Source organism: Hyunsoonleella aquatilis (genome assembly GCF_014270105.1).
GTDB classification, from domain to species: domain Bacteria; phylum Bacteroidota; class Bacteroidia; order Flavobacteriales; family Flavobacteriaceae; genus Jejuia; species Jejuia aquatilis.
In genome coordinates, this window is sequence record NZ_JACNMF010000002.1 from 747,213 (window position 1) to 789,922 (window position 42,710).

At 37.9% G+C, this 42,710-nt stretch carries 39 protein-coding genes and 1 tRNA gene (1 of these 40 only partly in view); 9 read left to right on the forward strand and 31 right to left on the reverse strand.

The features are described from left to right. From H7U19_RS08740 to H7U19_RS08815, 16 genes are all read right to left on the reverse strand, one after another. On the reverse strand, window positions 1-491 hold the beginning of the coding sequence (locus H7U19_RS08740; RefSeq protein ID WP_186561408.1) for a glycosyltransferase family protein. 625 nt of this gene lie to the left of the window's left edge; 491 of the gene's 1,116 nt are visible here — the first part of the coding sequence; its start codon is at window positions 489-491; the stop codon falls past the left edge of the window. A 26-nt stretch (window positions 492-517) separates the two neighbouring features. After that, window positions 518-1,645, reverse strand: a complete 1,128-nt coding sequence (locus H7U19_RS08745; protein ID WP_186561410.1) for an EpsG family protein — start codon at window positions 1,643-1,645, stop codon at window positions 518-520. 35 nt (window positions 1,646-1,680) lie between these two features. Continuing rightward, the gene (locus tag H7U19_RS08750) at window positions 1,681-2,850 is read right to left on the reverse strand and encodes a glycosyltransferase family 4 protein (protein WP_186561412.1); all 1,170 of its coding nucleotides are present in this window, start codon (window positions 2,848-2,850) and stop codon (window positions 1,681-1,683) included. Window positions 2,851-2,891: 41 nt separating this feature from the next. Beyond that, complete coding sequence (locus H7U19_RS08755) at window positions 2,892-3,959, reverse strand: polysaccharide pyruvyl transferase family protein (RefSeq protein ID WP_186561414.1); 1,068 nt, start codon at window positions 3,957-3,959, stop codon at window positions 2,892-2,894. A 3-nt stretch (window positions 3,960-3,962) separates the two neighbouring features. Continuing rightward, window positions 3,963-5,483, reverse strand: a complete 1,521-nt coding sequence (locus H7U19_RS08760; RefSeq protein ID WP_186561416.1) for a lipopolysaccharide biosynthesis protein — start codon at window positions 5,481-5,483, stop codon at window positions 3,963-3,965. A 161-nt stretch (window positions 5,484-5,644) separates the two neighbouring features. Further along, a complete protein-coding gene (locus tag H7U19_RS08765; protein ID WP_186561418.1) occupies window positions 5,645-6,547 on the reverse strand; it encodes a nitroreductase family protein in 903 nt (300 codons plus the stop codon). A 113-nt stretch (window positions 6,548-6,660) separates the two neighbouring features. Further along, a complete protein-coding gene (gene wecC / locus H7U19_RS08770; protein ID WP_186561420.1) occupies window positions 6,661-7,884 on the reverse strand; it encodes a UDP-N-acetyl-D-mannosamine dehydrogenase in 1,224 nt (407 codons plus the stop codon). 2 nt (window positions 7,885-7,886) lie between these two features. Next, on the reverse strand, window positions 7,887-9,011 hold the full coding sequence (gene wecB, locus H7U19_RS08775) for a non-hydrolyzing UDP-N-acetylglucosamine 2-epimerase (protein ID WP_186561555.1): 1,125 nt from the start codon (window positions 9,009-9,011) through the stop codon (window positions 7,887-7,889). Next, window positions 9,011-9,805 carry a dTDP-4-dehydrorhamnose reductase gene (rfbD, locus tag H7U19_RS08780; protein WP_186561422.1) on the reverse strand — a complete coding sequence of 265 codons (795 nt, stop codon included), beginning with the start codon at window positions 9,803-9,805 and terminating at the stop codon, window positions 9,011-9,013. The genes wecB and rfbD overlap by 1 nt, the downstream gene beginning before the upstream one ends. Then, window positions 9,795-10,346, reverse strand: coding sequence for a dTDP-4-dehydrorhamnose 3,5-epimerase (rfbC, locus tag H7U19_RS08785; RefSeq protein ID WP_186561424.1), 552 nt, complete (start codon window positions 10,344-10,346; stop codon window positions 9,795-9,797). Before rfbC ends, rfbD begins: the two co-directional genes overlap by 11 nt. Window positions 10,347-10,349: 3 nt before the next feature. Then, on the reverse strand, window positions 10,350-11,207 hold the full coding sequence (gene rfbA / locus H7U19_RS08790; RefSeq protein WP_186561426.1) for a glucose-1-phosphate thymidylyltransferase RfbA: 858 nt from the start codon (window positions 11,205-11,207) through the stop codon (window positions 10,350-10,352). An 88-nt stretch (window positions 11,208-11,295) separates the two neighbouring features. Then, a complete protein-coding gene (gene rfbB, locus H7U19_RS08795) occupies window positions 11,296-12,348 on the reverse strand; it encodes a dTDP-glucose 4,6-dehydratase (RefSeq protein ID WP_186561428.1) in 1,053 nt (350 codons plus the stop codon). Continuing rightward, window positions 12,338-13,399, reverse strand: a complete 1,062-nt coding sequence (locus H7U19_RS08800; protein WP_186561430.1) for a hypothetical protein — start codon at window positions 13,397-13,399, stop codon at window positions 12,338-12,340. Before H7U19_RS08800 ends, rfbB begins: the two co-directional genes overlap by 11 nt. A gap of 10 nt (window positions 13,400-13,409) precedes the next feature. Next, window positions 13,410-15,098: a DUF6909 family protein gene (locus tag H7U19_RS08805; RefSeq protein WP_186561432.1), complete on the reverse strand. Its 1,689-nt coding sequence runs from the start codon at window positions 15,096-15,098 to the stop codon at window positions 13,410-13,412. 25 nt (window positions 15,099-15,123) lie between these two features. Further along, the gene (locus H7U19_RS08810; protein ID WP_186561434.1) at window positions 15,124-16,626 is read right to left on the reverse strand and encodes a GH3 auxin-responsive promoter family protein; all 1,503 of its coding nucleotides are present in this window, start codon (window positions 16,624-16,626) and stop codon (window positions 15,124-15,126) included. Further along, entirely contained in the window at window positions 16,627-17,490 is an 864-nt protein-coding gene (locus tag H7U19_RS08815) for a M23 family metallopeptidase (RefSeq protein WP_186561436.1), read from the reverse strand. Window positions 17,491-17,621: 131 nt separating this feature from the next. Here H7U19_RS08815 and tatA point away from each other — a divergent pair, with 131 nt between their 5' ends. Next, the gene (gene tatA, locus H7U19_RS08820) at window positions 17,622-17,804 is read left to right on the forward strand and encodes a twin-arginine translocase TatA/TatE family subunit (RefSeq protein ID WP_186561438.1); all 183 of its coding nucleotides are present in this window, start codon (window positions 17,622-17,624) and stop codon (window positions 17,802-17,804) included. Window positions 17,805-17,905: 101 nt separating this feature from the next. Here tatA and H7U19_RS08825 read toward each other — a convergent pair whose 3' ends face one another. Continuing rightward, window positions 17,906-19,804, reverse strand: a complete 1,899-nt coding sequence (locus H7U19_RS08825) for a cation:proton antiporter (RefSeq protein ID WP_186561440.1) — start codon at window positions 19,802-19,804, stop codon at window positions 17,906-17,908. Between the two features lie 244 nt (window positions 19,805-20,048). Here H7U19_RS08825 and H7U19_RS08830 point away from each other — a divergent pair, with 244 nt between their 5' ends. From H7U19_RS08830 to H7U19_RS08840, 3 genes are all read left to right on the forward strand, one after another. Further along, window positions 20,049-20,909, forward strand: coding sequence for an MBL fold metallo-hydrolase (locus H7U19_RS08830; protein WP_186561442.1), 861 nt, complete (start codon window positions 20,049-20,051; stop codon window positions 20,907-20,909). Between the two features lie 24 nt (window positions 20,910-20,933). After that, window positions 20,934-22,541: a S8 family peptidase gene (locus H7U19_RS08835; protein ID WP_186561444.1), complete on the forward strand. Its 1,608-nt coding sequence runs from the start codon at window positions 20,934-20,936 to the stop codon at window positions 22,539-22,541. Between the two features lie 78 nt (window positions 22,542-22,619). After that, the gene (locus tag H7U19_RS08840) at window positions 22,620-24,476 is read left to right on the forward strand and encodes a M1 family metallopeptidase (protein ID WP_186561446.1); all 1,857 of its coding nucleotides are present in this window, start codon (window positions 22,620-22,622) and stop codon (window positions 24,474-24,476) included. A 469-nt stretch (window positions 24,477-24,945) separates the two neighbouring features. Here H7U19_RS08840 and H7U19_RS08845 read toward each other — a convergent pair whose 3' ends face one another. Together H7U19_RS08845 and H7U19_RS08850 are read right to left on the reverse strand one after the other, a co-directional pair. After that, window positions 24,946-26,256, reverse strand: a complete 1,311-nt coding sequence (locus tag H7U19_RS08845; RefSeq protein ID WP_186561448.1) for an enolase C-terminal domain-like protein — start codon at window positions 26,254-26,256, stop codon at window positions 24,946-24,948. A 178-nt stretch (window positions 26,257-26,434) separates the two neighbouring features. Then, on the reverse strand, window positions 26,435-27,118 hold the full coding sequence (locus H7U19_RS08850; protein ID WP_186561450.1) for a hypothetical protein: 684 nt from the start codon (window positions 27,116-27,118) through the stop codon (window positions 26,435-26,437). Between the two features lie 76 nt (window positions 27,119-27,194). Between H7U19_RS08850 and H7U19_RS08855 the strand changes: the two genes are divergently transcribed. Beyond that, on the forward strand, window positions 27,195-28,118 hold the full coding sequence (locus H7U19_RS08855; protein WP_186561452.1) for an SPFH domain-containing protein: 924 nt from the start codon (window positions 27,195-27,197) through the stop codon (window positions 28,116-28,118). Window positions 28,119-28,171: 53 nt separating this feature from the next. Here H7U19_RS08855 and H7U19_RS08860 read toward each other — a convergent pair whose 3' ends face one another. From H7U19_RS08860 to H7U19_RS08900, 9 genes are all read right to left on the reverse strand, one after another. Then, window positions 28,172-28,543, reverse strand: a complete 372-nt coding sequence (locus H7U19_RS08860; protein WP_186561454.1) for a hypothetical protein — start codon at window positions 28,541-28,543, stop codon at window positions 28,172-28,174. A gap of 205 nt (window positions 28,544-28,748) precedes the next feature. Continuing rightward, a complete protein-coding gene (locus H7U19_RS08865) occupies window positions 28,749-29,381 on the reverse strand; it encodes a response regulator (protein ID WP_186561456.1) in 633 nt (210 codons plus the stop codon). Beyond that, on the reverse strand, window positions 29,353-30,984 hold the full coding sequence (locus tag H7U19_RS08870) for an ATP-binding protein (protein ID WP_186561458.1): 1,632 nt from the start codon (window positions 30,982-30,984) through the stop codon (window positions 29,353-29,355). The genes H7U19_RS08865 and H7U19_RS08870 overlap by 29 nt, the downstream gene beginning before the upstream one ends. A 134-nt stretch (window positions 30,985-31,118) precedes the next feature. Further along, complete coding sequence (locus H7U19_RS08875) at window positions 31,119-31,619, reverse strand: hypothetical protein (protein WP_246454717.1); 501 nt, start codon at window positions 31,617-31,619, stop codon at window positions 31,119-31,121. Window positions 31,620-31,678: 59 nt separating this feature from the next. Then, the gene (locus H7U19_RS08880) at window positions 31,679-32,830 is read right to left on the reverse strand and encodes a GNAT family protein (RefSeq protein ID WP_186561460.1); all 1,152 of its coding nucleotides are present in this window, start codon (window positions 32,828-32,830) and stop codon (window positions 31,679-31,681) included. Between the two features lie 68 nt (window positions 32,831-32,898). Then, window positions 32,899-33,381: a DUF1761 domain-containing protein gene (locus H7U19_RS08885; RefSeq protein WP_186561462.1), complete on the reverse strand. Its 483-nt coding sequence runs from the start codon at window positions 33,379-33,381 to the stop codon at window positions 32,899-32,901. Window positions 33,382-33,533: 152 nt separating this feature from the next. Beyond that, window positions 33,534-35,054 (reverse strand): phosphoethanolamine transferase, encoded by a 1,521-nt coding sequence (locus H7U19_RS08890; RefSeq protein ID WP_186561464.1) that lies wholly within the window; start codon window positions 35,052-35,054, stop codon window positions 33,534-33,536. Further along, window positions 35,055-36,059 carry an acyltransferase family protein gene (locus H7U19_RS08895; RefSeq protein ID WP_186561466.1) on the reverse strand — a complete coding sequence of 335 codons (1,005 nt, stop codon included), beginning with the start codon at window positions 36,057-36,059 and terminating at the stop codon, window positions 35,055-35,057. Then, window positions 36,056-38,047 (reverse strand): glutamine--tRNA ligase/YqeY domain fusion protein, encoded by a 1,992-nt coding sequence (locus H7U19_RS08900; protein ID WP_186561468.1) that lies wholly within the window; start codon window positions 38,045-38,047, stop codon window positions 36,056-36,058. The genes H7U19_RS08895 and H7U19_RS08900 overlap by 4 nt, the downstream gene beginning before the upstream one ends. 99 nt (window positions 38,048-38,146) lie before the next feature. On the opposite strand from H7U19_RS08900, the gene folB reads away from it, so the two are divergent. Both folB and H7U19_RS08910 read left to right on the forward strand, forming a co-directional pair. Next, entirely contained in the window at window positions 38,147-38,509 is a 363-nt protein-coding gene (gene folB, locus H7U19_RS08905; protein WP_186561470.1) for a dihydroneopterin aldolase, read from the forward strand. A gap of 94 nt (window positions 38,510-38,603) precedes the next feature. After that, window positions 38,604-38,675 (forward strand) — tRNA-Cys (locus tag H7U19_RS08910). 122 nt (window positions 38,676-38,797) lie between these two features. Here the strand turns inward: H7U19_RS08910 and H7U19_RS08915 are convergent. The 3 genes from H7U19_RS08915 to H7U19_RS08925 all read right to left on the reverse strand — a co-directional run bounded on the left by H7U19_RS08915 (window position 38,798) and on the right by H7U19_RS08925 (window position 40,625). Beyond that, complete coding sequence (locus H7U19_RS08915) at window positions 38,798-39,481, reverse strand: LysE family translocator (RefSeq protein ID WP_186561472.1); 684 nt, start codon at window positions 39,479-39,481, stop codon at window positions 38,798-38,800. A gap of 95 nt (window positions 39,482-39,576) precedes the next feature. Next, window positions 39,577-40,248, reverse strand: a complete 672-nt coding sequence (locus H7U19_RS08920) for a head GIN domain-containing protein (protein WP_186561474.1) — start codon at window positions 40,246-40,248, stop codon at window positions 39,577-39,579. An 80-nt stretch (window positions 40,249-40,328) separates the two neighbouring features. Then, window positions 40,329-40,625, reverse strand: coding sequence for a YbjQ family protein (locus tag H7U19_RS08925; protein WP_186561476.1), 297 nt, complete (start codon window positions 40,623-40,625; stop codon window positions 40,329-40,331). Between the two features lie 250 nt (window positions 40,626-40,875). Here H7U19_RS08925 and H7U19_RS08930 point away from each other — a divergent pair, with 250 nt between their 5' ends. Next, entirely contained in the window at window positions 40,876-41,436 is a 561-nt protein-coding gene (locus H7U19_RS08930) for a hypothetical protein (RefSeq protein WP_186561478.1), read from the forward strand. Between the two features lie 173 nt (window positions 41,437-41,609). Continuing rightward, a complete protein-coding gene (locus H7U19_RS08935; protein WP_186561480.1) occupies window positions 41,610-42,479 on the forward strand; it encodes a hypothetical protein in 870 nt (289 codons plus the stop codon). Window positions 42,480-42,710: the final 231 nt, after the last annotated feature.

Consider the following 42,710-nt stretch of genomic DNA (forward strand, 5'->3'; position numbering starts at 1 on the left):
TTTGATCCTAAAAAATTTCTATAATACTCCTGCACAAAAGCATGCGATGTTGAAACTAATAGAGAACATCTTTTTAAAAAAAAAGTATCTATAGCTCTAACAGTTTTGCCTACAAATCCCTTCTTTACTTGTATCTCTCTTATATCTCCTATTTCAAGTACAACTTTCTTTCTTAAACCCAAGCTGGCGATTACAGCCATATATGCCATGTCTGAGCCAAAAGCATAGATGATAGTGTGATGTTTTATCTTGCTTCTTAATTTTGGTAATACAAAAAGGATTTTGAGCACCCTTCTTAAAAACTTACCATGGGCCATCTTTCCCAATAAACTAATCTCGCAATCTGGGAGCCTTCCTTTGTGGTAATCCCGTTCAAAGGCAACCGCACTTACATCAAAACCAACAGCCTTTAACATTGTAATTCTTTTTGCAATCCTTGGCTGCCCTAATACGGGTAATATATTTAATACTTTGATTTTTCCCTCATCCATATTTCAACACTTTTATCTTTTTCACACTAACTTAAGGCAAAAACAAATTGAAATGGGGCGCATTGGTTCTCACTTTTAAAAATTTTATAAAAGAACATTACCAATTGTGTTATAATGATGAAGTATGCGATCCACATGTTCCTGGATTTTGCAAAATGATATGCAATTGCAGCCAAGCAAAATATTTTAAACCATATAAATAAATAGGTTATACGTCCCAAAATACTATATTTCCAGAAAAAATTGAAAAGAATTGCTCCAATAAAAAACAAATTGTAGTAAATCTTCATTTTGGGCATTTTCTTAATTAGGTCGCCCGAAAGCAAAATAATTAGAAATCCAAGGATGAAAATATAAAAGTTACCTATTCCACCCGAGGTTGGATCGCTAAAATCTTCTAAAAATCTATCAGTATAGTGCTGATATTTTGGGTATAGCTCAAGTCCAAAGATTATTAAATCCCTAATATCTATTTTATTTCCAACGAAATATGAAATTGTGAATAAAATCAACCATTTTGGGCCAGTAAAGGAAACTCTGTTAATGAAAAAGTAAAAAGGATAAACAAGAAATATGCTAGAATGAAAAGAAGAAGCTAATATTATGTATAGGGTAAACTTAAGCAATGATTTTTCTTCAATAAACTTTATGGCGTACATGAATATGACCAAGGCTATTGTTTGACGCATGCCGTTGTTGGATGCAAAGAAAAAACCTGTCGTAAAGGCAAAGAAAAAACCCCATTTCAATAGGTGGGGGAAAATTTTAAAACTCTGAATAAAGAAATACCAAGTAAATATTGCAATTATTGTAAATAGAACCCATGCCTTAATGTTAAAGTAAAGCAATGTCCTTACAATAGCCTCATAACCAAATTCATACCTTTCAATCCTCAACCAGCGGTGGTGTGCCCATTCTACAATTCCCAGATAGTCATTGCGGTATCCCATAAAATCAACTCCAACGTCATACCTCAAACCTATTATTAATACAAGAATGGTAAACGCAAAAATCAACGGCCAACGCCAGTATTTATTCAATTTATCGCCAACCTCTAAATTGTGTACTGGTTCCTTGACTAGTTTAATATTATGGGCAGATGCCGCAAACAATAATGCAAATAAAAATATGTAAATAATATATGCCAGTACCATTTTCTATTTTGATGTTTACTTTGCAAATATGGGATTTAAGCCAATAATATCCTATCAACAATATTTAATAACTTTATCTTTTCATTGTTCCAGTTAAAAACGTGCCGTGCCTGCCTAGAATTCTCGATACATTGTTTATAATAAAAACTATTCGAGATTAACTTGTCAATGGCTTTTGATATTTCATTAACGTTTTCGGGATCCACTAAAATTCCAGATTTAGCAACACGTTGTACATGTCTGATTTCAGGAAAATCACTCGCTATATAGGGTATACCAACCATAATGCTTTCATAGAGCTTATTAGGAGCCGCCAGATAATAGCTGATGGAAACGTTTTCAATCAGAGCTAAACTGATATCGGCACTTTTTGTCCAAAAGAGCAACTCCCGCCAAGGAACTGGTGGTAAAATATGAAACCTATCCAAATTATTTTCCCTTGCCAACCTTACAAGTTTTTCTTTATAACTATCTGTTATAAAACCAAGAAAGACAAGATGAGAGTTGTCAGATTTAATCTTCGAGCAGGCCTCAATAGCGACCTCTAATCCACGCCCACTGGCCAAAAGACCCTGATACAAAAGAACCTTTTGATCTTCAGGAATATTTAGTTTTTTCCTAATAAGATCACTTTCTGCGATTTCCTCGGGTATAGGCACATTACGCACTACATCAACTTTATCAAGCTTATACCATCTTTCCATTAATTTTGCCCGTTCGATATCAGCTGCTATAACGCATTCAGCTTTTTTGAGTATAAATCGCTCAACCTTAATTACTACATTATTCAACTTTTGATTAAGCTTAAGATTAGAAGCCCTTTTTCTGTCCCCTTCCAACTCGTTGGCCGAGTATATAAACTTCGCTCCCGTAAGTTTAGTAACGAAATAAATAATGACCAAATCCTCAATCCCAATGGCTATATACAAGTCCGCTTTTTGCTTTAAGGCACTGAAAAACAACTTTATTAAGCCTTCAACAATTCTTAATACTGAAAATATTGAAGACCTAATTGCCCTAGCCTTAATGTCAATATAATTCATTTGATAAGGATAGTCTCTTCTTTTTAAGTTATCCCTAGGTGTTATGCTGACTATCGTAACGTCGTAATTACCCCTTTCCTGCAGGGCCAACGCCGTTCTATGAATTCTAGATATAAATGTAACATCCCCCGCCCTTACTATGCAAATTTTCTTTTTGACCAACTTCTGTGTGTTTTGTAAAAGTGACTAAATTTTGCTTGGGTTTAACCTATTAAACTCTTTTTAAGAAACGATTTTGAGGCTTCGCGCTCTTTTTCGATGACTCGATTAATATGTTCATAGTCTAAATCATCCTTTAAAACCTTTTCTTTAACCTCATAAGCATCAAAATACAATCTGTCTTTCCTTCCGATGAGCCCAAGCAGGTTTTCAATTCTGGTCACCCCTCGTTCTGGGTTTGCAAGTACTACAAATTTCTTATTGAAAATTATGGAAAAAACCGTACAATGGAACGAATCTGTTACTACTATTTCGCTATGCTTTATTAGGTAAAGCCATTTTGAAACACTGTTGAACAACCAGAAATCGTATTTATGGGATATCTTTCTCCCTTTTAATTTTTTAAATTTCAGATTGTGGGTTTTGGCAAAAGCTTTAAAATAGGATTGATTTTTATCTGAATCGTCCAACAACATATAGGATAGTATGTTTTTTTCGACACTATTCGTTTTGAGTTTTCCATTGATTATCTTTTCATAATAACTTTTATCCAAAAGAAGTGTTGAATCCAATACAAGAGTGCTTTCAACTTGAAAAACATCTTTACAAATCTCTACTCCTGATTGCTCTCTAACGGATATGTTGTCAAACCTATTGACCAAATCCTTAATTTTTTGTGTAATTAATTTATCCCCATGCCATGTTTCAAGTCCAAAACTTGCGGCATAAGCTATCTTTTTGTTCTCTTTATTCACAAAATCAAAATAGTACCTGCAAAGGTTATTATGGTTGTCCCTGTATCTCCACACTTGGTCGCTCCCAACAATAAATGTGTCCAATTTATTGTTTAATGACTCTAGACCATCATTAGTCGCCAATATGTCCAAGTAGTTTTTTCGGAATTTTGTGAAGTTGTATCCCAGGGCAAATCTTATAAAGTCGAACAAACGGTGCTTTATACCTTTAGGTTTTTCAGGGTAAAAATCAATAATTTTAACCTCTACTCCGAAAGTTCTTACGGCATTTAAAATTGCATACGTTTGCAATAATGCACCAAAGTTATGATTCGAATAATGGAATGTTAGTATGCCTACTTTTGTACTTTTTTTCATGATTTAAAATATCGCCAACCTGTTCTTAATTTTTTTCAACTGTTCCCTTTCAAACATGTCCATGCCAAAATAATAAAACATCAAGGAATATGTTAACACGGACAAAGTCCCTGTTATAAGTAGCCTTGTTAAGTTATGTGGGAAATAGAATGTTGGGATGACACAAACTCCAAGGGTAATTATAAATGGAGGTATTATCTTTAGCAATACATTATTTAAATATTCCTTAATAGACAACTCCAGTATTCGTTTCGAAATAATTAGTCTAAAAACACAAGCCAAAAGCTCTATTATCACAAAAGAAATTAAGCCGTAGTAAGCAGGGTAACCAATATAATATATAAAATATGCCAATGGCAAATTAAACATCAGAATACTTCCTACAACAGTCTGATACAATTTAATGTTTCCTCCTGATTGAATAGCCGTCTGTAGCCCAATCGTTAATTGGTTTGCCAGTATTCCTGACAAATACAACAAGGCAAAAATAACCGTGTTCTCCGGGATTTCTTTTAACCAAACTTTAAAAATAAATATAATATTCAATCCGAAAGGAATCAGTAAAAAAGACAGTAAAAAAAAACTGAACTTTGTGGCTCTTAGTGATAAAGCGAGCATGGATTTTCTTTCGCCTTTACCTTCGTTCTTCATTATCTGTGGGTTGACCGCCTTGAGCATATTGGAAGAAAAACTAAATATTTGGCTACCTACTTGAGTTGCAATACCAAAGGCTGCGTTTACAACTGTGCCAAAAAAGATGTTCATAATCACCGCCAAACCTTGGTTTTTTGCAACACCGCATAATGCGCCAAAAGAATTCCATCCCGCAAAAGATGTCATTTCTTTAAAAATACCAAAATCGAATAACTTTCTCGAAAAGGATTGACACTCCTCAAAATATTTTAAACAATACGTCGCCTTTCCCAGCCTTGAAATTATGGTAATGATTAGGATGCAAAGTGAATAGGCTTCAAGCTTATTCTCGGTTAAGGTAGGAATCCAAAAAACGGCCAAAAGTTTCAGAACAACCTCTAAAACACTTATGATTGATTCAAACATTAATTTCTCATGAGAAATAATAGAGGCGTCAAAAGGGACAAAGCTTATGGTAACAAAGGAAGTGCCCACAAGACATTGAAAGGTAAACTTAGCGGCTTGAATTCTATCAGCAGGTATTGATAAAAATCCATCAAACAAAAAAAGACCAGCTACCTCGAGAAAAATCAAAACAAGAACCGCAAGCATCAAATGGAGGCATACGCTAGAGTAAAAAACGCTCCTTAATTTATACTCCTGTTTGGCACCAATATAAAATGACAAAAACCTTTGTGTGGAAAGTGCCATGGCCGAGTTAAGAAAAGCCAAAAGCCCAACAACACCCATGATGAGGTTGTAAATACCGTAGTCTACAACACCAAGTTCAATTAAGAGGATTCTCGTAATCAGCAATGACAAAATCATTGTGATAACCATCTTTATGTACAAAAATGAGGTGTTTTTTAAAATTAGTTTAGACGAACTCATGGTTATTTTGAAAATTAAAGGCTATGGATTTTCAATTGTATTGCCCGTCATAAAACTCTTTTAAAGAATAAACTATATTTTGCTAAGATATTGATTTGATTTCAACATTTAGTACAATAACGGGAACGTATCTCCACCAAAAAAAGGCCTTTTCCTTTTTTTCAATTTACAATCTTCAGTACTTCATCCAAGGGTCTCCTTTTTGACAAGGTATATTTTATATCCCCATCTATATACCCAATTGCCAAAACACAAATAATTTTCTCTGATTCCTTCAAATCTAAAATTTTTCTGGCCTTCCTATCCGCATCGATCGTTTTTCCCCAATTGGCAGGGCAACAGCCTATTTTTTTGAAATGGAGCGCATACATCACATTCATTAAATAGATCCCCCCATCAATATAAAATTGATTTCTTTCTCCAACAGTGTAAAAGTAATTTCTGTCCGTTGTAACAACTAAAATTTGATTAATTTCATTTTGAAACCCCCTGAGGCCTCCTTGGATTTCCAACACTTTGTTTACAACCGCTTTGTTGTTAATAAAATATGTTCTAGCTGGTTGCCTATTGCATACTGATGGGGCATTTGAGGCTATCGCCACAACTTCTTCTATAGTTTCTGTAGGTATTTTTTCATTCGTGAAAGATCTTATGCTTTTTCTTGAATTTGAAAACAAGTCAAATGGCTTATTTATTTCTGAAAAATACGCTTCTTCATTCTTTTCCACAAATGCTTTGTCTTCAATGGTTGATTCTGCCTTTAGGTTAATATAAGTCTCTTCTGTAAAGAAATCCTCTATTGAAATTTTATTCTCATGGTGATACTCGTAATAATCAATTAATACCTTTTGAGCTATTAAGGTTTGAGAGTTATGACCAAACTTTCTGTCAACAGTTTTCAGGTCTTCAATTAAATTTTTCACCCTTTTTATTGCAAATCTGGGTCTAATTTTATCATGGACAAACCCTTTTTCGATACCATGATAATTAAGTATAATCTTTGCCTCTATTTTTTCAAAGGAATTAATGCTGAAAACATTTGAATGCCTGTAATACAATTTCATATCAACAATGAAATTTTCTAGCAGCGACAATAGGTTTCTTACGAATCGAAAACGTATTGCAAGGAACTCAAATCCATTTTCCCCTATAATTCTTTTTAAAAGACGCTTCATTCTTAACTGCCTTTACCACTTATCCCACAAAAATCCAGTACTACTTTATCACTGCCAATCTCCAAAGCTCTAAACTCATCGTGTGCCACTAAAAAAACAATGACATCAGCTTCTTTTGTTGCCGTTTTATAATCGGTTAACTTGAAGACGTTATGGGTCTCAATATTAGGCTCAACAATATAGTATGTTTCGTTATTGGCATTCTGCAATACTTTTTGGGCAATATACTTTGCCGGAGACTCTCTTAAATCATCAATATTAGGCTTAAAAGCTAATCCCATAATTGCAATTTTAGGCTTATGACCGTGTTTCAGTTCATACTCCAGTTTTGCTGTTTGCACTTTTTCGGCGCACCAAAAAGACTTATAATTATTTATCTCTCTTGCTTTTCCGATAATCTGAGATTCCATCGGATAGTCAGAAACAATAAAATAGGGATCAACGGCAATACAATGTCCTCCAACGCCGCATCCCGGTTGCAGTATATTTACTCTAGGATGTTTGTTGGCCAAATCAATCAGCTCCCATACATCAATTCCCGCTTTATCGCAGATAAGAGAAAGCTCATTGGCAAAAGCAATTTGAACATCCCTTGAAGAGTTTTCAACCAGTTTGCACATTTCTGCTGTCCTAGCATTGGTTTTGTGCAAGTTTCCTTTTATAAATTGCCGGTAAAAATTGACGGCTTTTTCGGTTGATTTAGCATCAACACCGCCAATTACCCTATCGTTATTTACCAATTCATACATTACATTTCCTGGCAAAACCCTTTCTGGACAATAGGCTATATGTAGCTTGTCCTCAAGTTCTGGTCTTTCAGAATAAATTAAATTCATCATTTGCTCCGTGGTGCCGATGGGAGATGTAGATTCTATGATATACAAGTCTCCTTCCTTTAAAAGAGGTAAAATAGCCTTGGTTGCCGCTTCAACAAATGACGTGTCCGGTTCATTTTTAGCCTTGAAAGGAGTTGGCACAACTATTAAATAAGTATTGGCCTCAATTGGCTTTGTATCTGCCCGAAGGTATCCATCTCTAACCGCGTTGGCTACGGCTATATCCAGCTCGGGTTCAACAATATGGATTTCTCCGGCATTAATGGTTTTTACAACATCGGGGTTTATGTCAACGCCATGAACATAGGTTTTATTTTGGGCTATAAGAGCTGCGGTTGGTAAACCAATGTAACCCAATCCTACCATCACTACCTCTGGTGCACTACTCATAATCATAAACTATCAATAAATTCAACAATTTTTTTACAAGCTGTTCCATCACCATAAGGGTTGTGTAACAAACTCATAGCTTCATACCTCGCTTTGTCCATTAAAAGCTTATTCGTCTCTTCAACTATTTTATTTGTATCCGTACCCACAAGTAAAACCGTTCCTGAATCCACAGCTTCCGGCCTTTCCGTAGTATCTCTCATCACTAAAACGGGTTTGCCCAAGCTTGGTGCTTCCTCTTGAACACCTCCGCTATCAGTAATTATGAGATAAGATTTGTTCATTAGCCATACAAATGCTGGATAAGAAAGCGGTTTTATAAGACTGATATTTTCAACGTTTTCCAGCACTTCATAGACTGGTTTTTGAACATTTGGGTTTAAGTGCACAGGGTAGATAATCTGGCAATCTTTATTTTCTTGCGCTATTTGTTTTAGGGCCCGGCAGATATTAATGAAACCTTGTCCGTGGTTTTCTCGTCTGTGGCCTGTAACCAAAATCAATCTTTTAGAATTATCTGCAACGGTTTTCAAGCGCTCGATTTCAATATCTTTAAAATATTTAGAATCAACCTTTTTCGTGCTAAAGTGCAACGCATCAATTACCGTGTTTCCAGTTACTAAAATTGTCTTCCCATCAATGTTTTCCCTTAATAAATTGTCTTTGGAGACCGTTGTCGGGGAAAAGTGAAAATCCGAAATACGTCCAGTAACACTTCTATTTATTTCTTCTGGAAAAGGAGAGAGTTTGTTGTAAGTCCTTAGACCAGCTTCCACATGACAGACCTTGGCGCCTGAATAAAAAGACGCTATACTCGCTGCCATAGTTGTTGTTGTGTCACCGTGAACATAAACATAATCTGGTCTAAAATCCTCTAACACAGGTTTTAAGTTTGTTATAATATCGGCTGTTAGTCTATACAGATTTTGGTTGGGTTTCATTAAGTTTAGGTCGTAATCAGGAGTAATCTCAAAAAAACTAAGAACCTGATCCAACATTTCCCTATGCTGTGCAGTAATACATACCTTTGTTAAAAACGTGCCCTTATGTTTCATGAACTCCTTGACTAAAGGAGCCATTTTTATTGCCTCGGGTCGCGTACCAAAAACGATTAAATTTTTCTTGATCATTCTGAGTTTTTTGCCAAGATGCTATATTTTGGCCGTTTAGCAAAAGTAACATAATTGTCTGCCTTTGCAAGTTTAATTTCCCCCAACAATCCGTTTTCAATTAATATTTTTTTTGCGAAATCGTACCAGGTCATTTCTTCCTCATCCGAAAAATGATAAAGACCATAAGCTCTGCTTTTCTCCTCTATCAAATTATAAACAAATTTAGAAAGGCTGACCGTATCCGTTGGACAACCTTTCTGAGAGGTGATAATCGAAAGTGACTCTTCAGTTTTTGCCTTTTCAACGATGGTTTTATAAAAATTCTTACCGTATTTTTTACTGTAGAGCCAAGATGTTCTTATGATAAAAAAAGCATCGATCGTTTGGGCGATATATTGTTCTCCCAACAACTTAGATTTACCGTATTCGTTAATGGGGTTGGTTTTGTCGTGAATCGTATAAGGTTGATTTTTTTTGCCGTCAAAAACGTAATCCGTCGATATGTGTATCAAAACAACATTGTTCTCCCTGCAAGCTACTGCCAAATATTTTACGGCCTCACCATTAACCAAATAAGCTGGTTCTGGTGTTTTTTCAGCTTGTTCTACATTTGTGTAAGCAGCACAATTGACGCAATAATCAAACTGTTTTTCTCCAAAAAAATCTGCTACTGCCTGCTTGTTAGTAATATCCAATTCAGCCTTGGCAACAAATGTAAACGCAATATTATCCTTATTGTTTGCAAACAGCTCTTCAAAGGTTTTACCCATTTGCCCGTTCGCCCCAGTTACCAAAACTTTAATACTCATTGATCAGTGATTGAAAGGTGGGCAATATGATGTCCTTTTCAGAAAGCAACAGTTTATCCATTGAATATTGCCAATCAATGCTTAATGTTGGGTCATTGTATATTATACCGCCTTCAGAATCTTTGTTATAGTAATTGTCACACTTATAGGAAAAAATCGTGTTGTCCTCTAAGGTTAAAAAACCGTGCGCAAATCCTCTGGGGACATAGAGTTGTTTGTTTTCAATAGCATCCAAAATAATTTTGAAATGTTGCCCAAATGTTGGAGAGCCTTTTCTTATATCAACACACACATCTAATACCTTTCCTTTAATCACGCGTACCAGTTTTGCCTGAGCATATTTGCCCCTTTGGAAGTGCAGTCCCCTTAAAGTCCCCTTAGAAGAAATGGACTGGTTATCCTGTACAAAATTGACCAAAACACCCGTTTTTTGTTTGAAAGACCTATCATTATAAGACTCAAAAAAAAACCCTCTACTATCTTTAAAAACTCGAGGCACAATTACAAAACATCCCTCCAAACCCGTTGCTTCTACAGTCATAACTTATACCAATTGTTGTAAATATTGACCATAACCACTTTTTAGCAGAGGCTTAGCGAGTTCCATCAGTTGTTGCATATCAATATATCCCATTTTGAATGCTACCTCTTCAATACATCCAATTTTCAGGCCCTGTCGTTCTTCAATAACTTCCACAAATTGGGAGGCTTGCATTAACGAACTAAACGTACCCGTATCCAACCACGCTATGCCCTTATCCAATACCTCAACATTTAAGAGCCCTTTATTGAGGTAAGCTCGGTTAACATCCGTAATTTCCAATTCACCCCTTGCGCTTGGCTTCAAATTTTTGGCAATGTTCACGACAGTATTATCATAAAAGTAAATACCGGGAACCGCAAAGTTCGATTTTGGGCTTTGAGGCTTTTCTTCGATTGAAGTGACGATATTATTTGAATCAAAATCAACAACCCCATAACGTTGTGGATCCTGAACATGGTATGCGAAAATGGTTCCTCCAACAGGATTGTTAGCTTCTTTTAATATTTTGGCCAGTCCAGAACCGTAAAAAATATTATCCCCCAAAATAAGGGCTACTTTATTATCTCCAATAAATGACTCGCCGATGACAAAGGCCTCCGCGAGACCTTTTGGCTCCTTTTGACTGGCATAGCTGAAATTGCAACCATATAGTTTGCCGTCTCCCAAAAGTTTCTTGAAAAGAGGAACATCACTCGGTGTAGCAATAATCAAAACGTCACGAATACCAGCAGACATAAGCGTTGAGAGAGGATAATATATCATTGGCTTGTCGTACACTGGCATTAATTGTTTACTTACCACCTTAGTGAGCGGATATAAACGCGTGCCTGAGCCTCCTGCCAAAATTATCCCTTTCATCTATTAATATTTAATGTTATTCATTAGTCAGATATAATGTCCAAGTTAACAAATTGGTCGGTGTTCATTTTTTTTTGGACATTTCATATCAATTATATTGCTTTTCGTAATAGGTTAAATATGACTTATTGATCACATTTTGCAACCATTGGGGGTTATCCAAATACCAATCAATAGTTGCATCGAGACCCTCTTCAAAGTTAACCGAGGGCTTCCACCCAAGTTCCTTCTTGATTTTTGAGGCATTGATGGCATATCTCAAATCATGTCCTGGGCGATCTTTAACGTAAGTTATCAATTGTTCGGATTCTCCTTTGGCTCTGCCTAATTTAGTATCCATCTTTTGGCACAACAATTTCACCAAATCAATGTTTTTCCATTCGTTCCAACCACCAATATTGTATGTTTCGCCTGCAGTGCCTTTGTGCAGTACTATATCGATCGCCTTGGCATGGTCTTTTACAAATAGCCAATCTCTAGTATAATTTCCATCTCCATACACTGGCAAGGACCTTTTATTGATGATGTTATTAATGAACAAAGGAATCAACTTTTCTGGGAATTGATTTGGTCCGTAATTGTTGGAGCAGTTACTAATGATGTAGGGAATGCCGTAAGTTTCCCCATAGGCTCTTACAAAATGATCCGAACTGGCTTTTGAGGCTGAATAAGGTGAATTAGGTTGATATGGCGTTGATTCTTCAAAGAGCCCAGTTTCCCCAAGTGTTCCATAAACCTCATCAGTACTAATGTGGTAAAAGATTTTATCTTTGATATCTTTCTTGCTTTCCGCTTTAAAAGCGTTCAATAGATTAATGGTCCCTAGGATATTGGTTTTAGCAAATGCTAATGGGTCATTTATGGACCTATCCACATGGGATTCAGCAGCCAAATGAATTATGGTATCAAATGCATGAGTTGCAAATAGATCATCAACAAAACTCTTATTGATGATATCGCCTTTTACAAAAGTATAATTAGGTCGCCCCTCAACATCCATCAAGTTTTCTAAATTTCCTGCATAAGTAAGGGCGTCCAGATTAAAAATGTGATAATTAGGATATGAATCCGTAAATAACCTAACAACATGCGAGCCTATAAAACCGGCCCCTCCAGTTATTAAAATATCCTTACGCTTCATAATTCTTAACAAAAAGAATTATTTTCTTGGTAGTGTAAACAAACACTAGAAATAAAAATGCCAAAATCGGAAAAATAATAGAGTATTTGGCCCATAAACTTGTGTACAAAGAACCAACATCCTGAAAGCTAGAAATAGTATCGAAAAACTCATCTTCCTCAATCTTTTGGGAATCTAACCTAGTTAAAGCCTGTCTTAACTCTAATTCTTTGTCCAACAATTCGTATTCCTTAGTTTTCACTCGCTCTTGCACTAAGGACATCCCATCTTTTAAAGTTATTGTTCCTTTACCAGCAGCATTCGATTCATTCTTCAATACCTCAATATAAACTTCTTTCAAAGAGTCAACCTCTTTTAAGGAATTAATCACCCGCTCTCTATCAATGGAAATCAAAGAATCTCGGATTTGCCTTTTCTTTTTAGAATAAGTATTCTCAAAAGTTTTATTTAACCCTCCCTCAAGCGACCTAAATATATCCTTTTTAAAGGACTTAACCGTAATTTGGTATATTGAGCCAGAATATATGCTTCTGTTCTCAATAAACTCGTCAAAATAAATGCTCTGTGCTCTTACACTATCCACCTGCTTTATAAATTCTTCATACTCCAATATTCTATCGTTTTCGGTTTCCGGCCCGGGAGTGATATCAAACTCAAGAATTTGCTTTGCTGCAATATTATCAATCCCGAAAATACCACTTAATTGATCATAATCCTTGTCGCTGATTAAAGCATTATAATAATTAACATTGGTTATCAATTGAAACTTGGAATCAAAATATGGTCTTACGAGCATGTCCGAGGTATAAACAGGTGCTCTAGTTTTCTCCAAGGCATACCCAATGACAGCGGCAATGAGCATAGAAATTCCTATAATTTTAAAATTCGCTATAATTGCTTTTAAAGCAAAAATGAACAACTCAAAAATCCAATATAAAACAGACTTAAAAGACTTAAAAAGTCTGTCAAAAGCATCACCAATTAGCTTAAATAATTTAATCAAATCCACTTCTTCGCTTTGTTGCGGCTGTTGAGGTAATTCCTTATTCATTCTACTTTTTTTAGTTTAATATTTGTTCTAGTATAGTTCTTGTTATCAAATAGGTTGGTTTTACACCAGAGGTGCCTAAACCTCCAGAGGCTAATGTGCTTCCCGTTTTTAGTGGATTATCACTGGCGTAATAGGCGTATCTTACTTTTACCCCCGGTTTAATGTTTTTTCTCACTTTTGAAGCGGCCTGAATAGCTTTTTGATAATGCGCCCCCTCCATTTCCAAGCCAATTACGCTCCATGTGGATTTGTGAAAGAATTTCAAAATATCCTTGTTTTGCAACGATGTGCCCAGAACTGTGATCATTGAACCCTCGCAAACATTAATTCCTTTACCCTTCAGATCTTTCTTTTTCAATTCGTTCTCAAAAGGATAATTGTCCGCAGTGCCTTCAAAAATGTGGGCTGATGGAATCATAATGTCTCCTTTATTGCCATCTAAAATTCCCGCCTTTCCCATAATGGAAATAGACTCAACGTCCAAGTGCTCATTCCCTCCGTTTAATTTAAGCGGTTTCAATAACTCATCCATAGTTTCATAGGCCTGCTCGCCAAATGCATAATCCATGACCAATATAATGGGTTTTTTTGAATTGACTAACCTGCTGTTTACTGTAATGTCAAGTTTTGATTCATCTATTTTAGCAGTGTCAAATATTTGAACATCAATATTTGCCCCAGATGTATCCTTAATATAAAGCATCCCTTCTTGTAACGCCTCCTGGTGTACTTTATTTCTTAGGGCAATACTTTCTTTGTTACTCAACACTTTGTAGAGGTCAAAAGCATCTTCCGAATCCACTGCACCCTTAAGCGCACATGTTGCAAAAAGCGTATTCATCACACTATGCATGTTAGCGCTTATAATATGTATGGGGCGATGTAGCAACTCATGCTTGTGGAGTATGTTCTTGATATTAGTGGCCCATACTTCCCCATGGATATGGTGGCCCAAACGTTCCCTTAGTACCGGGCTGAAAGTGATAGCTCGTTTATTGCTTGAGATTTGTTCATCAATAGATAATTTGCCTAGCCAATAAATAATATTCAAAAAACGCTCGGGTTGACCGGGGATGGCAAATTCTTCATAAATTGAAGTCACCTCGTTAAACGTCCTTCCCAAAATGTTACTAGTGTGGGTAATGGCAACTTCGCGTTCCTTTTGTGTCAATTTTTTTGTGGATTTTACCGCCCTCTCCAATTTCACCCAGTCACTGGTCGTTGAGCCAATATCGTCCACCAAAACACGGTTACTGATTTTAAGCGATTCAATAAAGAGAAAGGTCAAATGGGTAAGTATATCGTAAATCTCGGAGCGGCCCCGGGTAATCTCAATATTCATCTGTTCATCGTCAATACGGTAACAGTTTCTTCGTCGCTTCTTAGGTACGATCGGTTTAAAAAGCGATTCGGAATAGCCCTCATCACTCGTTAAATTGATAATGGAACACTCTTCAATACCCTGAGGCAACCTATCGATAACATAAAGCAACCCGTCAAGTTCCGCTTTTTCCTCGGCTATAGCTCCGTAAATTTCCGGTCGCAACAATAATAATGATTGCCTTAGGGTATCTCCCGAAACGCCCATTGGTTTATAAAAGCCACGATTGAAGAGATGGCGCATGGTAATGTACATCCTTTCAATGGCGTTAGAACTTTCCTGGGCACGGGTTCTTTTATGACGCTTAATAGGTTTCATGGTGCTAGCGGATGCAAATGTAATACTATTTTGTGGAAGATAAGTGAGAAAATGCCTCAACTATTTTTCTGTCATTCGACAGCCTAGGTATTTTGTTCTGGCCACCCAATTTCCCGATGGTTTTCATGTAGTCCTTAAATCCTCCCTTTTGTACTTTTTTGATTTTCAATGGTTGCAATACCTTTCCAGAAATTAAATCGAAATAATAAGTGTTTTGGGTTTGCAGGGATTCATCAATTTTTTTGGCGAAAGACGACATATCTTTTGGTTCATTTTCAAACTCAATAAACCATTCGTGGTATGGCAATCCATTGTCGGGGGTAATTTGCGGAGCTACCGTAAATTCGGTGACACTGACATCGGTATCCTTTATAGCGTCCTGCATAGCTTGTTCTACTTCTTTACCAATCACGTGTTCGCCGAATGCTGAAATAAAATGTTTTATTCTTCCGGAAACAATAATTTTGTAAGGTTTAATTGAAGTAAATTCCACAGTATCCCCTACATTATAGGCCCAAAGCCCCGCATTCGTTGAAATAATCATCACATAGTTTACCCCAACCTCAACGTCCTTAATTGTAATGCGTTTTGGGTTTTCATTAAAAAACTCATCAGCTTTAACAAACTCATAGAAAATGCCCGAATCCAATTGCAACAGCATACCTTTATCGTTCTGTTTATCCTGAAAGGCAAAAAAGCCCTCACTCGCAGGATATAACTCAATGCTGTCCACTTTTCGGCCAATTAAATTTTCAAATTTTGCGCGATACGGTTCATAATTTACACCCCCATAAATAAAAAGGTTAAAATTTTTGAAAATATCGCCTACTTTTTTGCCCATTTTTTCCTGTAGCTTTTCAAAGTACATCTGTACCCACGACGGAATGCCCGCTATTACCGTCATATCCTCGTTTAAAGTTTCGTCAACAATGCTATTTACCTTGGTTTCCCAGTCTTCAATGCAGTTAGTTTCCCAAGAGGGCAATCGATTACTTTGAAGATATTTAGGCACATAATGGGCGGAAATACCTGAAAGACGTCCAATATAAATGCCATTCTTTTTGGTCATTTCGGGGCTTCCCTGCAAAAAGATCATTTTCCCGTCCACAAACTTCGTATTGCCAGTTTCATTTATGTAGAGCAAAATAGCATTTCGCGAGGCTTTCACCTGCGCCTCAATAGACGGTTTGGTTATGGGGATGTATTTTACTCCCGAAGTAGTGCCAGAAGTTTTCGCAAAATAGAGCGGTTTGCCCTTCCAAAGGATGTCCTTTTCACCTTTCACCACGCGTTCCACATAAGGCTTTATCCCTTCGTAATCCCGTATTGGCACATACTTTACAAAATCTTTGTGCGAACGTATTTTGGTGAAATTATGGTCATTTCCAAAAACAGTTTTTGCGCCTTTTTTGATGATATCCTCAAATACCTTCTCTTGTGTTTTAATAGGATTATTGGCCCACTTTTGAATTTTGTTGTAAATGCGTTTTGCAAATGGTTTAGCCAGTGCTGATTTTATCGAAATCATTTATTCAAAATCTATAAAATTAGTGGGGTTGATGGGGTAGCCATCACTCCAAAGTTCAAAATGCAGGTGTGGTCCGGTAGAAAACTCGCCCGTATCTCCAGAGGTAGCGATTACTTCGCCCGCTTTAACCAAATCTCCTTGGGATTTGGTAAGTGTGGCGTTGTGCTTGTATATTGAAATCAACCCGTAACTGTGTTCCAAGATGATAACATATCCCGTGCCCGCAGTCCATTCCGAAAAAACTACAATACCATCAGCAGTTGCCTTTACCGGCGTATCTTCGGCCACCGCGATATCGACTGCGTAATGCTTGTCCTTAATGTTGTAGGGTTCGCTAATAGTGCCTGTTACAGGTGGAAACAATACGAAGTTAGCCACCGAAGTTGCCGATTCAAACAGATTGTATTTGTCTTCTTTATCCACCTTTGCGCGCAATAAGGAATCTTCTTTTGTTGGATTTAAGTCAACCTTACCAATCTCAAGTTTTGTGGCTTGAATGATGGAATCCCTGTTGAGGTTCTCCGAACCAACATCTCCTCTAAGTACGCTTTTTATTGAACTGAAATACAGCTCGTTCATGGCCAAAACCTGTTGCAATGAATCGGTTTTAAAACTCAAATCCGTGGCCTTCTTTTTCAATGAAGTGGACGAATAACCGGGAATATATTCCTTCAAGGGGGTGTAAGCAATAAGAAGAATTGTGAAGCACACTAAAACGATGCTAGATAAAGTAACGACCACAAAAACATTCAACCGAGTCAATTTAATGGACAATCGTTCCTCAAACGTGTTTTCGTTCAGGATGACCAAGCGGTATTTGTCCAGCAATCTTCTTTTTATCCGTTTCGGTTTTTTTTCGCTCATAATGGTTTGCTAAAATAAATAAAATTATCGCAAGCCATTGTTTTTATATATTACCTAATCGATGCGATATCCTGTTAAAAAACGACATTTTTCAACTTTAATTATTAACTTTGTAATCTAAATACGATATTATGAGTTTATTTATGTTGCCATTGGCCATAGGGGCGCCCCAGATCATTTTAATTGTGGTGGTGGTGCTACTTTTGTTCGGTGGTAGAAAAATTCCAGAATTGATGAGAGGCCTTGGAAGCGGTATTAAAGAATTTAAAAATGCCAGTAAGGACGAGGACGCCGAAAAAGATAACGCTAAATAGTTGAAAATCTTTATAAAATTGAAAACCAACATTGACCATGTTGGTTTTTTTTTGTGTTTTAAAAGACCGTCAGAGCTATGGCTTCAACAGACACATCTTCACTAGTCAATAGCTTTAGAAACTTTAATCTCCAAAACTGGTATATCCCTTTTGCCCATAGCTTTGCCCATATATACCAATTTAAAGCCTTCATCAATGGTATTAATTGGCTTATTGAATGCTGGAATAATCTCCAAAAATCCTTTTTTGTCCTTTACCAAAAGTGGGATAATTTCATCATCATTATTTGTTATCTCTATTAAGTCTTCAAAGTGTTGATCGTTTTTGATGCCGACTTCATAAATTCTAGGGTATTTACGTGCTACTTCCGAAAAGGAATTAAAACCGTCCGTTAGAGAAAATAAACCTTCTTCATTTTCGATTTCTCCCTTTTCTAATTCATCGGCCATCAATAGCCTATAATAACCGCTTTCGCCAAACTGATCTTGAAATCTATTGATGGCATAATTGTTTATGTCCTTGCTACCGGTCAATGCCATCAAAAATCCCACGTCATTCAATTCAATATTGTTGCTCAATTCTTCGGAATAAATATCTGTATTAATGGCCTCCAAACGGCGTTCTTGGGCTAATTGTATGTTGGTCTGATTGGTATCAATAAGTACCACATGTCTTCCGTTATTTTCCAAATACTCGCCAATCAATCTTGAGAATTGCGAGGCACCAACAATCAAAATCCCCTCAGACCGTTTAAGAAACACGCCTACAATCTTTGCAAACAAACGAGCCGTTGTAGCGTTGAGCAATACTGTACCCAAAACTATCATAAACACCAACGGGGTGATGTATTCTGCGCCTTCAACGCCCCTGCTCAAAAGTTTACTCCCGAAAAGTGAAGCAATACCAGCCGCAACAATACCCCGGGGGCCTACCCAACTGATAAATACTTTCTCTCGTATTCTCAATTTAGAACCAAAAGTACTTGCAAAAACCGCAATAGGCCGCACCAAAAAAACCACCAACGCAAAAAGCAAGGCCGTTTTCCAAGTATAGAGCAGTTCCATATCCTTCATATCGATATTGGCTGCAAGCAAAATGAAAAGTATAGAAATCAACAAAACACTTAAGGACTCCTTAAAATATAACAGTTCCTTGATGTTGCTCAATTTACTATTTCCTAAAACCATCCCCATAACCACTACGGCCAAAAGCCCCGATTCGTGGGCAAAAACTTCTGACTCCACAAATACGAGCAAAACAGTGGATAGGGACACCACATTCAAAAGGTAATGTGGTATCAATTTTTTATTTACGGCAAATGCTAGGGCGTGTGCAAAAGTAAACCCAAATGTAGTGCCGAAAAGTACTATTTTGCCAAATTCAATCAAGGCTGTTTTTGTGTAGCCACTGTCGCCTCCAACACTGATGAACTCAAATACCAAGACCGCCACCAATGCCCCAATAGGGTCAATCAAAATCCCTTCCCACTTCAATACGGTGGATATGTCCTTTTTGAGCGGAATGTTTCTTAATATGGGTGTGATTACGGTTGGTCCTGTAACAATGATCAACGCGGAAAACAAAAACGAAAGCTCCCAGCTGAGATCAAAAATAAAATGGGCCAACAATCCACCACCAAAAAAGGTAATCGCCGAGCCTAGAGTAATCAATTTTGTTATTACAGGTCCTAAACTTTTTATTTCGGAACGCTTAAGGGTCAAGCCTCCTTCAAAAAGAATAATAGCAATGGCAAGGGAAACAAAATTATACAGACCGTCACCAGGGAAAAGTCCCCTTTTAACCGTTTCTCCATCCCGGGCTATACCCACATTCCATACAGGTTCAATCCACTTTACGCCGCCTTCGCTCAAATATTCCGCTGCAATGGGGCCTACCAAAAGACCAATTAAAATCAAAGGTAAAATTGCGGGAATCTTAAGTTTCCAGGCCACCCATTGGGCCAAAATTCCGAGAATGATAATACCTGCCAGTTCTAACATATGTCAGTTTTATTAAATACGAATTTAATCAAAAAGCAGTAATGTGGTAAAAATATATTTCTAGTGCCCACATACATTTCGACTAACTCCTGTCAGTTCGGTTTTTTTAATCTGGTTTTTTAAGTTGCTCCAATGCCCGATAATTGCCGCTTTGCCTTTTAAATAATGACCCTTTCAAGATATTTCTTAATAAATTCATAAGTAGAATGGGGATATTCTTCATATTTCGTAATTTCGCAACCCTATGAAGTTATACCCCATTAATTCTGGCAACTTTAAACTGGACGGAGGCGCCATGTTTGGCGTGGTACCAAAATCCTTATGGAGCAGGACCAATCCAGCTGATAGCAAAAATATGATCGATATAGCGGCGCGTTGTCTTCTGATCGAAGACGGTAGCAGATTAATATTGATAGATACGGGGATGGGCAACAAACAATCCGACAAGTTTTTTGGTTACTATTATTTATGGGGCGACGACACTTTAAATTCGTCTTTGAGCAATTATGGATTTCATCCCAATGACATCACTGACGTGTTTTTGACCCATTTGCATTTTGATCATTGCGGTGGGGCGATTCAATGGAATTCGGATAGAACAGGCTACGAACCAGCCTTCAAGAATGCCAAATTTTGGAGCAACGACAATCATTGGCAATGGGCTACAAAGCCTAATGCTCGTGAAAAAGCATCCTTTCTAAAAGAAAATATTTTACCCATAGAAGAAAGTGGGCAGTTGGAGTTTACCTCTGTTTCCGACAGGAAAATATCGAAAGATTCGTTATTGGGCTTTGATATTTTTTATGCCGATGGACATACTGAAAAACAAATGATTCCGATGATTCATTATATGGATAAAACCATTTGCTTTATGGCAGATTTGTTGCCTACGGTGGGGCACATTCCCCTACCCTATATTATGGGTTACGATATGAGGCCATTATTAACTTTAGATGAAAAAAACGAGTTTTTGAATTTGGCCGCAGACAATAACTACTATCTATTTTTGGAGCATGATGCCCACAATGAAATCATCACTGTAAAACATACAGAAAAAGGGGTGCGCTTGAACCAGATTTACTCCTGTAACGATATATTTAATTAAAAATGACTAATTCTAATACATAAAATGAGAGCAATTAAACATCTGACATTATTGATTTTGGCAACTGTATTTTTGTATGGTTGCGGTGGGGTTTCGGACATCGTTTCTACACCTCCTGAAAATATTGATTCCATTCCGCTGAAAGTTTCGGAATTGACCGAAGCCGAAAAGCACAACTGGGGGCACTTGGATTTAATAGCAGACACCATTCCAGGAATGAGCGTTGATAAAGCTTATGCCGAGCTTATCAAAAATAGAAAAGGTAAAAAAGTGATTGTAGCCGTCATTGATTCCGGTATTGATATTGACCACGAGGATTTGGACGATGTGATTTGGACCAATAGTGATGAAAAGCCGGGCAATGGTAAGGATGATGATAATAATGGCTATATCGACGATGTTCATGGATGGAATTTCTTGGGAGATGCATATGATGAACAATTGGAATTGACTCGGATATTGGCCAGTGGCAATACCAGCCATCCTGACTATGCCCGTGCTCAAGCAGAATTTGATACGGAATATAAAAAGTGGACCGATAGAAAAACACGTTATGATCAGATTCACCAACAGGTTAAAAATGCCCATGAAACCTTGGTGAAGCACTTCGGTAAAGAGGATTATACTGCAAAAGAAGTTGCGGCGATAAAATCTGAGGACGAAGCCTTGAACCAGGCCAAGCAAATTGCACAATACATGTTCAGCAACGATTTGGAATCCCTCAATGAAGCTATTAAAGAAATTGAGGACGGTTTAAAAACCATCAACGACCGTTTAAACTATCACTTAAATAAAGACTTTCGTGGCCGAAAAACTGGCGATGACCCCGAAAATATAAACGAAAAATTCTACGGCAATGGTAATGTAAAGCATTCTGAAAAGGGTGAAAGCCACGGTACGCACGTTGCTGGAATTATTGCAGCTGAGCGCAACAACGGCAAAGGGGCCAATGGTGTAGCCAATAATGTTGAGATCATGTCTATTCGTGCAGTTCCAAATGGCGATGAATATGATAAGGATGTGGCCTTGGCCATCCGTTATGCTGTGGACAATGGGGCTTCTGTCATCAACGGAAGTTTTGGTAAAAGCTTTTCGCCACATAGCGATTGGGTGCGCGATGCTATTGCTTACGCAGCAAAAAACGATGTGGTTTTTGTGCATGCCGCCGGTAACGACAGTAAAAATGTAGATACCGAGCCTAACTTCCCAGACGATAATATTAATGGTAAGGAAATCTCTGATACCTATATCCGTGTGGGTGCGTTGGCTCCAAAATACGGTTCAGGGCTTTTGGCTTCTTTTTCTAACTACGGAAAGCAGAATGTCGATGTCTTTGCCCCAGGGGCTCAAGTTTACTCCACAACTCCTGAAAACGAATATGACACCAAAGGCGGAACTTCAATGGCCGCGCCTGCAGTGGCAGGGGTAGCGGCATTGCTTCGTTCTTATTTTCCGAGTTTGAAAGCTTCCCAGGTGAAGCAAATCATAATGGATTCTGGTTTGGAAATCAAAACCAAAGTGGTTGTTGGTGGCAATACCGATGACGTACAGCCTTATGCCGATATCGTAAAATCGGGTAAAATCGTAAATGCCTACAATGCCATGATTATGGCCGCAAAACTTTCCAAATAAAACATTGTATTTTTGGGGTTGTTCTAAAGGAGATATTTCTTTTAGGGCAACCTCAATTTCATTTTATTCTTATTTCATATGACACGATTTCTGTGTATTCTTGGCATTATGGCCTTGTTCGTTTCTTGTAATAGCTCCAAAGACGTTGTTCGAACCCCATCCGCGCCTGAGGCGCCACTGGCGCCAAAACCTCAAGCAACTTCAACTGCAGGGTATTGGCAACAACATGTGGACTATAAAATGGAAATCGATATGGATGTTGATAGCTTTAGCTACAAGGGAAAACAGGAATTGGTCTATACCAATAATTCCCCAGATGTTTTGGACAAGGTGTTTTATCACTTGTATTTTAACGCGTTTCAACCAGGAAGTGAAATGGACGTGCGATCGCGAACCATTCCAGATCCTGACGGCAGGGTTGGAGATAGAATCAGCAAACTTAAACCTGATGAAATTGGGTATATCAAAGTAAATTCTCTAAAACAAAACGGCGCAGATATCAGCTACGAAACTGTAGGAACCGTTTTGGAGGTGGCTTTAGGGAAACCCATTCAGCCAGGCGAAAGCGCCACCTTTCATATGGATTTTGACGCACAAGTACCTGTTCAAATTCGTCGCTCAGGGCGAAATAATAAAGAAGGTGTGGCTTTATCTATGGCACAATGGTACCCAAAATTGGCCGAATACGACTTTGAAGGTTGGCATGCCCACCCCTATATTGGAAGAGAGTTCCATGGGGTTTGGGGCAATTTTGATGTGAAAATCAGTATTGATAAAGATTATACTCTTGGTGGCACGGGCTATTTACAAAACCCCAACGAGATTGGTCATGGTTATGAAACCATGCCGGTAAAACCTTCATCTAAAAAGAAACTGACTTGGCATTTTAAAGCACCAAACGTGCATGATTTTACTTGGGCGGCGGATCCCAATTATATCCATGATACGGCTCAGGTGCCAAATGGCCCGGTTTTGCACTTTTTATATAAAAATAGCATGCCACAGGAAAAGTTGGACAACTGGAAAAAACTGCAGCCCAAAGCTATCGAATTGATGCAGTTTTTAAGTGCCAATATCGGCACTTATCCTTATAAGCAATATTCAGTCATCCAAGGTGGCGATGGCGGTATGGAGTATGGTATGTGTACACTTATAGCTGGAGAGGGGGATTTTAGTGGCCTATTTGGTGTTACCGCCCACGAAATGGCCCACAGCTGGTTTCAGTTTGTATTGGCCACCAACGAGTCTACAAACTACTGGATGGATGAAGGGTTTACGGAATATTTTGGCGAATTGGCCGAATGCCACATTTTTGACAAACCTTTTGAAAAGCCCACAAAGCGCGTATATGACATCTATTTCTATTACGAAAAATCAGGCACAGAACAACCCATGACCACTCATGCCGATCGTTTTCATTACAATCGTTCTTCCGCTATTTCTGCCTATTACAAAGGCTATTTGTTTTTGAATCAATTAAGATATATCATCGGGCAAGACCATTTTGATTCAACAATGAAATCGTACTTCGATACATGGGCATTTAAGCACCCCACTCCCGTTGATTTTATAAGGGTAGCCGAAAAAACCTCCGGGTTGGAATTGGATTGGTACCTCCAGGACTGGACCCGAACCGTTAATACCATTGATTATGGTGTAAAATTGGTGGAGGGCAACAGCATCACTTTAGAGCGGATCGGCCTAATGCCGATGCCTATTGATTTGACCGTAACTTATGCCGACGGCACTACCGAAGATCTTTATATCCCCTTGCAGATGATGCGGGGCGAAAAACCAACCTCAGCCACCACCATTAAGGATTGGGCTTGGGCCTATCCTACCTATACGTTTGAAACAAACAAAGCCATCAAATCCGTTGAGATTGATCCAAAGGGCTTTATGGCGGATGTGGACAGAAGCAATAATGTGAAATAGAGCGTTAGCAAAATACGCTTTCGTGCCATTTTTTATTTCGTGATAATTTTCTGTAAACTTTAGTGTGCGGAAATCATGGGTTGATCATACTTAGAAACAAATCTTTTGTAAAAACTTGATACCTTTTTAGAGGTTCAATACACTGATATAAAGAAGAAAAATAACTTTAATGTATGGCTGATATAAACACCATTGAGGTTTAACCCAAATTGGCAGTAATACAAAGTTATGACCAGAAAGAAAACTTCTGCTGAAACAGAATCTAAAGCTCCATAAAGTCAAACAGAAGATGAGCATGAAGATTGGGTTACGCTTTTGAGCTCTGAAGGTATTGCATAAATGGAACGTGAATTGAAGAGAATACCTCTTCTCTAATTATGCCTTATTGGTTTTCATAATCTAATTCATTAGTTATGGAAAGATATAAAAAGGGGGAGCGATGCTATTTATGACTATCCAAAAAACCTAATTACCAAATGGTCACCTTCTTATGTGTTTTAATGTAGTCCGGGTCGATTACGATTCCCAATCCAGAACCAGTGGGAACCTTTATTATTCCGTCTTCGCTTGAGAAGGGCTCAGTCTTGCTTTCTATCGGTATCGAATTCCTGTTGCCATCCTTGGTGGCGAAAAGTTTAAACTCGTGATACTTGCCGGCATTCGGACAAGCTGATACGAAATGTAGCATATACAAAAAGCCCAGTCCCCCCGTCGTCATATGTGGAACAATCGGTCTTCCGACTACCTCTGCCATCCTAGCAACCTGCATCGATCGAATCAATCCTCCGAAATACATATTATCCGGCTGATAAATATCAAATGCATCGTTGGCTATTAGCCAACGAAAAGCACGCATCCGGAATTCTTCCTCTCCTCCCGCCATCTTAATATTGAGGGCTTTAGCTACTTCGACCTGCTCATCATACCAGTCCCACGGCACCGGCTCCTCATAAAAATAATAATTGTATTCTTCCAGTATCCGCCCGATTCTGATAGCCTCCTTCGGAGAATAGGACCCATTTCCATCAAGCATCAATACCATATCGTCTCCAAATCTTTCGCGCGTCATTTTAATAAGTTTTTCCGTCTGTCCGGGAGCATTGTCTGCATCCGTACCTAACTGGTTACCAACACCACCCCTAATCTTGATGGCTTTGGCCTTGCTCTCCTCATGGTCTAATGCAACCAAATCCAGCGATTCTTCTGGTGTCATCTTACGCAGTTCTTTGTATCTAGACCCTTGATATATAGATACATAAGGATTATGAATATCTCCAATAAGCTGACCTATAGGCTTTCCAGAAAGATTGCCCATCATGTCTAAAATGGCCAGTTCGAGGGTTGCGATATGAACATTCTTAGGCACTCCACAGCTTTTAGCGCCAGGTTCTGCAAGCTTAAATATGAGCTGATCCAGATTACGAGCGTCCTTACCAACACATTGGTCTATGAATTGCCTCATAACAGGCCAGCTATGACGGCTAATATTAGGATGTCCCACGGAAATCCCTTCGGCTCCTTCCGAAGATCTTACACGGCAGAGAAAGTTATTGCGATCCTTAAGGAAATCTATACTTTCAATGACTACAGGAGAGGAGAATAATTCCCTCTTAAACACCGGTTTTTTTAATGCTTCATCCAAGGCTACGTATCTTTCCTTGCCATTTGGCGATAATCCCTGTGATGTTTTTGGGTTAGCACAGGAACTAAAAGGCATAGCTGTGGTGGCCAGCCCACCAGCGATAGAATTCGAAATAAACTTACGTCTGCTGATTTTCATAGTTTAGTTGTTTTAGTCCTATAAAAATAAAAAAAATGCCATTGATAAATGTATGAAGGGGATTCTCAATGATGAGCCATAGCTTAATCTCACCTTGATCGCTAGTTGTTTGTAAAATGGGGTATTAAAATTTCAATTAATCTACCAAAGCAGGTAAAAACACATGTGGATTTAGGCTCTAAAACATCACCACAGCCCCCAAAACCAGCATACTTTGATTGCCTTTAAATCGGGCATCACCTCCCAAAGTGTCCAAGCCTTCTCTTTCCAACTTGTTTAAAATATTGGTAAAGCCATAAATGTACTGGGCCTTTAGCTTAAAGTTTTTAATACCTGCGGATGCACCCACAACACCGTTAAAATTAAATTGGGAAATATTAGTGATTTCCTGTGCCGACAACCTGATGTAGTTTTGGACGTAATAGCCTTCTTGGCCGTCGTCCTTAAATTCCAGTTCACCATTGTATTGCACCATTGGGCCAACATCAATGGTAAAGTGGTTCTTTACGACCTTAATGTGCATCAACATCGCTACCTGCGCAGCAAACATTTTATAGTTGATGAATTCCTCCTGCGTACTCACCAGTGCCGGCCTTCCTAAAATATCAATATTGTTTTCGGAGAGTTGCATGCCAAAACTGATGTTATACCATCGTAACGGAATATCCACTGTTGCCGAAATGCCGCCCAAAAAACCATTGGCTTTTGAAGTGGTAAAATTATCGGTAGAAATATCAAATTGGGTGAGGCCGCCAAAGATGCTAAACCCATTGGTAACAGGGTAATTACCACGTTGTGCCCTGGAGCTTGTAACAAAACTAAGGGAAATGGCTACTAATAGGATAAGTTGTATCTTTTTCATGTGATTTTTAGGGGTCTGTGCGCAAATATAACTTAAATTAGTAATCCGATATTTTAAACCGTTAAAAAACATTGATATGAGTTTCTTCGTTATTCCATTTATTTTTCTGGGGTTAATCATTTTAATCTCGTCCTTCTTTATAGTAAAACAACAAACTGCCGCAATTATTGAACGCTTTGGAAGATTTCAAAGTATCCGTCATTCTGGCCTACAGCTAAAAATTCCTTTAGTAGACCGAATTGCAGGGAAGTTAAGCCTTAAAATACAGCAATTGGATGTCATTATTGAAACTAAAACTTTGGATGATGTGTTTGTGCGCCTAAAGGTGTCCGTGCAGTATAAAGTTATCCGAGATAAAGTATATGATGCGTTTTATAAACTGGATTATCCACATGACCAAATTACCTCTTATGTATTTGACGTGGTGCGTGCAGAGGTGCCAAAAATGAAGCTGGATGATGTGTTTGTTAGAAAAGATGATATCGCTATAGCGGTAAAGGCTGAATTAAACGATGCCATGATGGATTATGGATATGACATCATTAAAACGCTGGTTACAGACATTGACCCAGACGCTCAGGTAAAAGAGGCCATGAACCGCATTAATGCTTCGGAACGCGAAAAGATTGCCGCCCAGTTTGAAGGAGATGCACAGCGTATTTTAATTGTTGAAAAGGCAAAAGCCGAAGCCGAAAGTAAGCGTTTACAAGGGCAAGGTATAGCTGATCAGCGACGAGAAATTGCGCGCGGACTGGAAGAGTCGGTCGAAGTATTGAACCGAGTTGGCATTAATAGCCAAGAGGCTTCTGCACTTATTGTAGTGACACAACATTACGATACCTTGCAGGCACTGGGCGAGGAAACCAATAGTAATTTGATTTTACTGCCCAATGCACCACAAGCTGGAAGCAATATGTTAAATGATATGGTAGCCAGTTTTACGGCCAGTAACCAAATTGGTGAGGCCATGAAAAGTGCAAATAAAAAGACGGACAAGTAACTATCCGTAAATACAAATTGAAAAAGCCCCAAAAACAGGGGCTTTTATTATCTTTAGTCGTTAACAACTACTTTATCCGAAGCTTTGTTTTTTCGATATTTAGCAACTTTTGTATTGCCATCTTCGGATTCCTTTTGCCAAGGCTTGTAATTTTTAAATGCTGGCCCTCTTAATTTCATGCGCTCAGAATTTGAAGCCACTTGGGTGTATTTCTTTTCGGAATCATTTTGCCAAGGCTTGTAATTCTTATAAGCTGGGCCTTTCAATTGTGTGTGGTTGCTTACAGTGTAAGCTGTTGCTGGCTCAGCTTTATGTTGCCAAGGTTTATAATTCTTGTACGCTGGGCCCTTAAGATCTTTTCTCTGCTGTGCAAATGCTCCAACAGCTATAAAAACTAATGCTAAAGTAAAAATTAGGTTTTTCATAACGCTTCCATATTTTGATTTATGTAAAAATAGCACCATTACACCCGTTTTGGGTATACATAAAATCCCTGATTTTGTATCCGTATTTATACGGATATTGGAGTATAACTCCCTATATTTTAAATGATTAAAAATGAGTTAAGAAATAGGTCTTGACTGCACTCGACCTACCAAGAAGCGAAGTTACTTTTGTATTGAAAACGGTCTAAATCAACTTTAACTTTACTGCTTTTTTGATAAGTTGTGCCGTATTTTTTACATCCAATTTTTTGATAATGTTAGCCCGATGGGTTTCTATAGTCCTTGTGCTTACATAAAGTTTCTCGGCAATTTCCTTGGTGGTAAGTCCTCCCGAAATGAGTTCCAAAACCTCTGTTTCCTTGCTGGATAAAATGTTCTCCCCCAAGGTGCTTTCGGACATGTAGTCGATCATCTTTTCAGAAATTGAAGGACTGAAATACTTTTTTCCTTGGCTAACAAGGCGAAGCGTTTTTATCAATTCTTCCTGATCGGTATTTTTCAAAAGATAGCTGTAAGCACCCTTTTTGGCGCAGGAAGCAATATAGTTGCCCTCATCGTGCATGGATATGATAATCGGCTTAATTTTGGAATTAACATCCTTTATACGATTAAGCACCTCAAAACCATCCATATTGGGCATGGTGATATCCAGCAAAACCACGTCGATATCGGAATTGGTTTTAATATAAGCCATAAATTCCTCGCCGTCGCTCACCATCCGAACCACTTCCACATCATCATATTTTTTGAGCAGTTCTTTGAGCCCGTTTCTAAACAACTCGTGGTCGTCAGCTATTACTGTTTTTATGGTTCTCATTTTCTATTGGTAATTCAATTTCGAAGGTTGTGCTTTTTACTTTTGAATTGATCTTAATTTTACCATTGCAAATCTCAACCCTCTCCTTAATGTTGATAATCCCGGAGCCAAGCGTTACTTTTTTCAAATTAAACCCTTTTCCATCGTCAAAATAAAACAGAGATATAAAATCATCAAATTCAGAAAGCGTAATTCTGATATTCTTCGCTTTGGCATGTTTTAGGGTATTGTTAACCAATTCTTGGGTTATCCTAAAGATATGGATTTCCTGTTGTTTCGTTATATTACTTTTTTTTCTTTTTAAAAGGTCTTCAAAAACAATCGAAACTTCCGAAGCCTTTTTTACACTGTCACAAAAGTTCTTAAGCGCTGCCCCAACTCCAAAATCGTCCATAATTGATGGCATTAAAGCATTGGACATGATTCGGATTTCTGAAATGGTATCATCCACCATTTTTCGCATTTCCAAACGTTGTTTATTGTCGGCCACATTGTTGTCAATATAAAATTTCAATGATGTTAAAAGGGGCCCCAAACCATCATGAAGCTCGCGTGAAAGTCTTTGCCTCTCGTTTTCTAGACCATCCACCAATTGGCGCTTAGTATTTATACGGCTTCTATTTTCGTTAGCTCTGAATTCCTTCAGCTTGTCTCTCATTTTAATCAAACTCTTGCCTAATGCATCATTCGCGCTTTTTGGTGCATAGGTTGTGTTTAGGTTCATTTCTCCAATGTCCTCCGAAAAACTAACAGCCCCTTTCAAGGATTTTTTTAGCTGGTCCAAAGCTTCAAACATTTCTTTAATTTCATTGGAATTTATATTGAATTCATTCGTGTCATCATAGTGCCCCTCCGCCATAACTTTTAGACTGCTTTTCATGCCCAAAATTGGATTGGCAATGATTTTTGTTAGAAACAAAGACAGTAAAATAGCCGTTCCCATAATTAAAAACATCAGCATAAACAACCTCTTTTTTAAGCTGATCAATGGTGCTTCCACCTCATCTTTATCAATCTCGGATAAAATGGCCAATTTAAGATTTGAGATTTCGATGGGGCCATATACCCCATAAACATCAATGCCCCTATAGTCCTTGTAAAGGCCCTTTCCCGTTTTTCCGTTTAAAGCATTTGTCACCCCAGTGGTTTTCACAATAATGTCATGTGGTGTAGAGTCCTTAAAAAACCGTGACTGAGAACGCATCCTGAAGTTATCACCTACCAGATAAGATTCCCCAGTTTCACCCATTCCGGTACGCTCCAGTAAAATGTTCAATATTTTACTGTACGGTATGCTAGATACTCTGATATCATCATTTTCTGCTTCAACCAACCCTATGGTGAACTGTTGATTTTTATCGAATATTGTTAAATCATAGATCCCCGTTTCTAAACTAGTTTTTGGAAAATCCATGCCCAAACTATCTGTCAATGACATTGTATTGGGGGCATCCATAAAATTACTCCATTCCGATTGGATTAGCTTTTCAACTTGATTTTGCTTGAGTGTTTTTATCGAATTTAACTGCTGCAGAATCCTACTTTGTAGCACCTCGGAAAATTGGCTGTAAAAGGTTATGGATAGCACAATGACTACCAACAAGACAAGGCCGTTAATAATGACTAATATGAGCGATTTTAGGCTGATACGGGTTCTTCTTTATCCTGTGAAACACTTATATCAAATATAATACAAAAGAAAGGATAGAAGATTGGATGTCCGGATTGTGAAACAATTTAAAGCTTACGCAACTCCTGCTTTTCTTCCTTTGGCTCCTCCTCTTTTTCATTATTGATGCTACCCGGAAAAGTGAGCGAAGTGCTAGCAAAAGTACTTCCAAAATTAATGTTGGCATAGTATACTTGGCTAACGGCATCCTCTACTTGGTGCTCCGACAATTCTTTTAAAGGGTGAATAAAAACCGACCATAACACGCCGTCTGAAACCGCATACTTTACATCCAAAGCCGTATGGAAATTGGCCACTAAGGCGGCTTTAAAAAGTTCTTCGCTTACGGTATTTGAGTCTGCAATAGGTGAAATAATGCGCATTCTATTATGGTTGGTGTCCGTGATGCACATTAAGGGTACCTCCTTAATATAAAACCGCCATGCTCCACTTTGTCCTTGAATAGAATCGCTTACTGATGTGTATATTTCCTGAAGTTTGTCGTTGTTCATGTTTTGAGACAAGCCTAAAAATGGTAACATTAAAAAGAAAATAATCGAGGTTTTCATAATGCGAAGTTTATATAATGAGTCGAAATGTATTCGAAAAACTTAAGCGCTAACAATAATTAAGCAAAAGGGTGGCGCTCTTCCCAGTCTTGGGAAGGGTTCATTAATTTAAAGACTTGTTTTAAAATGCCATTTAAAATGCTGTTAGTATGTTTTAAATACAGCACCATAGGCTCAGGTTTTGCGCCAACGGAACTTTTGATTTCCATGGCGGTTCGAGCATAAACAATATGCTTAAACCCATGTTCTATTCCAAATTTTGCCATATCGTACAACATGTTTAAGTACAATTGGTTGGGGTATTGGTGTTCGGTATCATAACCCAAAAAATAGGTTTCCAAATGGTCGTTATTCAAAATCAAACTAAAAAACCCGACAAGCTTCCCATGAAGATAATACCCAAACACTCTGAAATTTTCCTTTAGATGAAGTTTGTAGGTGTAAAAATGGTTTTCCGGAAGAATAAAGGTGTTGAACTTGGCATTATTGGAAACATTGAGGTACAACTGATGAAGTAATTTGGAGTTGGCCTTAATTGCCTCTAAATCCAATTCGTTACAAACTATACTATTCAGTTTTTTTCTCGCTCTTTTATAGCGGTCCCTGTACTTTTTGTTCATACAGGAAATATAATCTTTGTGCTCGCGCCAATTATCCCATACATCCATAATCATATTGGGCTGTACCGTTGCTCGGTGCAATTTTTCCTTTTGAAAAAGCTCAAGATGATTCATCCTGCTTTCCACGAAGAAATCCTTCGCCATCACCAACCGTATAGTTTTGCCCTGCTCTTTTTTAATACGTTTTTCCAGATCTGAAACACCTTTAAAAATCTGATCGTAAAACTCTGCAATCGATAATCTCCGGTTATTAAATCCCAGGCCATGTTGTCCCGTGTGTGTCATATTTCCCACCACCAAAATATTTCCCTTCAAAACTTTGGAAATATTATCCTTGAGAAATGTTTTAAGACACGACACTTTCGTATCCCTAAACATATCTTTGAGGTATAACTGTACGCGCTGAACCAGGGCAGTGCCAACCAGCTCGGAACCTTTAAATATGCCGATATAAAAAAGCGAAACATTGTCAGGAGGTGAAGTCTCTAGGGCTTTTAAGTAGCTAGACTGAAGAAAAATATCCTTTTTACTGAGGGCATCCCATTCCCCAGGGACATCATCAATAGTTGTATAAATTTCGTGTCGTATCAATACAAAAAGAAAAAGACTGAAAGTTAAAAAGCTTCAGTCTTTAAATATGTTAAAAGTTTACAAAATATTTACTGCCAACCACAAATAATGGCTCCCATTACGGCCAAGGTTACCATCCAATAGCCACTATTGATAAGTATATACTTTGCGCTTTTTCGTTCGAACAAGGCATTAGTGCCCAAAATTGGTAAGGCTATAAAAATTCCTGCAAAAAACCCGTGTAGCGCCCCGTGTCCAAAGGTTCTATGGGCGGTTCCATAATCTGCCATAAAAGCATTAAAAGAAGGTAGCGCCCCTTCAACATCGCCACCAACCATTCCCATGGCTCCAATTTGGTGGACGGTTAACGACAGCATGCTCATGGCCAAAAGAATTGCGAAGACAAATGCCATAGCGAATATTTTGCCCATATTGGCACCTTTCATTTTTTCTTCGGACATCTCTGCCGCTTTCATCCAAGCGGTTCCAAATACTTTAGGATTATACCAAATAAATCCCACCACAAGTGCGGAAATGGCGGCAACAAGAATTGCTAAAAAATTGATTTCCATAATATCAAAAAGTTATAGTTAGTCTTTAAATATAGCCAAAAAATAAACTGGAAGGCGCTTTTTAACGTTTTCGGGGTGCTAATCTGTCCCAAAAGCCCCTCTGTGAGCTTGGGTATGCTTTCAATTTTCCACACGTTGATCCAACGCCAAGATCATTTCTGAAATATGCTCAAGCTTTTGTCATACTCCAACTGATTTGTATCCAATAAGTCTATCAAACTATGGTATATAATATCCGTGGTATAGGGTTTGTTGCGATTGTAAAAAAGCGACTCCACTTTTTCAGGAAAGGATTCCTTGAATTTTTTAGAAACCCAAACTATCATGCCGGGTTTGTTTACAGCTTCAATATTAGAATGGAGATATTTGCCGTTTTCACCGAGCGATTCGCCATGATCCGAAATATAAATAACTATAGCATTATCACTTTTATCTTCAACCAATTTGATAAGTTCATTTAAGAAATAATCAAGATATAACACGGTGTTGTCATAGGAGTTGACCATCTGCTCCCTGGTTAGTGATGGAATATACTTGCTATCCACAACAGGGGTAAACCGTCGAAAATCGCTCGTATACTTGTCTTCGTACCACCAATGGCTCCCAATCATGTGCAGGGTATAAAGTCCATATGCCTTGCCCTTAAAGTAGTCACCAAATTTAGGTAGAAGGTCCATGTCCTTTTTTTTGCCAATGGACCAAACCGACCTGAACTCGTCAAGAATAAATATGCTATCGTTGGTTTTTACAATTGGTCTGTAGCTGGATTCCAAAATTTGATTTCCAATCCAATACGTAGGAATATCAAAAGCATTATATATGCTATAAATGGGGCTAATGGAATCCTTAGACTCCGTATGATCGCTTTGATCAGTCAACACACATGGTAAACTAACAGCCGTGTTGGTTTTAGTGGTACTAATATTATTGAAACTAAATACGTTGTCCCTTTTGGAAAGTAATGGTGTTGTCTGACGTTCATATCCATTTAGGCCCAAATGGTCGGAACGCAAAGACTCCCCCAACACAAGAATTACATTAAGCTTATTGAATTTCTCCTCTTTGGAAATTTTAGGGGGATCGGTCAAAACCATAATATCCGAGTCGGAGTCATAATACTCTCCAAAAGCATAGAAAAAGGAATAAGGCAATTTGTTTCTGAAGCTATGCGTCCTTTTCCTATCAGCCCAAAAAAACAATAAAATCAACAAGACGCTTAAGGGCACAAAAACTAACCTACCCTTTTTGGGTTGGATGGTTTTATAGAATTTAAGTATAAACACCAGGAGGCCTATAAGGAGCAACATATAGGCAATCAACTGAATGCTAATAAGATCTTTAACAATATATAATTTAGTGCCAAATGTTGCTTCAAAAACGGCATAAGACATGCTCATGTTGATGCTATAGCCCCAGAACGCCGTAAGACCTAAAACTAAAAAAAGAAGGGAAAACACAACTTTAAAAACTAGTCGAGATAAGGACAAAAAGTAAAGCACCCCCGCAAAGCTACTTTGAAGCACACATAAATGAATGAAATACATGAGCTTGCCTTCAAAGGCCCTGAGCGGTATGTGATAATAAGACGACAGGCTAATACACACCGCAAAAAGTACATTCAGAACTAAATGGAAAACAATATTCCTTTTATATTTGGAAAACAGTAACTTCATTTAAGCCTTTTTTACTTTGCCGTTTAAAAGAGGTATATATTTATTTACAACAAAAATCACGGGAAGTATTAGAATTACTTGTAAACATGAAACAGCAAACTTGCTGGGCTCATCAAAATTAAAGTTGGCTATTCCAAAAATCAGTAATCCCGCCTTAATAACTGTCAATGCGCGAAAGTGCAGTGCCAAAAGTAGAATAGTATTTTTTCCCAGATAACTAAATACGGTGTTCCAATTTATCAGCTTAAAAAACAACAGCACCATTAATGTTCCTGAAGTTCCGTTGAGCAAGAACAGCAGTTCGTTGCCATACTGAGCCCTGTACATGTCAATTTTTGAATTAAGTAAGGCTAAAGCCAGGCTCATCACGACAGAAATAATGAAAAATAGAATCAACCTTATTTTAGTCATCTCCAAAAGATGAGGCTTCAAAAAATTTCCTAGTGCATAAAATGATAAAGAAACACAGGCAACATCCAAACTCCAAGGTAATTTGAAATCGGAAAAACATGGATACGCCAAGCCGAAAACAATTAAGACCACTAGGCTTAATAATCTTATATGCTTATGCCTTATAAGGTTCAAAAATGAGTATAAACAAAAGGTAACGAATATTGCCGGCAAAAACCACATGGGAATGCCCCAATCCATATATTCAATATCTCCTTGGGCATAAAAAACCCCAACTAAACCTTTAAGGGGGTCTAAGTCATGGTTAAGGCTATCGCCGTAATGCCTTCCTAAAAAATACCAAAAAACATACAAAAAAGTAGCCCAGAAAAAATATGGAATTAAAATGCCTTTTGCCCGATGTACTATAGTTGATTTACTCGTAAGCTTTGGATGAAACATCCCAGCAACGAAGAAAAACAAAGGCATATGAAAACTGTAAATGTAGGCTTCTGATAAAGGGATGTTGTGGGCATATATTACAAGAAATATCCCTAACCCTTTAGCTTGATCCACCCATTCAAGCCTTTTTCCTCCGACGTTTTTGCTTTTCAAATTTTGGCTTCATTTACAAGAAGTTCATTCTTGTCGTTCAGTGCTTTTTCAATAAAGTCATCTACCTCTGGAGTCTGTTTCAAACCATTGTTCAACATGACTTTTAGAGTTAACAAAGTTGCTATGCGCGTCCCAACTTTCTTCACGGCTGTATTAAACAAAGGTTCTAATTCCTCATAGGACACATCTTCAGCCAATTGTAGAATTTCAGCACGCACTTTAAGCCGTTTTTCCTCCGGCAAATTGGTGTACTTTTTACCCAATTGCTTGATAACATCAATGGCCTTTCTCTTCGGCTGATTGTTTTGAGGTTTTTGACTCTGAGTATTGTTTTGTTTCGGCTTTACTTTAGCCCAAGTGTCTCGTAAGCCGACGGTTTTATTGAAAACCAAATGGTCTGAAGTTGAATCATCATCCACATTGAAATACCCCAGACGTTGAAATTGATACCTATCTCCAACTTTAGCTTCTGCCAAACTTGGCTCTACAAAAGCCTCAATCACCTTTAAAGAATCGGGATTAATAAATTCCATAAAATCTTTATCGGGATGGCTATCGGGTGCTTCGTCCATAAATAAACGGTCGTACTCTCTAACTTCGGCATTAATGGCATGTTGTATAGACACCCAATGCAACGTTCCTTTTACCTTTTTGGAGGTGTCTTCGGAATACGTACAGTGTACTTCCGTGATTTCGCCATTGGCGTCTTTAACCACGCTTTCGGCTTTAATGATATAAGCATTTTTGAGTCGTACCTCGCCACCAAGTTTCAGCCGGAAAAACTTGTTGCCTGCCTCTTCCCTAAAATCTTCCTTTTCTATGTATAGCTCCCTTGAAAATGGTACTTTTCGATAGCCAGCATTTTCATCCTCAGGATTATTTTCAGCATCCATCCACTCTACTTTATCTTCGGGATAATTGGTAATTACCAGTTTTATCGGGTCTAGCACAGCCATAACTCTTGGGGCAGTTTTGTTCAAATCCTCCCGGATACAAAACTCTAAAAGGGATACTTCAATGACGTTTTCGCGTTTGGCTACTCCGACGGTTTCCACAAATTTCCGCAACGCATTGGGCGTATACCCTCTGCGTCGTAATCCCGAAATGGTAGGCATTCGTGGGTCGTCCCAGCCACTTACAACACCATCCTCAACCAATTTCAACAATTTGCGCTTGCTCATGATGGTATAGCTGAGGTTCAATCTGGCAAATTCACGTTGCTTTGGCCTTAGCAAATTGGGATCCACTACTTGATCTAAAAACCAATCGTAAAGCTCGCGGTGGGGCTTGAATTCCAAAGAACATAACGAATGCGAAATTTGCTCGATATAGTCACTTTCGCCATGGGTCCAATCGTACATCGGGTAAATACACCAATCCGCACCAGTCCTGTGATGTTCGGCCTTTACCACACGATACATAATGGGGTCGCGCATTAGCATATTTGGGTGTGTCATATCGATTTTCGCCCTTAAAATATGCTCGCCTTCGGCAAACTCGCCTTTTTTCATGCGATCAAACAGCTCCAAATTTTCTTCAACAGATCGATTCCGATAGGGACTATCTACTCCAGGTTCAGTTGGTGTTCCTTTTTGTTCTGCCATCGCTTCACTGGTCTGAGAATCCACGTAGGCCTTACCTTCCTTTATCAGTTTTATGGCCCAATCGTATAATTGTTGGAAGTAATCCGAAGAATACAATTCCTTATCCCAGTTATAGCCCAACCAAGCAATATCCCGTTTTATGGCATCTACATATTCCTGCTCTTCCTTGGCCGGGTTGGTGTCGTCAAAACGCAGATTGACCGGTGCATTATAATATTCACCCAAACCAAAACTGATACCAATGGCTTTAGTGTGACCGATGTGCAAATAACCATTGGGTTCAGGTGGAAACCGGAATCTTAAATCATCCTTAGCCATTCCATTTGCCAAATCCTCCTCTATAATTTGCTCGATAAAATTGAGTGATTTTCTTTCTTCAGACATAAGCGCTGTTGCAATTCATATTTCCCAGAGAGAAACTAGGATATTAAACAAAAAATATGGGCAAAATTAGGTAATTTTAGCGACTTAAATTCAGTTGCAATGGGAATTATAAAAGTTGAAAACATCAGAATTTTTGCCTACCACGGGTGTTTAAAAGAGGAGAGTAAAATTGGAAGCGATTATCGCGTGGATCTTCAAGTTGAAGCTGACCTACAGACCTCGGCCAAAAGTGATAAACTCATTGACACTGTGGATTATGTGTTTTTAAACAAAGTGATAAAGGAGGAAATGGATAAGCCCTCCCACCTATTGGAAACTGTTTGCCGGCGGATTTTGGATCGGATTTTTAATGAAGACCAACTGGTGAAAAAAGCAACGGTTTGGGTAAGTAAATTGAATCCGCCCATAGGTGGCGATGTTCAAAAAGTCACCATAAAAATGACGGATAAGCGCAAAAAGTGATTTAAACGGTAGAATAATATCAAATTTTTTTACATTTGTCCTCTCGTTACAGAGATTCCTTCCCGATAGCTATCGGGATTCGCAGGAAATTTTTGGCGTCGTGGCCGAGTGGCTTAGGCACAGGTCTGCAAAACCTGCTACAGCGGTTCGATTCCGCTCGACGCCTCAAAAAAAAGAGATACTTAAAGTATCTCTTTTTTTTATGCCATAAAGTAATGCTCTTCATTTGTTATCGCAATATTACATTTAACAGACAGGTTCAATTTAAAACCCTCCCTCCTAGGAAAACTATTCTTTTATCGGGTTAATTTTATCGAAGCGCTCCTTAATCATTTCCTTTTCATCTGGAAAAAAGCCCTGAACCAACAGTAAAATACCAAAGCCTAGAATAGCCAATGCAACAATTTTTTTCGTCTTAAAAATCAATCTCGGCGTCAACCGGTTTTTCAATTTTTTTGCGACTAGTATCTTCACTAAGTCCACCAAGAGGTAAACCACCAAAATTGTTGAAAGAAATACAATAACGCCATTGGTAGAGTCGGTCAATGTATTGCCCAAAACGATAAAGGCCACCCACCCCAACAACACGCCAATATTGATAAAGTTGAGCAAAAAACCCTTTAAAAATAGACGTCCATAACCTTTTTTTATTTCAATTTTATGGTACTCCCTAACAATTTCCCGAAAGGATTTTGAGGTCTTTACAAAGGAAATTATGCCGTAAGCCACCAACAATACACCTCCAAAAATCAAGAAATTTGGGTCACCCTTTATTTTTTCCAAGAGGTTGTTGGTGCTAAAAAAAGCAACGATGATAAAAAGGATATCTGCTAGGATGACACCGCAATCAAAAATTAATGCACTACGAAAGCCTTTGGTTGCACTAGTTTCCAAAAGCACAAAAAACACTGGCCCTATAGTGAAGGCCAACAAAATCCCGAACGGAATGGCTGCTATGATGTCATCAAACATGCGAAAGAGAATCTTTACACAAAGTAAAGAAATAAATAGAGAAACAAAAAGCCATTGGAATCCAACAGCTTTAGTCTATGCGGTCTATAACAAAGTTACATCCGTTTAATGCGCCCACCTAACACCCGGCTTTCCTCCACTCTTTCAGGGTCGCCGTAAATAAACACATCACCGCCTGCCCTAACTTTTGCTTCCACAGATTTGTTGGCGTGGATGTAGGCTTCTCCTGCTGCTCTAATAGAGACTTCAGAATGCTCCGTCTTTAGGTCTTTACCATGGTAATCGCCTCCAGTAAAAATCGAGACATCTTGGTGCTTTGCTTTACCAGAAGCCATCACATCCGCTCCCGTCACCGATCTGACGTTAACATAAGTCACATTCAATTTTACATCTATTCGACTGCCTTCTTGCGCATTTAAATCCATTTCAAACTGTTCAATGACTTCGTTGGAATGGATATACGCACCTTCGTTGGCGTCAATTACATCACAACCTGTGTAATATAATTTCACCTTGGTTTGATTGCCGTCAAAGGCCTCTTCCAAGTTCATTCTAATTTTTAAGGTACCATTTTTATTGATGACGAGAACATCACTAGTGTTTTTACCACTGATGACAACTTTGTCCACATCAGAAGGAATGAGTTCCACCTCAATCAAATCATACACTTTTAATTCGGAAAACTCCCCCACGGTTTTTTCAATGGGGTTTTGGGCTGTAGCCGAAAACGCGACTACAAAAAGTAATAGAGACGCTATAAATTTCATGGATTAATTTTTAAAATTTAACGCAAAACTACCGATAATAATGCCCTGGGCGGTTCACTTTATGAAAACATTATAAAAATTTACAACGACACCTTAACGGCTGTACCCGTAACCGAGACAAAGAAATAGGAAGTAGACGACATTTCGATATCCAGCCTGATGCCTACCACGGCGTTGGCCTTTAGTTTTGAAGCATTATCCGTTAAATCCTGAAAAGCTTCCTCTTTAGCATCATTGATAAAATCGCGATAGAGCTGTTTATTTTTTTCGGTCTTAAAGGAAAATGAGGTTTTTTGATTGGTGGACACCCCGGTTACTATGCCCAAATAGTCCTTGATTTGATGCCCCTCAATGGAGTTAGTAGTTGTTAATACCATACGTTTTTAAGATTTTAACTAAGATAATTAAAATTACTTTTTTTGCTGATGCGCTACTGGTGTAAAGGTATAGCGCTTTAAATCCATACGGGTATTTTGTATATCATTTTGGTAAAAATACTAAATTTGATATACAAAATGCATGACTATAGAAAGTAAATTTTCCTAATAAACACGTAGGTTTTTTAACAATTAATGTTATTTTTACGATACGTAAAAATACAGAGATATTTACGTGTTGTACACAATTATGAAGAACATCCTGCTAATCATATTAATTTCGGTTTTTGCAACTGAATTAAGTGCTCAAAATATAATTGAAGTTGCATTAGCTGAAAAATCTTTGATTGTTTATGAAAAACCAGCTAAACCGAAACTTCCGTTTTCCATACTCTATGAAAAGGAATTTTTTAATGGAAAAAATAAATCTGACTCATTAAATGTGAGAGAATTAATGTCTAAAGTTGATACTCTTGACATTGATTACAGCAAATGGACTGAAAACGAACTGAAAAACCGAATAGTAGTTTCTAAAGGGAAGAAAATTGACTTAAAAAAAGAAATGCTCAAAATGTCGGACAAACCAAAAGCTGAACAAAAGAAATTTAAAAAGGAAATAAAAGGTTTTAACAACAACAAAAGCGGATGGAGAAATTATCCTCTTTCAATTTCAAGACCGATTATATCAAACGATCGAAAAATGGCTTTGATAACAATAATTAGAGGGAATTCTGGAGGAAGTACAGAATTATATAAAATGGAAAACGGAAAATGGGAGTACTTCGAACACTTAGAAAGATGGGCATACTAAAAATAAATAACTGTGTACAACAATGTATAACCGCAATTACGGCGGATTCGACTACGTCCGAATCCACTCGGAATTGCTAACGTCTGTGCCAAACCGAAAATTAACGCATATTAACCCGTAACTGACGGTTATACGAGACCGTTGTAATTAATACTGAAAAAACTAACTGCTGAATGACAAAAATTTTGAAACCCGAAAAAATATCTATTGCTTCCTTACCAAATGTTAGTGAAAAAACTGTACAAGAAATAATTGCAGAAGACCCTTCTATTATTGGATTAGGAGATTTGATATTAAAAGACAAAGAACGAATTCAACCAAGAGCAGGAAGATTAGACTTATTAATGCAAGACAGCGAAACTAACAGACGTTACGAAATCGAATTGCAATTAGGAAAAACAGATGAAAGTCATATTATCCGAACTATTGAATATTGGGATATTGAAAGAAAAAGATACCCACAATATGACCATTGTGCAGTAATAATTGCAGAAAATATTACGAGTAGATTTTTGAATGTTATAAGTTTATTTAATGGAACAATTCCTTTAATAGCAATCCAAATGAATGCTTATAAATTCAATGATAGTATTGGATTAATATTTACGAAAGTGTTAGACGAAATGCCATTAGGATTAATTGACGAGGATGAGGAAATTCAGGAAGTTACTGATAGAGATTATTGGTTAAAAAGAGCAACTAAACCAACTGTTCAGATGGCTGACAAAATGCTTGAAATAGTAAATTCATTTGAACAAGGTTACGAACTGAAATACAACAAATTCTATATTGGAATTGCGAAAAATGGACAACCTGACAATTTTGTGATTTTCAAACCAAAAAAGAGTTATATGAGGTTGGAACTAAGACATCCACAATCTGACGAATTTAATTCCTTAATTGAGCAAGGAGATTTAGATGATATGGGTTATGATGCGAGGTGGAATAGATATAGAATTAGACTTACGAAAGATGAAGTAAATAAAAAGAAAGAAATTATTACGAATTTAATTGAATTGTCACATAAAAATAATAATTCGTAAAAGTACTAATTACAACAATGGCTATAAGTAATTGCTTGTTCTCGCCTACTTCTGAAAATCCTCGCGGATTTTCAGTTTGGTGCGTACTTGCAAAGTTAAGTGCTAACCCACGCAACTACTCATAGCCGAGACCGTTGTGTACAATTATGAAAAACGTCCTGCTAATCATTCTAATTTCTGTTTATACTTCGAGTTTCTCACAAGTGAAAATTGACACATCTGAAGTTAAAT

Excerpts from the sequence above, each read along its gene's own strand:
- H7U19_RS08830 (WP_186561442.1), top strand. The coding sequence starts at position 20,049 with ATGAAGTTATACCCCATTAATTCTGGCAACTTTAAACTGGACGGAGGC.
- folB (WP_186561470.1), top strand. The coding sequence starts at position 38,147 with ATGGGAATTATAAAAGTTGAAAACATCAGAATTTTTGCCTACCACGGG.
- H7U19_RS08850 (WP_186561450.1), bottom strand. The coding sequence starts at position 27,118 with ATGAAAAAGATACAACTTATCCTATTAGTAGCCATTTCCCTTAGTTTT.
- rfbB (WP_186561428.1), bottom strand. The coding sequence starts at position 12,348 with ATGAAGCGTAAGGATATTTTAATAACTGGAGGGGCCGGTTTTATAGGC.
- H7U19_RS08875 (WP_246454717.1), bottom strand. The coding sequence starts at position 31,619 with ATGAAAACCTCGATTATTTTCTTTTTAATGTTACCATTTTTAGGCTTG.
- tatA (WP_186561438.1), top strand. The coding sequence starts at position 17,622 with ATGAGTTTATTTATGTTGCCATTGGCCATAGGGGCGCCCCAGATCATT.
- wecC (WP_186561420.1), bottom strand. The coding sequence starts at position 7,884 with ATGAGTAGTGCACCAGAGGTAGTGATGGTAGGATTGGGTTACATTGGT.
- H7U19_RS08745 (WP_186561410.1), bottom strand. The coding sequence starts at position 1,645 with ATGGTACTGGCATATATTATTTACATATTTTTATTTGCATTATTGTTT.
- H7U19_RS08865 (WP_186561456.1), bottom strand. The coding sequence starts at position 29,381 with ATGAGAACCATAAAAACAGTAATAGCTGACGACCACGAGTTGTTTAGA.
- H7U19_RS08855 (WP_186561452.1), top strand. The coding sequence starts at position 27,195 with ATGAGTTTCTTCGTTATTCCATTTATTTTTCTGGGGTTAATCATTTTA.
- H7U19_RS08845 (WP_186561448.1), bottom strand. The coding sequence starts at position 26,256 with ATGAAAATCAGCAGACGTAAGTTTATTTCGAATTCTATCGCTGGTGGG.
- H7U19_RS08815 (WP_186561436.1), bottom strand. The coding sequence starts at position 17,490 with ATGAGCGAAAAAAAACCGAAACGGATAAAAAGAAGATTGCTGGACAAA.
- H7U19_RS08755 (WP_186561414.1), bottom strand. The coding sequence starts at position 3,959 with ATGAAAAAAAGTACAAAAGTAGGCATACTAACATTCCATTATTCGAAT.
- H7U19_RS08760 (WP_186561416.1), bottom strand. The coding sequence starts at position 5,483 with ATGAGTTCGTCTAAACTAATTTTAAAAAACACCTCATTTTTGTACATA.
- H7U19_RS08800 (WP_186561430.1), bottom strand. The coding sequence starts at position 13,399 with ATGAATAAGGAATTACCTCAACAGCCGCAACAAAGCGAAGAAGTGGAT.
- H7U19_RS08860 (WP_186561454.1), bottom strand. The coding sequence starts at position 28,543 with ATGAAAAACCTAATTTTTACTTTAGCATTAGTTTTTATAGCTGTTGGA.
- H7U19_RS08810 (WP_186561434.1), bottom strand. The coding sequence starts at position 16,626 with ATGATTTCGATAAAATCAGCACTGGCTAAACCATTTGCAAAACGCATT.
- H7U19_RS08915 (WP_186561472.1), bottom strand. The coding sequence starts at position 39,481 with ATGTTTGATGACATCATAGCAGCCATTCCGTTCGGGATTTTGTTGGCC.
- H7U19_RS08805 (WP_186561432.1), bottom strand. The coding sequence starts at position 15,098 with ATGAAACCTATTAAGCGTCATAAAAGAACCCGTGCCCAGGAAAGTTCT.
- H7U19_RS08840 (WP_186561446.1), top strand. The coding sequence starts at position 22,620 with ATGACACGATTTCTGTGTATTCTTGGCATTATGGCCTTGTTCGTTTCT.
- H7U19_RS08825 (WP_186561440.1), bottom strand. The coding sequence starts at position 19,804 with ATGTTAGAACTGGCAGGTATTATCATTCTCGGAATTTTGGCCCAATGG.
- H7U19_RS08900 (WP_186561468.1), bottom strand. The coding sequence starts at position 38,047 with ATGTCTGAAGAAAGAAAATCACTCAATTTTATCGAGCAAATTATAGAG.
- H7U19_RS08935 (WP_186561480.1), top strand. The coding sequence starts at position 41,610 with ATGACAAAAATTTTGAAACCCGAAAAAATATCTATTGCTTCCTTACCA.
- H7U19_RS08930 (WP_186561478.1), top strand. The coding sequence starts at position 40,876 with ATGAAGAACATCCTGCTAATCATATTAATTTCGGTTTTTGCAACTGAA.
- H7U19_RS08890 (WP_186561464.1), bottom strand. The coding sequence starts at position 35,054 with ATGAAGTTACTGTTTTCCAAATATAAAAGGAATATTGTTTTCCATTTA.
- rfbC (WP_186561424.1), bottom strand. The coding sequence starts at position 10,346 with ATGACTGTAGAAGCAACGGGTTTGGAGGGATGTTTTGTAATTGTGCCT.
- H7U19_RS08885 (WP_186561462.1), bottom strand. The coding sequence starts at position 33,381 with ATGGAAATCAATTTTTTAGCAATTCTTGTTGCCGCCATTTCCGCACTT.
- H7U19_RS08925 (WP_186561476.1), bottom strand. The coding sequence starts at position 40,625 with ATGGTATTAACAACTACTAACTCCATTGAGGGGCATCAAATCAAGGAC.
- H7U19_RS08765 (WP_186561418.1), bottom strand. The coding sequence starts at position 6,547 with ATGAAATTGTATTACAGGCATTCAAATGTTTTCAGCATTAATTCCTTT.
- rfbD (WP_186561422.1), bottom strand. The coding sequence starts at position 9,805 with ATGAGTATTAAAGTTTTGGTAACTGGGGCGAACGGGCAAATGGGTAAA.
- H7U19_RS08920 (WP_186561474.1), bottom strand. The coding sequence starts at position 40,248 with ATGAAATTTATAGCGTCTCTATTACTTTTTGTAGTCGCGTTTTCGGCT.
- rfbA (WP_186561426.1), bottom strand. The coding sequence starts at position 11,207 with ATGAAAGGGATAATTTTGGCAGGAGGCTCAGGCACGCGTTTATATCCG.
- H7U19_RS08835 (WP_186561444.1), top strand. The coding sequence starts at position 20,934 with ATGAGAGCAATTAAACATCTGACATTATTGATTTTGGCAACTGTATTT.